This is a genomic window from Rhodococcus sp. IEGM 1330 (assembly GCF_033142445.1).
In the GTDB taxonomy this organism is placed as follows: Bacteria; Actinomycetota; Actinomycetes; order Mycobacteriales; family Mycobacteriaceae; genus Rhodococcoides.
This window is the reverse complement of the sequence record NZ_JAWLSB010000004.1, coordinates 284,064-341,734: the sequence shown is the minus strand read 5'-3', so window position 1 is coordinate 341,734 and position 57,671 is coordinate 284,064. Positions and strand designations below refer to the sequence as shown.

Genomic DNA, 57,671 nt, shown 5'->3' with positions numbered 1-57,671 from the left:
GGTTGTGTTGATGATCGTCGATCCTGCGTCCATGATTTCGGCAGCGCGTTTCGAGATCCAGAACAGGGCGTACAGGTTGGTCTTGAGCACGCGATCGAACTGTGCGGTGGTGATGTCTGCGATGCCGCCCATCTGCGCCATCTGAAACGCAGCGTTGTTGACGACTATGTCGAGCCCGCCGAGAACCTCGGACGCGGTGTCGACCAGTTGCACGCACTGCAACTCGTCGGTGAGATCGCAGGCGATGGCTCTGCCGGCGCGGCCCGCTCCCTCGATGAGGTCGACAGTGGTCTGCGCGTCAGGGCCTTCGGATTCCAGGTGTGCGATGACGACGTCGGCACCCTCGCGAGCGAACGCAAGTGCAACAGCACGGCCGATGCCCGAGTCGCCGCCGGTGATCAGTGCTGTGCGGCCGTGCAGTCGATCCGATCCACGGTAGGAATCCTCGCCGTGATCGGGAGCGGACACCATGTCGCGGGTCAGTCCGGGGTGCTCGAGACGACCCTGCTCGGCCCAGTCGGGCATGGGAAACGCGGTGGTCGGATCGGATTTGCTGAACTGGTCGGACATTGTCGATCCTTGCCTCGGTGTGCGTGAAATGCTCCACGCGGCAAGTCGAACGAGCCGCTTCGGTTCAGTGGAGACGACTCGCGGCAGACGTGCCGTCCTGAGTCGCTGTCCTCCTGGGGTTTGCCGAATCGGGTGGACCGCAAACCTCCACCGGTCATGCAGCGCGCGGATCCGCCCCGATGGTCGCCGCGCCCAATGCGTCGAGAACGATGCGCGCCGGCCGTGTCGGAGCGAAGACCTCGAGTCGGCCTGCACTGCGCGAGGCAGCGTCGATGACCACGCATGCCGAACCCGAATACATGAAGGTGACCGCCGACAAGTCCAGCAGCACAACCGTTTCACCGCGCATGGCCTCGTCGAGCGCCCGCGCCAGATCCTTACGAGCCCGCAGATCGAGATCGCCCGTCGCGCGGACGACGGTCAGGTGAGGAGAGTAGAGCTCGGAGCCGATGGAGTAGTGAGCATTGCCGTGCTGGGCGGGTGCGAGGTGAGAATTGGAGTGGTCGGTGACAGTCACGGTGCGAACCTCTCAGTTCGGATGGCCTAGCGACCGACGTGCACGGGGTGGAACCCGGGGGCTACAGGTTCCGGTGCATGCCGTGGGGCAATCCTGACAGCGCAACGTCACCGAATCGAGGCCTGATCATCACAGACCGATAGCTAATCGGTAACGAAAAGGTAACGGCAGATGTGACGCAGCTGAGCGTCGTTCAGGGCAGTGTGTGGCCCGCCGTCCGGAACAGGCGGTACCACTCCTGCCTGGTCAGGCGTAGGTCGGAACCGCCGGCGGCTTCGACGACTCGATCGGGACTCGTGGTACCGAGCACGACCTGGATATCGGCCGGGTGCCTGGTGATCCAGGCCGTTGCCACCGCCGACGGGGTAGAGCCGTATACGTCGGCGATCTCGTCCAGTGCCACGTTCAGTTCGGGGTAGTTCTCACGGTCGCCCACGAACACGCCGGAGGACGTCCCGCTCTGGAACGGTGACCATGCCTGCAGGGTGATACCGCGCGTTCTCGCGTAGTCCAGCAAGCCGTTGTCGCGGTCGATCGATTGATCCTCGGTGGCCATGTTGGCGGTCAAGCCCGCCGCGATCAACGGCGAGTGCACGATGCTCAGCTGTACTTGATCGAACAGAATGGGTTGAGTAACAGCTGTTTTCAACAACTCGATCTGGCCTGGTGTGTGATTGGAGACGCCGAAGCCCAGGACCTTGCCCGACGCGTGCAGGTCATCGAACGCTGCTGCGACCTCCTCCGGCTCGACGAGGGTGTCCGGTCGGTGCAGTAGAAGTGTGTCCAGGTGATCGACGCCGAGGGCCTCGAGGGACGCCTCGACCGTGGTGACGATGTGATCCTTGGAGAAGTCGAACCAGCCCTCGCGAATGCCGACCTTGCTCTGAATGCTGATGCGCTCGCGCTGCGACGGGCTCAGTGTCACCGCGTCGCCGAATCGCTTCTCACACGTGTGCGGGGCACCGCCGTAGATATCCGCATGATCGAACACCGTCACGCCCACGTCGAGGGCAGTGTTCACCAGCCTTCTGATCTCGTTCTCGTCCAGATCGGTGATGCGCATGAACCCCAGCACGATGCTCGAGACGCTTGCGCCGGTATGGGGGAGGGGAAAGGTGCGCACGGTGGATCTCCTGTTCGCCGGTCGAGCTGTCGGGTCGAGTGTGCCGAACTCCGGTCGGCGGGTTGTAGGGAGTCGTCGGTTACTCGAACTCGAGGCGCGTGGATTGCGTCGTCGCCTGGAGTATCAGCACGAACCCGGTCAGCGTCACCACGATCGGTGCCCACAGAACCGCCGCAACGAAAGTGTCCACGTCCCGCTCCAGCACGATGTACACCGCAACAATGGACGTCCCGAGCAGGCATAGTGCGATGTGGGCGGCCAGACGCCACTTGTCGAAGAAGAAGCCGGCGAGCATTCCCATCGGAATGAGGAATGTGCATTTTCCGAGCGTGACCTCGGGCGCAAAATTCGCAGTGATGGTGGCCCCGAAGATTGCGAGGTCGGCAATGACGACGAAGGCGAACGCCTGCCCGAGCGTCGGCCACGGACCGAACCACCAGAACGCGCCCATGATGTACGCGGCGACCATGGACGTCCATTGCACGATCGAGGGGAGCGGAGTGGTCGCCCCGTAGCCGAACGCCAGCTCGAGGGTGACCACAAGGGCCATGGACAGCGCAGCAGTCGAGACGATGAGCTTGACCACAGTGGTGATGGCGAGAGATGTCATCACCCCGACGCCCCACTGGTAATGCACGTTCGATCTGGTCGCAGCACGAATCATTTCGGCCCCTGTCGTTCCATCGGCAACCGATTGAAACACAGCCGTCTGAGCCGAGGACCGACCTTCGCCGAGTCCCGACTCCTATCCTGCCCGTGCGGCGCATCGATCAGCTGGTCAGGCGTGCCAACAGTTCGGGGAGCGTCCCACTGACGTCGTGGCAGCAGGCGATCACTGTGGCGTGGCGTGGCCGCGAAGTGTGGCCTCGTCGATCAAATCCAGCATCACCCTTTCGGCACCGGAAAACCTGTTCGGTGTGCGCGAGGAAGGGAACTGTCAGTCTTCGGCTCGTTTGAGAACAGCAAGGACCGTCAGAAACAGAATCTTCACATCCAGCCAGATCGACCAGTTTTCGATGTAGTAGTTATCCCATTCGGCACGGTCGGCGATGGATGTCTGGCCGCGTAACCCATGAACCTGTGCCCAGCCAGTGACGCCGGCCTTCACTCGATGCCGCTCACCGTAACGACGGATCTGCATCTCGAAGAGGTGCACGTACTCCGGGCGTTCCGGACGAGGTCCTACCAAACTCATGTCACCGCGAATCACGTTGATCAGCTGGGGTAACTCGTCCAGCGACGTTTGGCGCATGATCTTGCCGATACGCGTCCGGCGATCCACTCCTTCGACTCCGCCGGGAGCGTCACCTGCTTTCCTCTCGAACTCGGCATCCGAAGCGCGTGGTGGACGCATCGAGCGGAACTTCAAGCAGTAGAACGGAAGCCCGTCTCGACCGATACGCTCTTGCTTGAAGAAGACGGGACCAGGGGAACTCAGTCGAACGAGAAGCATGAGAGTCAAGAACACAGGGGAGAGCACCAGCAGGCCGAGAGCGGTCAGGACACGGTCGAGCACTCCCTTGACGGCGAATTGCCAGCCCTTCGGATCGATGTGCGGCAACACCATCAGGGGCAACCCACCGATGTGTTCTACGCGGGTATTCAGGCCGACTGCGTCGTAGAGACGTGGAACTACCCACACCCTCATTCCGAGTCGGTGCGCAATTCTGATCGTTGTCACCAGGTCTCGTTCGTCGGATGTAGCAAATGCGATGATCAGTTCCTCGGCATTGGTTCGGCGTGCCACTGTCTCGAGGTCGGCGGGCACGCCGAGATGGGGAAGTTCCCCCGCAATTGTCTCTCGAGAGCCCACGGTGGCAACTGGCGCATCGCCGACGTAACCGACAGGAGCAAGTCCGTACTCGGGAAATTGACGCATCCGAGAGACGAGCTGGTGCGCAATCGGGTCGTTGCCGAGGACTATCGTCGGGGCGGCGGACCCGTACCGGGTACGAATGACGCGCTGAACGACCACTCGGACGAAACGGGCGACCGCTACGGTCACAGCGCTCAACACCCAAAGCCTCAACACGACCGCGCTCGGCCGATATTCGGTGTTGGACAGGAACATCGCTACGAGTAGAGCCAGCGACGCAAAAGCCACTGCCGTCTCGGCCGGCCCGATTTCGTCCAGGAAGTTGCGCCGAAGACCGCGCCGGTACATCGATTTTCCCGCAAGGATCCCGATGAGCAGCGGCAGGAACAGCCAGGGCAGCCAGCCTGTTTCGGCGAGACTGCCGAATTGCCACAGTAAGGCACCGATCAGGGCAACGGCACCGGCGAAGGTATCCACCGCGACATTGATTGCGGTGTGCCATGGGTCGACTCGAAGGTGGTCCGCTAGCGACTGAGGTGAGATGTTCAACTCTGCCCCGGCTGCCCGCGGGCGAGAGTGCGTCGATTCCAGAGTCTTGGACACAGCTACTTCCGGTGGCTAGTTCGGTTCGGATGGTTCCGAATATCCCATTTAATGTATACCTGTGGGAATGACGGCATTTGGTCTAGCGGCCGAAAAAAACCCCGGGTTTGGTTGCAAGCGAAAATGTGAATGCGTGGTGGGAAACAGCGCGATTATTCAAAAATTCGCTCGCGGATAATCCACGCCAAATCCTGCAGTATCTGAATGTGGCCGGTGGTCCACTGGCGAGGCCGCTGGTCCCAAACACACACGGTGCCTACGGAGAAACCATCGTCGTCGACGATCGGAACTCCGAGGTAGGAAACCAGCAACTTCGCCTGAACCGATGGGTGGTCCTTGAGGTTTTCGAGTAGTCGTGCGTCCTCGACCACCAGTGGTTGACCGAGGTCGATCGCATATCGGCAGATCGACCCTTCGATAGGAACCTCACGCGCACTGCCGATTTCGGGAGGTAGTCCTAGCGCGCTCTTGAAATACTGACGCTTGTCGTCCAGCAGGGAGAACGCAGCAGATGGGGTGTCCAAGGCATCGGCCACAATTGCCACAACCCTGTCGTAGTCCGCCTCGGAATGGGTGTCCATCAGGCCTGTACGAGCAACAGCAGCGACGCGATCGGGCTCGTCGATGGCAGTACCGAAGACTCTGGTCGCGACTGCTGTTCGGGGACTGCCCTCGGTCCCATCGCGTAGGGCACGGAGCAACGAGCCGATGTCGGAGTCTTGATCATCGGACAGTTCGTGAACAAGTCGGTCGATGACTGCCCGCCGGATGTATGCCTCGGTTGAAATACCGGATTTTGCCGCCTGTCGGGCAAGTAGCTCGTTCAGTCGGTCGTCGAAACCCGAGTATCCTATCGTCATCGTCCATATGGTAGTTCAGGCCAAGTTGCTTTACTTCGCCAAACCGTGGACGCATTCCATATTGTCGGTGCGCGAATGTACTGGCGCGGGTGCAGGCGGTGCCGTGACCTGTGAGTGTCCTGGCCCACGCTGGCGTACGGCCGCGTCGACGCCTACGCCGCGGAGCATTCCGGTCGGTAGTCGACCTGTTCCACCGTCGACCGGGATGGGCTACTGTCTGCGCATGAATTCGCAGCCGGGGGGCTCGATCCCAGATCGCATCGATGTCACGTTCGATTCTCACGGCGACGCCTGCGCGGCGTGGCTCTACCTTCCGACCGGCACCGGCCCCGCTTCGGTGATCGTCATGGGTCATGGTCTCGGCGGAACTCGGGAAATGCGGCTCGACGCCTACGCGGAGCGCTTCCGCGCCGCGGGGTACGCCTGCCTGGTGTTCGACTATCGCTACTTCGGGGCCAGTGGCGGCGAGCCACGGCAGCTGCTCGACATCGAATCGCAGCTGCAGGACTGGGCCTCGGCCATCACTCATGCCCGCTCGCGTGCGGATGTGGACAACTCCCGAATCGTGTTGTGGGGCTCGTCGTTCGGCGGTGGTCACGTCATCGTCGCCGCCGCTCGAGACCAGCAGGTCGCGGCAGTGATCTCACAGTGCCCGTTCACCGACGGGATTGCTTCGGGACTCGCGTCGAACACGTGGACATCGATGAAGCTGTCCGGCCGGGCACTGGGTGATCTGGCGGGATCGGTGTTCGGACGACCGCCACTGATGGTGAACACGGCCGGACGACCTGGAACGACCGCACTGATGACCTCGCCCGACAGCTACGACGGTTATCTCGCTCTCGCGCCGGACGCCGACGAGACGTTCCACAACCGAGTCGCAGCGAGAGTCGCGCTGCAGATCGTGCGGCACCGGCCCGGTCGTCGGGCAAAGGACGTTCGCTGCCCCATCCTGTTCGTCGTCTGCGAGACGGACTCGGTCGCGCCGGCGAAGGCCACTCTGCGCTACGCACGGACGGCACCGCACGGAGAGATCAAGACCTACGACGCCGGTCATTTCGAGATCTACCTGGGTGAGGCGTTCGAGCGGGTGGTGGCGGATCAGGTCGAGTTCCTGACCCGCACGGTTCCACCGACTCAGTAGACGTCGCGTACGTACCGCTTCTCTGCGGCAAGGGCTTTGACGTAGGCCTCGGCACTGCTCGGCGCGAGCTTGCCGTGTTGTGCCACCACGCCCTTCAGCGCGGCGTCGACGTCCTTGGCCATTCTGGACGCGTCGCCGCACACGTAGAAGTGGGCACCGCGGTGAATCCAGTTCCACAGCTCGGCCCCGTGCTCACGCATCCGATCCTGGACGTAGACCTTGTCCTTCTGATCGCGCGAGAAAGCAACGTCAAGGCGGTTCAGCGAACCGTCGCTCAGCATCGACGTCAGTTCGTCGCGATAGTAGAAGTCCGTGTCGGCGTGCTGTTCACCGAAGAACAGCCAATTGTGGCCGGTGTGCCCGAGTGCGCGACGCTCGTGCAGGAAGGCGCGGAACGGGGCGACGCCGGTACCCGGGCCCACCATGATCATCGGGGTGGTGGGATCGTCGGGCGGCTTGAAGTGCGAGGTCTTCTTCACGAATATCCCCACATCGTGGTTCGACGCATGGTCGGCCAGATAGGTCGAGCAGACACCGCGCCGGGGAACTCCGTGCACGTTGTAGCGCACCGCCGAGACTGTCACCTGTACCTCGTTGGGGTTCTCCTTCGGACTCGACGAGATCGAGTACAGCCGTGGCTGCAACGGTTTGAGAACCCCCAGCCAGTCGTCCACCGAAGCCCGAACCGGATGTGCGGCAAGCACATCGGTCGACTGACGACCCCACATCCAGTCGGACAGCGCATGCTTGTTGTCGGGATGCAGCATGGCCTCGAGGTCGTCGTCAGCGGTTCGTCGATGGACGAACTCGAGTAGATCCGGTGTTGCGCGAGCAATTTCGAGATGGCGGCTCAGAGCCGTGCGCAGTGACATCGAACCGTATTCGGCGAGATCGACGGCCGCATCGCTGTCCAGGCCGGTGGCCGCGAGCCATTCGTCGACGTAGGCATCGCTGTTGCGCGGCCACACTCCGAGCGCGTCGCCGACCTCGTACTCGAGAGTCCCGTCGGGCAGATGGAATCCGAACTGGCGGACATCCTTGACGGATCCGCGTGCGGTCAGTACCCGATTACGTACGAGAGTCGTCACCAGCGGTGACTTCTTGCTGTACCGTTCCGGCTCCGCTCGGGTCTGCGGGACGCTGCGCGCTACGGACTCCACCCGTGCTTCGTCGGCCGTGGTGTCGCCATCGTGCCTGAGCCGATCGACCACCGCATCGAGCCACGCCGCCGCCTCGCTCTCGTAGTCGGGCTCGCAGTCGACCCGCTCGAGCAGTCGTCGGGCGCCCAACTCCGTGAGGCGCTCGTCGATCCTGCGTCCGTGGCCGCAGAAGTCCGCATAGCTCGAGTCGCCGAAAGCGAGTACGGCATAACGGATTCCCGGAAGCGTCGCCGCGGACTCGGCGACGAGGCTGTCCCAGAACGTCGCACCGTTGTCGGGCGCTTCGCCGTCACCGGTGGTACTACTGACGATCAGCACATCGGCCTCGGCGGGCAGACGATCGACGGTGAACGTATCCATCGAGTGTTCGGCGATCGTCAGGCCGGCTCCCCGCAGGTGGGAGAGGCAGGACTGGGCGTACTCCTCGGCGGTGCCGGTCTGCGAGGCCCAGAGCAGCAGCACCGGGTGTCGGCCCGGATCAGCGGTATCGGCCGATACGCCGGGAGTAGCACCGTCGGTGTCGGGTCGACGCGAGAACAGGCCGGCGAGAACGCCGTCGAGCCATGCGTGGGTCTCGGGGGACAGGGGAGTCTGCGACGGCAGAGAGGGCGTTCCGGCGGCGCTGCGGCCGGCCTCACTGCCCAGACCTTCGAGAAGGCCTGCGATGTAGCGCTGCTCGACGGTGGTCAGCGGTTCCGAAGGACGCGCAGGGCGGCCGACGATCGTTGCGAGCGCATCGACCGGATCGTGGGAATGCTCGTCGCCCACGGGTGACAGCGATTGGGCTGCAGCAACTCTGGTGAGCGTGACAGCGCACGCCTTGAACTCGGGTTGTTGAGAATACGGATCGATGGCGTCGTTGGTGACGGCATTGATGGCAAGGTACTCACCGAATTCGTCGTTCCAGTGGAAGGGCGCAAAGCAGCTGCCCGGGAGCACTCGATCGGTGACGACGGCAGGGAGGACGGCTCGGCCTCGGCGGGACGCGACCTCGACGCTGTCGCAGTCGATCACACCGAGCCGCTCGGCGTCGAGTGGGTGCACCTCGACGAACGGGCCGGAATCGAGTTTGTTCAGCTTGGCCACCTTGCCGGTCTTGGTCATGGTGTGCCACTGGTGTGGCAGGCGTCCGGTGTTGAGCAGAAACGGGTAGTCGTCGTCGGGCATCTCCGCCGGCATCATGCTGGGCCTGGCGAAGAATTGGGCCCGACCGCTCGGGGTGGGAAAGGACAGTGCGGGGATCGAACCGTCGTCGGACACCCGTTGTCGTTGGCTGACCCCGTCGTTGAGGTAGCGGATCGGGTGCCGGGTGGTTGTCGCGTCGGGCGGACAGGGCCACTGAATGGGACTCTCGCGCAAGCGTTCGTAGGTGACTCCGCGAATGTCGTAGCCGGTGTTCGGATTCCAGAACTGCTTGATCTCCTCGAACACCTCCTCGGCGCTCGCGTAGGTGAAGGCATCGGCATACCCCAGCGCGCACGCCATGTCGGCGATGATTTTCCAGTCCGGCAGCGCACCGCCCGGTGCCTCGAGCGCCGGTTGGAACAGCGTGAGGTTGCGTTCGGAATTGACCATCACTCCGTGCGCTTCCGTCCACAACGCGGCGGGCAGCATCACATCGGCGTAGTCGTTGGTTTCGGTATCGGCGAACGCATCCTGAGTGATGACCAACTCGGCGCGTTCGAGACCGTCGATCACCGTCGTTCTGTTGGCCACCGAGGCAACCGGATTGGTGCAGATGATCCAGCAGGCCTTGATCTCACCGGCAGCGAGCTTGGAGAACATCTCGATGGTTCCGCCGCCGACGTCGGTGCGCAGTGTTCCGCGCGGAACGCCCCATCGATCCTCGACGAATTCGCGGTCGGCGTCGTTGACCACTGCTCGCTGTCCCGGCAGCCCGGGGCCCATGTATCCCATTTCCCGTCCGCCCATGGCGTTCGGTTGCCCGGTCAGGGAGAACGGGCCGCTGCCGGTCTTGCAGATGGCGCCGGTGGCCAGATGGAGGTTGCACAGCGCGTTGGTGTTCCAGGTTCCGTGCGTCGACTGGTTCAGGCCCATCGTCCAGCAGCTCATCCAGTTCTCTGCACCGCCGATCATCGCGGCCGCGGCTCGCAGGTCTTGCTCGTCGAGACCGGTTGCGGCGCAGACGTTCTCCGGGGTGTAGTCGTCGAGGAAGTCCGGCATCGCGTCCCACCCGTCGGTGAACTCCGCGATGAACTCCGGGTCGATGTCGCCGTTCTCCACGATGAGCGCCAGCAGACCGTTGAGCAGCGCCAGGTCCGAACCCGGCTCGAGTTGCAGATGCAGGTGGGCCTTGTCCGCGGTCGCGGTGCGACGTGGGTCGACGACGATCAGCTGTGCGCCTGCCTTGACGCGGTCCATCATCCGCAGGAACAGAATGGGGTGACAGTCGGCCATGTTGGAGCCGATGACGAAGAACACGTCGGCGTGGTCGAAGTCCTGGTACGACCCCGGCGGGCCGTCGGCTCCCAGTGATTGCTTGTATCCGGTCCCTGCGCTCGCCATGCAGAGCCTGGAATTGGATTCGATCTGGTTGGTGCCGATGAACCCCTTGGCCAATTTGTTCGACAGGTATTGGGCCTCGGTCGACATCTGCCCCGATACGTACAGCGCGAGCGCATCGGGACCGTGTTCGTCGATGATGGTTCGCAGCCGCCGGGCGGTGTCGTTGATCGCCGCCGAGGTGTCCGTGCTCTCCGGGTGCTCGCCGCGGCGATGCCGAATCTGGGCCTTCTCGAGCCGTCCGGGACCGGCGAGCATGTCCGCGGTGGTGGTCCCCTTGGTGCACAGCCGGCCGAAGTTGGCCGGATGAGACTTGTCGCCGACGGATTTGGTGACGACAGGCCTGGTCGGAGCGGCATCGGAGGACGTGGACGGGCCGCCGATCTCGAGCACCATGCCGCATCCCACGCCGCAGTACGCGCAGAGTGTCTTCACCGTGGTGACCATGGATTCCACAGTGCCCGGCCCAGGGTGCGCCGTCATTACACGTCAGTTAGCCGGATATGACGTTGTCCTCACCGTGCCCCGCGATGGGCGGTGATGTCCTGCCCAGGTGCTCCTCGAAAGCGATCGGGAGGTAACACGAACTTCGCGCCTCGCGATTGGTACTCGAACGTTACTCATCGAACGGGCTGTCGAGTGGAGTGTCCGATTTTCCGCTGGCACAATCGGTCGGGTCGGGCTCGAAGTGGGAAGTGGTGTGGTTCATGAGGGTGTATCGCGGATTCGTACTCGCCGCGGTGGGAGTGGTTGCTTCGGTGGCAGTCCTGTCGGGATGTAGTTCTGCAACGGACATCTCCGAACCGTCGGTACCGATCGATTCCAACCCGATGACCGAGCTGATGAAGCCGAAGCTGACCTCGAGCGTCCTCGACGGAGCCGTCGGATTCTCGCCGGCGGACCCGGTGACCGTCTCGGTCGCCGACGGCAAGTTGTCCTCGGTGACGATGCTCAACCCGGAGGGCGAGCCGGTCTCGGGAGCGATTTCGCCCGACGGATTGTCGTGGACCAACACCGAACCGCTCGGCTACGACCGCGAATACCGCGTCCAGGCCGACGCCTACGGACTCGGGGGAGCGTCGAGCACGGTATCGAGCTTCACCACCAGCCAACCCGGCAACTTCACCAAGCCGTACGTTCTGCCGAACCCCGGCGACATCGTCGGAATCGGTCAGCCGGTGGCGGTTCAGTTCGACGAACCGATCACCGACAAATTGGCAGCCCAGAACGCCATCACCGTCACCACGACGCCTGCCGTCGAGGGCGCGTTCTACTGGGTCAACAACAAGGAAGTTCGCTGGCGTCCGCAGAACTACTGGGCACCGGGCACCACGGTCGACGTGGCGGTGAACGTGTACGGGCGCGATCTCGGTGACGACATCTTCGGCCAGGAGAACGCCACGACGTCGTTCACGATCGGTGACGCAGTCATCGCCACCGCCGACGACAACACCAAGCAGGTGACGTTCAACGTCAACGGCCAGGACGTCATCACCATGCCGACATCGATGGGCAAGGACAGCACCCCCACCGACAACGGCGTCTACATCATCGGCGACCGCTTCGAGCATCTCGTGATGGATTCCTCGACCTACGGTGTTCCGGTCGATTCGTCCAGTGGATACCGCACTCCGGTCGACTGGGCGACGCGAATGTCCTACAGCGGCATCTTCTTTCACTCCGCACCGTGGTCGGTGGGACAGCAGGGTTATTCCAATGCCTCGCACGGGTGCCTGAACCTGAGTCCCACCAACGCGAAGTGGGTGTACGACAACACCAAGCGCGGTGACATCGTCGTGGTGAAGAACACCGTTGGTGGAACGCTGTCGGGTACCGACGGCCTCGGTGACTGGAACGTCCCGTGGGACGAGTGGAAAGCAGGCAACGCCACCACGGTCTGATCGGACCGGAGTTCGGCCGATCAGCTTCGGTCGCGAGTCTGGTACAGCGAGGGGTCGATGCCCAGTGTCTTCAGGTACGCCCCCGGTTCGATGCTCGAACCGTTGTTGCGTACCTCGAAATGCAGATGCGGTCCGGTCGAATTTCCGGTGCTGCCGACTGCGCCGAGTACGTCGCCCGGTGCCACCTCGTCGCCGACCGCGACGGCGATGCTGGACTGGTGGCCGTAGTAGGTCTCGGTGTTGCCACTCTTGACCCGGACGAGCTTGCCGTAGCCATCGCCTGCGTCCCCGGCCTGAACGACGGTTCCGCCGGTCACCGCGTTGATGGGGGTTCCGCTGTCCGCAGCGAAGTCGATGCCCTGGTGGTACTGCGCGCCGTTACCGGTCGGGTTGTTGCGTCCGCCGTAGCCCGAACTGATGCGGTACTTGCCTGCGTCGATGGGGAGCACTGCCCCGCCGAGCCCCACGGTAGGGGCAGCGGTCGGGAGTTCGATCTCGGGTACATCCACGGCGGCTGGGGCGTCCGGTGAGTCCGGTGCAGTGAGTACGTCGCTGTCGAGAACGATCGCCGCGACCTGGTTGATGAGGACGCCGGTGGCGTCCAGAACAGCAGCGAGAATCGCGGCCCGTTGCTGCGCGTCGGGCTGCGGTATCGGGATCTGGGGGAGTTCGATCGTGGGTTGAGCGGTGGCCACCGCCGGGCTGAGCAAGCCAGTTGTGCCGATGCACAGTGCTGCCGACAAGATCGAACCCGCTATGACTCTGTGCATTCTGCGACCCACGAAAAGCCTCCTCGTCTTTGCCCACGTGCACCCGTCGGATGGGTGCACGCTGGACGTAAGAACATATTGGTGACACTTCGGGGCGCGCTGAACTCACGTAGCAGAAAACACATGAATCACACTGGTACTTTTCTTCCCCAAAAGTGCCATTAGTAACCGTACGTCACATTAACCCCACAGGAAACCTGAAAGTTGAATTACAACAACGTAATTCGAGGTCAGAGATGGTGCGTCGTCCCCCTGGAGGGCTCGAGGGACGACCTCGGGGGTGCGCGAGCGGACGCACGAAAAAGGCCGGCCTCGCGAGGAGACCGGCCTTGTTCGTATGGGGTGAGCGACGGGACTCGAACCCGCGACATCCAGGATCACAACCTGGTGCTCTACCAGCTGAACTACGCCCACCATTGCACGCGTCCGCAGAACCTTTTCGGGCTCTGCATCAGCAGCGTCGACAATACTAGCGGGTTGAATCCCGGGTTGCTAATCCGCCCCTACTTGCGTGTCGAGATCCTGAACGACTGCCGCGATCTCGCTGGTCGAGGGCCCCGGCTGCGCTACGAAGGCCGTGCGGCGGTAGTACTGCAGCTCTTTGATCGACTCCTTGATGTCCGCGAGAGCCCGGTGGGCAAGGCCCTTGGGAGGCTGTCCGTAGTAGATCCGTGGGTACCACCGTCGGGAAAGTTCCTTGATCGAGCTGACGTCGATCATGCGGTAGTGGAGGTAGGTGTCGAGCGCGGTCATGTCGCGAGAGATGAATCCACGATCGGTCCCGATGGAGTTTCCCGCGAGCGGAACAGTTCCGGCCACCGGGACGTGCTCCTTGATGTACGCCAGTACGCGCTGCTCGGCTTCCTCCAGCGTCACCGTCGATGCGCGCACTTCGTCGGTCAAGCCCGACTTGGCGTGCATGTCGGTGACGACGGCAGGCATGTTCGCCAACGCGTCGTCATCGGCGTGGATGACGATGTCGACACCCTCCCCGAGGATGTTGAGCTCACTGTCCGTCACCAGCGCCGCAATTTCTATCAGCTTGTCCTTGCTCAGGTCCAAGCCGGTCATTTCACAGTCGATCCACACGAGTTTGTCCTGCACGTGCACCACACTAGTGCGAGCTGCGATGCCACTAGGGTTTGCGGTGGCGATCGAGCCAGTTCAGCATCAGCACACGTTCATGGAGGACGCGGACATGACAGTCGACCCGACGCAGCCGGCAGCACCGAGTCCCGCCGAGAAGGCGAAGGCTGCCAAAGCCGCCGCCGTCGCAGCGGCACGGGTCGCTGCCGACGCACTGGCCGCGGCCGACGCCGCCGAAGCCGAGGCGCTGGCTGCGGAACAGGGGCAGCCGCAGGCATCGACCGGCAAAGCCTCCGAGATCGCCGCCGGATATACTTCGGTGGGTGCCGCGTTGGAATTGGGAACCGTGGTGCTGGACGGCGTCACCGATCCGTCTGCCCGTATCCGAATTCCGTTGGCCACGTTGAACAGACACGGTCTCGTGGCCGGGGCCACCGGAACCGGAAAGACGAAGACACTGCAGGGGATTGCCGAACAGCTTTCTGCGGCAGGTGTTCCCGTGGTCATGGCCGACGTCAAAGGTGACTTGTCCGGCCTGTCGAGGCCAGGTGAGGACAACGAGAAGATTCGCAGCCGAGCCGCGGACACCGGTATTCCGGACTGGGCTCCCGCCGGCCATCCGGTGGAGTTTCTCTCCCTGGGCACCGACGGAATCGGGGTACCGGTCCGCGCCACCATCACCGCCTTCGGGCCGATTCTGCTCAGCAAAGTGTTGGGGCTGAACAACACTCAGGAATCCACCCTCGGCTTGATCTTCCACTGGGCCGATTCGCAGGGCCTCGCCCTGCTCGATCTCAAGGACCTGCGGTCGGTGATCATGCACCTGACCAGCGATGAGGGCAAAGCCGATCTGAAAGGCATCGGCGGAGTTTCCTCGGCCACCGCAGGCGTCATTCTGCGCGCGCTGGTCAACCTCGAAGCAGACGGCGGCGACACCTTCTTCGGCGAGCCAGAGCTCGAGACCGAGGACCTGCTGCGCGTCGGGCCGGACGGCAGAGGCGTCGTCACTTTGTTCGAGCTGGGGGCGCAGGCTTCGCGGCCGGTGATGTTCTCCACCTTCCTGATGTGGGTGCTGGCAGACCTGTTCCAGACGCTGCCCGAGGTGGGCGATGTCGGCAAACCCAAGCTGGTCTTCATCTTCGACGAGGCGCACCTGCTGTTCGCCGACGCATCGAAGGCATTTCTGCAGCAGGTGGAGCAGACCGTCAAGCTCATTCGCTCGAAGGGTGTCGGTGTCTTCTTCTGCACGCAGCTGCCCACCGACGTCCCCAATGATGTTCTCTCCCAGTTGGGGGCGCGGATTCAGCATGCCCTGCGCGCGTTCACGCCAGACGATCAGAAAGCGTTGAACAAGACGGTGCGCACGTACCCCAAGACCGACGCCTACGATCTCGAGAAGGCACTGACGTCGTTGGGTACCGGTGAGGCCATCGTGACGGTGCTCTCGGAGAAGGGTGCCCCGACGCCCGTGGCCTGGACCAAGATTCGCCCGCCCCGCTCCCTGATGGACACCATCGGCAACGACGCCATCGCGGCGGCCGCGTCGTCGAGCACACTGTCCGCGAAGTACCGGGAGACGGTCGACAGGGAGTCGGCCTACGAGCGGATGAACGCTCGCGTGGCCAACGTGCCCGCTCCGGCCGAGAAATTCGACATCCCGCCCCTGCCTGCGGATTTACCCGATCTACCTCCGATCGAGCCGGAAGGCCCGTCGGCCGCCGAGCGCATCATGGGCAACCCTGCCGTCAAGAGCTTTCTACGCTCGGCCGCCTCGGCTGCCGGGCGGGAAATTTCGCGCAGTATCTTCGGAACCGGACGCCGCCGCCGGCGCTGAGATCAGTTGCCCAGCTTCTTGTAGAAGCTGCCGATGATCGGTGCGGAGATGCTGCGCGGGCTGTACTGCCCGGCCGCCGACATGCCCTTGCTGAGCAGCCCCGGTACGACGCGCATCTTGTTCTTCTCGAGGCCGTCGAGGGACAGCTTCGCGGTGTAGGCGCTGTCGATCCACAGAAAGTCGGGAACCATCTTGTCGACGATCGAGGCCTCGGCCGGGTCGGGTGTCTCGGTGCGGACCGGGCCGGGAGCGAGGAGGGTGACGTTGACACCGGTGCCCGCGAGCTCGCCGCGAAGCGATTCGGAGAACGTGTTGACGAAGGCCTTGGTCGCGGCGTACGTCGCATTGTTGGGGATGGCCATGTTGCCCGCCGCGGAACCGGTGATGAGGATGCCACCTGCCCCGCGGCCGATCATGCCGGGCATGACGGCCAACGTGAGGTCGTGTACCGCAACGGCATTGAGCTCGACCTGGTCGCGCTCGTACGCGGGATCGAGACCGGCCAACGGCCCGAACGTTGCAATACCTGCGTTGTTGCACAGGATCGAGATCTCGCGCTCGGACAGCTCGGTGACCAGTTCCTGTCGCTGCTGACGATTCGACAGATCCGACTGACGCACCTCGACGGTAACGCCGTGCTCGGCCGTGAGCTTCGCAGCCAACGCCTCGAGCAGCTCGCCGCGTCGAGCCACCACGATCAGTGAATGTCCGCGGGCGGCGAGTTCGGTGGCCAGGGCTTCACCGATTCCGGAGGAGGCTCCGGTGACGACGGCGCGGGCATCTGGGCTGGGCTTGGGCAGGCTCACGGTGAGACAGGCTAGCGGACAGATCAGATCGTGGCCGCGAGCCGGGTGCCTTGCTCGATGGCCCTCTTGGCGTCGAGCTCCGCTGCGACGTCCGCGCCGCCGATGATGTGCGTGGTGGTGCCCGCGGTCCTCAGTTCGTCGACCAGGTCGCGAACCGACTCCTGGCCCGCGCAGATCACGATGGTGTCCACCTCGAGTACGCGCGGACGTTCGTGCTTGTCGCCGAAGGAGATGTGCAGCCCCGCGTCGTCGATCTTCTCGTAGTTGACGCCCGAAAGCTGATGCACACCTTTGGCTTTCAGTGCAGCGCGATGGACCCAACCGGTCGTCTTCGCCAGCCCTGCACCGATGCGTCCCGGCTTGCGTTGCAGCAGATACACCTCACGCGGAGACGGTGCGGGCACCGGAGTCGTCAACGCCCCCGGCGCAGCCTCGGGCTCGGTGACGCCCCACTCCTGCTTCCATTCCTTCAGATCCAACGTGGGGGAGGCTTCCGTGGTGAGGAACTCGGAGATGTCGATACCGATACCGCCGGCGCCGATGACCGCGACCCGATCGCCGACGGGCTTGCCGTCGCGCACCAGTTCTGCGTACGACAGCACCGACGGGTGCTCGATGCCGGAGATACGGGGAATCCGGGGGGTGACGCCGGTGGCGAGCACCACCTCGTCGAACTCGCCTGCAATCAGTTCGGCGGCGGTGATTCGGGTGTCCAGGTGAACGGCGACGTCCTCGCTACGTAGTGCGCTGGAGAAGTACCGGATCGTTTCGGCGAACTCCTCCTTGCCGGGAATGAGTCGCGCGATTCCGAACTGCCCGCCGATTTCGCTCCTGGCCTCGAACAGGCTCACGGCATGTCCGCGTTGCGCGAGGTTCAGGGCGGCGGCCAGGCCTGCGGGTCCGGCTCCGACGACCGCGACCTTCTTGGTCTTTTTCGTCGGCAGCAGCTGTAGGTCGATCTCACGTCCGGCTCGCGGGTTGACCAGGCACGAGACTTTCTTGTGTACGAAGGCGTGGTCCAGGCAGGCCTGATTGCATGCGATGCAGGTGTTGATCTGGTCCGCCGAGTCGGCGGCGGCTTTCTCGACCCAGAACGGATCGGCCAGCATCGGCCTGGCCATCGCAATCAATTGCGCGTCGCCGCGGGCGAGAATGTTCTCGGCGATCTCGGGCATGTTGATGCGATTGGACGCGGCGACCGGGATGGCCACGTGCTTCTCGAGCTTGCCGGTGATGTCCGCGAATGCAGCTCGCGGAACCGAGGTGACGATGGTCGGCACTCGCGACTCGTGCCAGCCGATGTCGGTGTTGATGATGTTCGCACCCGCTGCTTCGACGTCCTGCGCCAGCGCGACGATGTCGTTCCAGCTCTGGCCCTGTTCCACGAGGTCGGCCATCGACAGCCGGAACACGATGAGGAAGTCCGGCCCGACCGCGGCCCGTGTCTGCCGCACGATCTCCACGGCCATCCGCCGACGGTTCTCCGCCGAACCGCCCCACTCGTCGCGTCGCTTGTTGGTGCGCTCGGAGAGGAATTGATTGATGAAGTAGCCCTCGCCGCCCATGATCTCGACGCCGTCGTACCCGGCACTCTGGGCCAGCCGGGCGCAGCGTACGTAGTTTCGGATCTGCCAGCGGACGCCCCTCGATGTGAGCCGTCGTGGCCGAAAAGGATTGATGGGAGCCTTGATCGACGACGCCGACACGCTCAGTGGCTGATAGGAATAGCGCCCGGCGTGCAGGATCTGCAGCGCGATCTTGCCACCTTCGCGGTGCACTGCCGCGGTGATCCGTCGGTGCCGACGGGCTTCGATTCGATTGGTCAGCTTGGCTCCGAACGGCAACAGCCAACCGGTGCGATTGGGGGCATAGCCCCCGGTGATGATGAGTGCGACTCCGCCGCGGGCACGCTCGGCGAAGTAGGCCGCCAGGCGGCCGGTGTCGCGGGCGCGATCTTCGAGGCCGGTGTGAATCGATCCCATGATCACGCGGTTCTTCAGCGTGGTCGCACCGACATCCAACGGCGACAACAGAATCGGATACGGGCCAGCAGTCTGCTCGGTCTTCACAGCTTCTCCAATACCTCGGTGCACCACTCGGTGAATCCTTCTTCGACGCGAATTCCGCCACGCAGCACCAGGTATTGGTGCAACGCGGTGCCGGTGAGGGCAGCGGGGGCCGGAAAATCCTGCTTCTCGATCAGTCGATAGACGTCGAGGCGGGTGGCATGTACATCGCGATGGCGGGCGACTTCGACCTTGAGAGCATCGATGTCACCGTTGGCGGCACCGCGGATCTTGACGGCGAGTTCCTCACGAAGCTGGGAGGGATCGGTCGGCGCGGCGATCCAGCGATCGAGCTCGGCGCGACCCGCAGCGCTGGCGGAGTAGACCTTCTTGTCCGGCCGGCCGTCCTGCGCGACTGCCTCGCCGGTGATCCACCCGGCCCCGTCCATCCGCGTCAGCGTCCGGTAGATCTGCTGATGCGTTGCGCTCCAGAAGAATCCGATGGACTTGTCGAAGCGGCGGGCGAGCTCGTATCCCGAGCCACTGAGCTCGGTGAGGGAAACCAGAATCGCGTGTTCCAAAGCCACACCCGAGAGTATGTATGCAACGCGGTGACTATGCAACTAGGTGCAGATCAAGTTGGGGCCGTCGCGGTCTAGTGTTGGCAACCATGGGAACCCAGCCGGAGGCCGCTGTCGTCGGAGTCGCCACAACGCGTAAGCAGGTCACCGCCTGGGGGTTCTGGGACTGGGGCTCGGCCGCATTCAACGCCGTGATTCTCACGTTCGTGTTCTCGGTGTATCTCACCGACGCGGTCGGCGACGACCTGCCCGGTTCGATCTCGGCCACCACCTGGTTCAGCTGGACGATTGCCGTGTCCAGCGTTGTCATCGCGCTCCTCGCGCCGGTCTGCGGGCAGTACTTCGACGCGCGGGGCAAACGTAAGTGGCTGCTCGGGGTGCTGACCGCGCTGACGGTCGTGGCCATGGCGGGCCTGTTCTTCGTCCGAGACGACTACCACTATCTGTGGCTGGGCCTGTTGCTGCTCGGTCTCGGATCCATCATGTTCGAGCTGGCGAGCATCCCGTACAACTCGATGCTGCGGCAGGTCTCCACTCCGGCGAACATCGGCCGAGTATCCGGGTTCGGTTGGTCCATGGGCTATTTCGGCGGAATCGTACTGCTGCTCCTGTGCTACGTCGGATTCATCGCCGGCGACGGTGACACCCGCGGTGTTCTGGGTCTGAGCACCGACGGCGGACTGAACATCCGACTCGTCGCTCTGCTCGCTGCCGTGTGGTTCGCCGTCTCGGCCATCCCGGTGTTGCTCGCCGTTCCCGAAGTGCCTCGAGCCGTCGCCGATCCGAAGGCCGCCGACGCCGGCTTCGCGGCCTCGTATCGTGTTCTCTTTCACGATGTCCGTGAGCTGTGGAGCGCAGACCGCCGCGCCGTCCACTACCTGATAGCCAGTGCGTTGTTCCGGGACGGACTGGCAGGCGTCTTCACCTTCGGAGCCGTACTCGCCGTCAGCGTCTACGGCATCGGTGCGGGCGACGTTCTGCTGTTCGGCGTCGCCGCCAACGTCATCGCCGGTCTCGGGGCCATCGTCGCCGGACGGTTCGACGACAGAATCGGGCCTAAGAAAGTCATCGTCTTCTCCCTCACCTGCATGATCGCCGCCGGGACCATTCTGCTGTTCGTCTCGGGACCGACGATGTTCTGGATCTTCGGGCTGATCCTGTGCCTGTTCGTCGGACCGGCGCAGTCGTCCGCGCGGACCTTCATGGCCCGGCTCGCTCCACCCGGGCGCGAAGGTCAGTTCTTCGGACTGTTCGCCACGACGGGTCGTGCCGCGTCGTTCCTCGCGCCGTCCCTGTTCGGTCTGTTCGTGTGGATGTTCGACGCCGACCGTGCGGGAATCGCCGGGTTGATCATCGTCCTCGCTGCCGGACTGCTTGCGCTACTGAAGGTGCGGGCTCCCGAGCGGGTCTAGACGGAGTCGATACGGGCCAGGATCTCGGCCGTCAGTTCCTCGGGCGCTTCTTCCGGGATCCAGTGCGAGATGCCGTCCAGTTCGACGAATCGGTACGGCGCATCGACGAATTCGCCGCAGCGCTCCGCTCCCGCTCGACCGATGGCGGTGTCGCCGTTGCTCCAGACGTAGGTGGTGGGCACGGTCACCGGAGGAAGGTTCGCGAACTCCCTGGTCATCGCGGCGTACCAGCTCGATGCGGCCGTCAGCGCCCCGGGGACGGTGAGATGCCGGACGTATTCGTCGTCGAGGCTGTCCGCGCCGAACATGGCCCTGAGCCGTTGTGCGCCGTTCTCGACCAGAACTCGTTCGGCCTTCTCCGGTTCTCGGAGCAGGCCGAAGTACGTGGATCGCTCCTGCTGATCCTGATCCTCGCGGATGGCCCAGTTGAAGGCCGCCGAATGCGGGACCGATGCTGCAGTGAGGGTGCGCACTCGATCGGGGTGTTCGGCTGCGAGGTGCCAGGCGACCACTGCGCCCCAGTCGTGGCCGACAAGGTGCGCCGACGGCAGCTCGAGTGCGTCGAGCAGTCCGAGGATGTCACCGGTGAGATGTTCGATGCGATAGTGCTCGACGCCGATAGGACGGGCACCGGGGGAGTATCCCCGCTGATTCGGGGCGATCACGCGACAACCTGCGTCGACCAAACCGGGAGTCACCGCGGTCCACGACGCGTTGGTCTGCGGAAAGCCGTGCAGTGCAACCACCGGGATGCCGTCCGACGGCCCCGACATCGCAACGTCGAACACGTACTCGCCGACACTCACCTCGGTCATGGACATCCCTTCGCAGTCGTCTTGTCGAACGCTCAAGCCCGTCGTGGTTCCCAACGGCTCATGCCGAGCATGATCATGCGGATCTGTTTCTCGGTGCGCTCGATCAAGTCCTTCTCGTTCTGACTACCCGGCCTGTCGATTTCCAACAGTCCGACTACGGCGGTGAGCATCGTCGAGACGAGCAGATCGGCCGTCATCTCGAGGTCGGCGACGTCCCACTGCTCTAGGCCGGGCATGCGGGACAGATCGATGGTCAGCTCGCTGACGAACAGCCGTAGCTCGGTGGCGAAGGCGCGGCGCACTTCGGTGACGCCGCCGTACCGCTCGCGACTGAGAAAACGGAACTGATCCTCGTGGGTGCGAACCTGGCGAACCAGGATGCCGAAGGACTCGGTGGCCGTCTTGGCGCTCGGGTTGCGTCGGGCATCGCGCAGCATCTGTCGCAGCATGCGCATGCTGTCCTCGACCAGGGCGACGCCGAGGTCCTCCATGGAGGCGAAGTGTCGGTAGAACGCGGTGGGGACGATGCCGGCGGATCGGGCGACCTCACGCAGGCTGACGCTGGCGAAAGAACGCTCGCGTAGCAGGTCGAGGGTGCCCTCGATCAATGCCTGACGCGTCCGCTCCTTGCGCTCGGCGCGGGTCCCCGGTTCTGTCACGGCGTCCAGTTTATGGGCGCGCATTCTGTGACCTCCCTTGTGGTTCTACCCGGACACTCGTCGACGGCCGTTTTTGCTCTGTAATGACCGTCACATAAACGTTGACAGGTACCGGTGTCGCTCTGTCACACTCATGTTAGTGCACAATCGTTCACTGAATGGGTCGTTGGTTTCGATCCGGTTAGGGAGGATGGAATGACGCTTCAAGAACGTCCGTCGCGAACGTCGGGTTCGCGCAAGTTCTCGCTTCTTTCCCTGTTCGAGGCCATGGCCACACCTCACGCGCTCGATCGGTACCTCGAACTCGTCGATCCTATGACGACGGTTCGCGACCTGCGCGGAGAAGTGACCGAGATACACCGGTCCACCGAAGACTCGCTGACGCTCACCATCCGCCCCACGCGTCAGTGGAAGGGCTTCAAGGCGGGTCAATTCGTCCAGGTCGGTGTCGTCATCGACGGTGTTCGTCAAACGCGCTGTTACTCGCCCGCCTGCTCGCAGTACCGCAAGGACGGCCGGATCGAACTGACGATCAAGGCTCATCCGGAGGGCCTGGTGTCGCAGTATCTGCACAAGAACGCGCACGTCGGCCTGGTGGTCAGCCTGTCGCAGGCGGACGGCACGTTCGAGCTTCCCGAACCACGCCCGGCAAAGACGCTGCTGATCAGCGGTGGTAGCGGCATCACGCCGGTGCTGTCGATGCTCAGGTCGCTGCTGGACGAGGGGTACAGCAGCGACCTGACCTTCCTGCACTACGCGTTCACCGAGAACGACGTCGCGTACAAGAAGGACTTGGAGGAGATCGCTGCCGAGCACGAGAACGTGAACATCGTCTTCGCGTACACCGAGCAGAAGACCGGGGGCGACCTCTACGGCTTCTTCGGCCGGGAGCACCTCGATGCAGTGGCTCCGTGGTTCGCTGACGCAGACACGTTCCTGTGCGGCCCTCCCGGACTGATGAAGGGCGTGAGGTCCTTCTTCGACGACGCAGGCCTCGGCGAGCGGTTGCACCTCGAGGAGTTCACGCCCTCGTTCGCCACCGTCGGCGACGACGTCACCGGAATCACCACCTTCTCCGGGAGCGAAGTGTCCTCGGAGAACGACGGGGAAACGCTGCTCGAGCAGGCAGAAGCTGCTGGTCTCTCGCCGGCCAACGGTTGCCGGATGGGCATCTGCTTCACCTGCACCTCGGTGAAGAAGTCCGGCTGCACCAAGAACATCAAGACCGGCGAGACCGACACCGAATCCGACAAGAAGATCCAGCTCTGCGTGTCCGTTGCCGTAGGCGACGTCGACATCGACATCTAGGTTCACCCAAGACATTTCGACACACAGACCATCTCGACCCGATCGAATTGGAGATCATCAGATGCTCGGAACGATTCTCTCGATCCTGCCCACCGCGGTCATACCGTTTCGCCGCAACGAGACTCTGCCGGACGCGCCGACCGTGCTTACCTACGAACAGGTCGAGGAGCTCGGTCGCGAGCTCGACGACCTGCGTGCCCGAACCGTCGCCAAGCTCGGCGACGAGGATCGCGAATACATCTACAAGATCATCAAGGCGCAGCGCGGCCTGGAGATCACCGGACGCGCATTGATGTACCTGCCGTTCATACCGCCGGCGTGGCTCGCCGGTGTCGGTGCCCTCGGCGTTGCGAAGATCCTCGACAACATGGAGATCGGCCACAACGTCATGCACGGGCAGTACGACTGGATGCGCGAGCCCGGTCTGAACTCCGAGGTGTTCGAATGGGATACCGTCTGCCCGGCAGACCAGTGGAAGCACTCGCACAACTACATGCACCACACCTTCACCAATATCGTCGGTATGGACCGCGACATCGGCTACGGCATCCTCCGCATGGACCAGGACCAGAAGTGGAACCCGTACTACCTGGGCAACCCGGTTTATGCGTTTCTGCTGATGACGTTCTTCGAGTGGGGCGTCATGCTGCACGACCTCGAGACCGAGAACATCGTCGCGGGCAAGCGCAAGTGGCACGACGTCAAGCCGCTGCTGCAGGGGATGTGGCGCAAGGCAGGCAAGCAGGCGCTCAAGGACTACGTGATTTTCCCGGCGCTGACCGGACCGTTCTTCGCGTCCACCGTGGTCGGGAACGTCGCCGCCAACCTGGTCCGCAACGTGTGGACCTACTCGATCATCTTCTGTGGCCACTTCCCGACCGGAGTCCAGACCTTCAGCCAGGAGGAGACCGCCGACGAGAGCCGCGGCGAGTGGTACGTGCGTCAGATGTTGGGATCGGCCAACATCGAGGGAAGCCCGCTCTTCCACATCATGTCGGGCAACCTCTCGCACCAGATCGAGCACCACCTGTTCCCGGATCTGCCCGCGCATCGCTACCCGCAGATCGCGCCCGAGGTCAAGGCGTTGTGCGAGAAGTACGACCTGCCCTACAACACCGGCGGTTTCTTCAATCAGATCGGCTCCGTGTGGGGCAAGATCTTCAAGCTCGCCCTGCCCAACTCGCTGACAGGGTCGGCAGCTCCGGCCAGTGTTATCGTCGAGCGTAAGAAGACCAGCGCAGCGTGACGACTTCGAAGGGGGCGGTCCTGTTGGTGGGAAAGTTCGAGCGCAACAAGGACACCGTGCAGGAGTTCACCGAATCTGCCGCCAATCACGTGGGCCGGATCGTGGTGATCATCACCGGAGCCGTCCGCGACGTCACCCGTGAAATCGGAGACCTGATCACCGATGGCATCGAGATGCGGGAAGCGGCGAAGAAAGCGGAGCGTGACGCCCCGCTGGGCACGGTGATCAACGGAGAGTTCGAGACCCGCGAACGGTAGAGCAGTACCCGATCGACACTGCAGCAGCAGATCCACCCAGCGCCGCCCGAGCATTGCTCGGGCGGCGCTGGCGTGTGCGCCACCCACGGTCAGCGTGCGCGTAGCCGCCACAACGACGTGGTCTCGCGCGAGCGGGCCTCGTGCAGCACATCGGAGGAGTCGGTGACTCGCGAATGCGTCGGGGTGGTATCGGTGCGGCCGACGACGGCCAGGCCCGCAGCGTCGATGGCGGTGAGAAGATCTGCGCGAGTGACCAATTCGAGCAGCTCGGCGAGGTCGGAGACCACCAACCATGCCTCACCGTCGGGTGCGAGATGCCCTCGGAGTCGGCTGAGGAAGGACTTGAGCATTCGCGACCCGGGGTCGTACACCGCATGTTCGATGCCCGACGTCGGTTTCGTGGGGATCCACGGCGGATTGCACACGATCAGTCCCGCGCGCCCGGACGGGAAGATGTCGGCCTGCACCACCTCGACGCGATCGGCATACCCGAGAGCATCGATGTTGGCTCGTGCGCACTCGACCGACCGCGGATCCTTGTCGGTCGCGACCACCGAGGTCACGCCGCGGCGAGCGAGTACTGCAGCCAGTACGCCCGAGCCGGTGCCGATGTCGAACGCGCGGTCCGCGGCAGGCAGTGGTGCGTCGGCGACGAGTTGGATGTACTCGCCGCGGACGGGGGAGAAGACTCCGTAGTGCGGGTGAATCGAGGCGTCCAGAGCCGGCACGAACACGCCCTTGCGACGCCACTCGTGCGCACCGACCATGCCGAGGAGCTCGCGCAACGAGAGCACGCAGGGTGCAGCGTCCGGGCCGAGAGCTTCGGTCACGGCCGCACGCACGTCCGGTGCCCGGCCGAGATCGAGATGGAATCCCGAATCGAGTTCCACCAGAAGCATTCCCAGTACCCGGGCCCGTCTTGCCTGATACTGACGATGCAGATGAAACTGCTCGGCGGGCGACGCATCGCGCGACCGTTTGGCGGGTGGTACCCGACGGGTCATCGCCGACAACAGTTGTCGCGCATTGTTGTAGTCACCGCGCCACAGCAGGGCCTCGCCGATCGTGGCCAGCTTGTACGCCACGTCGGCGGTCGTCGAATCGTCGACGATGCGTACCGTCCGAGGTGCGGGCGCGCCGTTCTCGGACTGCCACCGCGACGTGTGTTCGCTATCGCCCTCGATCCACGTGATCTTCACGTCCGCGCTGGTGTTCATGCCGCAGTGTGCGGGTACTCCGCACTGCGGTGTTGGAACGCAAGGATATTGGGGTTCACGATGACGCCGTCCCTGATCTCGATCGACCGCTCGATGGTGGCATCCTCGCTCCATGCGGAAGGGCCGTCGAGCACGATCCGCAGGTAGGGCAACAACGATTCGCTGATTTCCCAGGTTGCCGAATTCCACAGGTAGGACGGGCTGTGGTCCACGGCGTAGTACCGCACGTTGTCGCCGACGGTGAACATGGGATCGGCGAACGACGTGGGCTTTGCCCACTCGAAGCCCATGCCTTCATCGCAGGAGACGTCCACCACGAGGGTCCCCGGTGCGAGAGTGGGGAGATCCTGGTTGGACAAGAATGTCAGTGGCGAATTGGTGTCCTGCAGAACACAATTGACTATGACGTCGTGGTCGGCGAGGAACTGTGACAGTGGTACCCGACCCTCGGGAGTGAGAGCTCGACTCTGCTGGGGATCGGCGTCGTCGAGGTCGAAATTGACGATGTTGGCCGAATGGATGGGTGATCCCACTGCCGTGACACCGCGCTGTGTCAGGACGTCGACATCGTGGACACCGTGCGCGCTCAGTGCCGTCACGGCACCGCGAGCCGTGGCACCGAAGCCGATGACCGCAGCGCGTAATCTACGGCCGTAATCGCCGGTGGAACCGATCAGCTGCAACGCATGCAGCACCGAGCAGTAGCCGGCCAATTCGTTGTTCTTGTGGAACACATGGAGATTGAACCAGCCGTCCTGCGTCCAGTGATTCATGGCTTCGAAGGCGATCAGTGTCAGCTTGCGATCGACGGCGATCTGGGTGAGTTTCTGGTCCTGCACGCAGTGCGGCCAACCCCATAGCGTCTGGCCCGGTCGCAATTCGGACAGGTCCTCCGCTTGCGGCTTCGGCAGCAGAATCACATCGCACTCGGCAATGAGCTCGGCGCGAGTGCGGATACCCGCAACCTGAGTGGCCAGGTGCTCGTCCGAAATTCCGAACGGCTCGCCGTAGCCGGATTCGACGAACATACGGGCGCGGATGTCGGCATCTATTCGATCGAAATGCAGTGGGTGAATCGGTAGTCGTCGCTCATCGGGCTTGCGCGAACGTGAGAGGACTCCGAGAGTGAGCTGATGCACGTGTAACCCTTCGTTACTGCCAAGTCAATCACAGTGAGCCGAAGTCTCAGGCGTTCGTGCTGGTCAGATGGTGCCCCCGGCAGGATTCGAATAAGCCGTGTCCTAATTCTGTCGTGGCTGGTCAGATGCCTGATTGTGGCGCTGACCTGCTGTCTGTATCGTCCACTCTGGCAGAACGGGTCGGATCGAGTCGGTAAGAATCTGAGCCGTTATTCAACGCAGATGCAACGGAGCGCGCGATATGACCAGGCCTGAGAAGTCCGCTAAGCCGCGAGCGCGCCGAGGTTGGGGCAGGGTGGCCAAGCTACCGAGCGGGCGCTACCGAGCGAGCTACCTGCACCAGATGACCCTGTTCACCCCTAGTCCTGCCGGTACGACGTTCGGATCCAAGATCGACGCCGAGGGCTGGCTGGCCGACGAGCGCCGCAAGATCGACCGAGGGACGTGGACGCCGCCCGGCACCGAGGATCAACGGTCGATCACGCTGGCCGACTACGCCGAGCGCCGGATCTCTCAGCGCACCCTCACCCCGCGGACTCGCAAGGGCTATCAGGAGACTCTGGCCAACCACATTGTTCCGGTGCTCGGTAGCGTGGCGCTCTCGCAGTTGTCGGTAACCATGGTGCGCGCGTGGTACTCGAATCTGTTGCTGGACAAGCCGACTGCCCGCGCTCATGCGTACGGTTTGCTGCACTCGATCTGTCGAGATGCGTTGCGCGAGAACCTGATCAACTCGAATCCGTGCGTCGAGCAGCGCGCCATGGTGGCCAAGCGGACCCGTAAGATTCGAGCGCTGACCGTTGCGCAACTGACCGCCGTCGCCGAGAACACGCCCGACGAGCTGCGAGCTGCCGTGCTGATCGGTGGTTGGTGCGGACTGCGCCCCGGTGAACTCAAGGGCCTGCGCCGCCGAGATATCGCCGAGGACGGATCTGTTGTGTCGGTCAAGCGCGCGGTGACGTACCGATCCGGTGTCTACTACCTGGGACCACCGAAAACCGAGGCAGGCATTCGAGACGTGCAGGTGCCGAAACGCATTCGACACGTGATCCTGGCGCACCTGCAGGCCTACACCGCGCCGGGGCCTGATTCGCTCGTGTTCGCTGGCGCTGGTGGTCCCGAGGGGTATCTGACCGATTGGACGCTCCGGCGCGCGGTAGGGGCCGCAGGAGACGCCGCCGGTATCGAGGATCTGCGCCCGCACGAGCTGCGCCACACTGCAGCAACCCTGGCCGCTCAGACCGGCGCGACGACCAAACAGCTGATGTCGAGAATCGGACACGCCACGGTCGACGCCGCGCTGATCTATCAACATGCCGCCGCCGAGCTGGATGCCGAGATCGCCCGCAAGCTCGACGAGATGTGAGTCTTTCGACTCAAGCAGCCGACGGGCGCACTCGCACAAAGGATCACCGACCTACCCCGACGCCGAGATCGTCGCTCAGCGTGGCGCTCAGGGCTTGTTTCGGGCTGTTGACCAGTGCCGATGCCGCCGCCGAAACCTCGCGAGCAGAACCTCGATCGAGTATGTATTGTTGTGAACAGAGCCGAACGAACCCGAGCCAACCGGGTCATCGGTGAGCACGACAAGCGGCGCATTCGAGGGCCGAACCAGGACTGCCAACGGCACTCACTGGCGCATCGCGAGCATGGACGGGTTGGCGTCCACTTGCTCGGAGCCGCGCCGACACTTGAAAACCAGTGAGGCCCAACCATGTCCGAATACCTATCCCTGCAGGATGCCGCCGAGACCGTCGGTGTCCACGTCGACACACTCCGCAAGGCCATCGCAAGCCGCAAGCTCAAGGCCCTGCGCGCCGGTCGCCAAATTCGTATCCGCAGAACAGATCTCGATGCCTGGCTCGAGCCGGTGAACTGATGACCGCCGCCTATCTCACTCCTGAGGAAGTCGCACAGGAGCTTTCGGTGAAGTCGGCTACCGTTCTCCACTGGGTCAAGGTCGGCACTCTGCGAGGTTTCAAGATCGGGCCTGGCAGGAATTCGCCCGTGAGGATCCTCCGCGCCGATGTCGACGCCATGATCGCGGCCAGTGAGGTTCGGCCCGATGCGTAGCGCAGGTCAGATCCTGGGGCAGAGGTTCCCGAACGAACTGGTCTACGCCGCCGAGCCAGTCGAATATGCCGCCGACGAATTGCGCCGCGAGAACGGTATTCCCGAATGCTGTGAAATAGGGTGCGACCGAATAGCGAACAAAGGCGCACGGTGCAAACCCTGCTATATGCGAGATTACCGACGACGTAAGCAAGAGCAGGGGGAAACCTGATGCCGTATTCGCAACTCAGTGACGATTACTACGACCGGCCCGAATTCCTCGATCTGTCGAGAAGCGCGCTTTGCCTTACCACCGAGGCAATTGTCTATTCGAGTCGATCGCTCACCGACGGCTACATTCCGAAGAATGCGCTTCGCCGTATTTCTACCTCCGAAGATCCGATTGCCGATGCCCAAGAATTGGTAGCCGCGGGGATCTGGGAGGAATTGGAGAACGGGTATCAAATTCCGTGGGACGGACAAAGGACGGCCGAGCAGATTGCGGAAGATCGAGAGAAAGGTCGAATTAGAAAAGCGGTTCAACGCGCACATCTGGCCGGAGATCACTCAGGGTGCGCTGAGTGGAAGTTCTGTCGCAAGGCCAAGGGGTCGAAAGTGTCCCACCCGGACTCCGCCCCGGAGTCTTCTACGGAGTCCACCCCGGAGTCCGCCGACCAATCCACTCCACTCCACACCAATGCGAAGCATGTAGGTGTTAGTGGCAGTGGTGGATCGGACGGGTCGGCTTCGCCTCCGCCGCCGGTCGTTGGCGCTTCGCGCACTCCCGCGTCGGCCCCGTCCTCCGAGGTGGTCGAGAAGAGCGCACCGAAAGACCCGCGCCTCGAAGGTATCGAAGATCTATTGGGGCCACTCTGATGAAATACGATCTGAATATCCGATTCGAGCTGATGCCGACCGAAATGAACGTGGCTATCGACAAGGATGGAAAAGCGACGGTCATCGTCAGAGCCGACTGGGAAGAATTGATGTTCGATGAGATCGACATTCCACAGTCGGGAATTCCCGAAGAATATCGCGAACTGTTCCCGCCGGTAGCAGTGATCAACGCGCATTCGGATATGTGTGACGAGATCATCGAACGAATGGGAAACTCGGAAATGATCGCGTTTTACACAAGCGCTGACACGGACGAAAATGGACACAGACCGTGGACGACGTCACTGCGAGAACTCGACTACCGGAAGATGCTGATTCACATTCAAGGTCTGAGTCTGCTGATCTCCGTCGACTCCGGTGCCGACAGCAGACCGACCAGGCAAGCGCTCACAAGGTTGCGCCAGGTGGTCGCAGAGGCGAAAGCCCGATACGACGAACGGGTCGAAGTCTGGCTGATGATCGAGTCGATGCTCGAACGAAAAGGCTGATTGCGCGCCCCTGAGCGCCACGCAGAGCGATCGGTAGCACGATTCGGTACCCGAGTGACCCCAGGGCATGAAAAAGCCCCAGACTCGAACACAGCGGAAAGTGCTCGAATCTGGGGCTCAGGGGGCCGAACGATCTAGCGGGCCTCGGGCGCAGGGCGCAAGTAGACCCGTCGGCCCGAAGGTGGAATCAGGTACAGGTCTCCGTCGATTCGCTGAATCGGAAACGGGCGCTGGGTGTTCGGTGCTTCACGAGTAGGTACGGGCATCTGTTCTACCTCCAGAACGTGGCGTGCGCGGACCCCACAACACTACCCGTCGAAGCGGGTTACATTCAACCAAGAAAGAGCGAAATATGAAGAACGGCAACAATATTCGGAACACCGAACCAACTGGCACGAGCAGGCAGTCGGGCGCATACTGCACCATTCCCGAGCCGCAGACCTGGCCGCGTGGTGAAGGCCCCGAGCGAGTCTCGCGACGTACCGGCAAGACAATCCGAATCACGCACAGGTGGTAGACGTGACGCGCACCGAGCAGTTGTTGCAGCGCGTGAGAAGCCACGTCGCAGGCGAAACCCGCGAGTCCCTGCACCGAGCAGGGTTCCACGATCGGGAGATCGACCGTCAGATCCGGTTCGGGCATTTGAGAGAAGCACGGGACGGGCGCATTCGGTACGTCCATCGAGATCCCACCGACGAATTGGAGACTCGGTAGTGGCATTCAACGCGCGCTACGACGGCCACGGCGACCCCTGCTCGGTGTGTACGGAAAAGATCGTCGCGGGTCAACGGGTGGAGTTCGTGTGGATCGACGGCAAGCGCCGAATCGACCACGTTCACGACGTCGGCGCATCCAAGCAAGCTCGCAAATGGAACTCGGGCCACTGGGAGCCAGCCAAGGTTGCCGCGCGCATGAAACGAGCAGCAGCACGACAGAAGCCGCCGACCCAGACAGGGGCACCATGACCGCCAGCCGCAAGCTCTACGACCATCTGGGGGCCGCGCTCGACAACCTGACACCCGAGGAGCGTGAGCAGATTCGACTCGATCCCGGCACAACCGCGCACCACGACGGCGACCGGATCGAGTTCCGAGCTGCAGGGCTGACCTACGCGACGATCGAGCGTTCGTTTTTCGAGGCCGAGGACGAATGGCTCGAATTCGTAGACGCTCACTGCGAGTAGTTCGACCCCGAGGGGGTGCCTGTTTTCGTGGCTGGAATCAGGTACCCCCCACGGGTATACTCTCACTCAGCAGGTCGCCCCGACCGCTCTCACGAGCCGCCACGGGAATCGCCAGCGCCGCAGCAACGCTCACCAGCGAAGAAGCACCAGCCGGGGAAGGAAACCCACTGGTCGCAGCGCATTCAAGGGCCGTTCTCGCAGGAACACGTGTCTACGCCGCGCCACCTCGAACGGATAATCCCATGTCTACCAGTCTCATTCACCGCACTACCGCTCTGCAGCTCGAACTCCGGTCCGATGCTGTGGACGAGCGGATCATCGCCGGTATCGCCGCCCCGTTCGACTCGCCTGCCGAGATCAACAACGTGTACGAGGGCGCGTTCACCGAGATCATTCGCAAGGGTGCGTTCGCGAAAACGATTCGGGAACGGGGAGATCGGGTCAAGTTGCTCGGTCTGCATCTGCGAGATCGTTTCCCACTGGGCCGTGCCGTACTGCTCGAAGAGCGCACCGAGGGTCTCTATGCCGAGTTCAAGGTATCGAACACTCAGGCAGGCACCGAGGCACTGGAACTGGTGCGAGATGGATCTCTCGATCACCTCTCGATCGGGTTCCGCGCAATCACCGAGGTATGGGACCGAAAGTCGACTCAGCGCACGCTCACCGAGGTAGCTCTGATGGAAGTCAGTCTGGTCCTCGAAGGTGCCTACGGAGACGCCGCAGCAGTTACCGGTTCGCGTAGTAGCGACACACTTTCACTCACTCCTGAAGCGATGCAACGACGTTTGCGTTTGCTCGACTTAGACAACTAGAACGGAACTACCATGGATCTCTCCAAGCTCAATCGCGCGGAACTGGCCAAGCTGGTCGAAGACTCCCGCGCCGAACTCGACGAACTGGCCACGCGCGGTGTCGAATTGAACGGCTCCGATATCGCGAAGTTCGACGAACTCGAATCCACCGTCAAGGATGCTCGCGCTCGAATCGGCAGCATCGACGCTCGCATGGAATCGCTCAAGTCCCGCGGCTCCGATGCCAGCTTCACCGACGATGCTCCGGTAAGCGCACGAGCGGCCAAGCCTGCCAACGAACTACGCGGCAAGCTCACTCTGAGCAAGGGCGATAGTCTGCGCAGTTGGGAAGCTCAGAACGGCAATATCGACGGCAACGCAACGGGTCTGAGCTTCGACAAGTTGCTGCGAGGCATGGCTACCGGTGAATGGATCGGTGCCGACTCAGAGCGCGCACTGGTCACCACGAACTCGACGGCGATCGTGCCCACACCGCTCGGTAGCGACCTGATCGACCTCGCACGACCCCGCTCGGTTGTTCTGCAGGCAGGTGCGACCATTGTTCCTATGTCCACCAAGACATTACGGGTCCCACGCCTGATCGGTGAGGGTGCACCACAGTTCTACGCCGAGGGCGCTCAGCGCAACGCTGCGGATCTCAGTTTCGATTCGGTCACCCTCGACGCCAAGACGTACGACCGGCTGATCCTGATCAGCAAGGAACTGTTCGAGGACTCCGACCCGAATATCGGCGACGTGATCTCCAATGCCTTCGCGGCTCAGTACGCGCTCGGTATCGACCAGTTCGCTCTGTTCGGCGACGGCCAGGGTGTCAATCCGCTCGGGCTCGTGAACGTGCCTGCAGTGCCCAAGGTTTCGCACGGTGCGAACGGTACCGCGGTCACCAACTACGATTGGCTGATTCAGGCCTACGGCAACGTGCTGGGTCGAAGCTTCCTGCCGACTGCCCAGATCGGTTCTCCGCGAACGGCAACGAGCCTGGCGCTACTGAAGAACAGCCAGGGCGACTACCTCGCGCCTCCGGCCAATCTGCCTCTGGGTCTTCCCAGTTCGGTCGTCCCGAACAACGTTCTGCAGGGCACCAGCACCGATACCAGCTACCTGATCACGGGCGACTTCGCTCAGCTCTACATCGGGTTGCGGAGTTCGTTCACGATCAAGGTGCTCGGTGAGCGCTTCGCTGATACGGGCCAGATCGGTTTCCTGGCGAGTTCACGCTGGGACGTTGCCGTTGCGCAGCCGAACGCATTCCAGGTCGATCTCGGGTTGCGTGCGTAATGATCGAGTTCACGGGCGGCAACAGTGGCGGGATCGGCTGGCTGGCTGGAGAATGGTCGGACATGTCGCGTCTGCTCAAAGAGGACGACGACAATCTGATCGGTGAACCACTCCGCGAGGGAATCCCGTTGTCTCAGTGGCGAGCGCTTCCCGACAGTCCCACTGCCGAGCCGGACAAGCTCAGGCAGCAGTAGAAACTACCTGCCAGGCCTCGAATGGCGTACGCGCTGTTTGATGTCCGTCGGCCCGCGTGTAGCGGCATCACGTCGAGGCCTGGCAGGGTCCACAAGTTTCCCCGAGTTCAATTGCAGGACTTGGGGGTCGGGGTCCGCGTGACCTCGATAGCTCGACAGGCCAACGTGCGCACAGGGGCTTGTGACTTCATTCACCCTACCGCGCAAGCGAAACGTCTGTGGTGGACGTGAATTCGCCTGTCGAGCTACATACCTCCCGCTCGGTGTTGTTTTCGTCGCGGTTTCTCCGCCGAGTGGGACGACAGCCCCGGTTCGATCATCGTTGCAGCGCATCGCACCCCACCGTGCGCCAGCGCTCCGAGATCGAGCCGGGGTTGTTCTGTGTCTGGGTACGGTCGGCAGGGCCACAGCGTCGATCTGAGAGGCTAGACCATCCACGCGGTGCGGGTCCACAAAGCCTGCAGGTTGGTGGTGTTGAACCATGGCGTGGTCGGGTGGACGTGGAGCAGGCGTGGCTGGCGCTTGCATGAGTAGTGCAGCGGTGAACCCACACACATCAGTGCTTGCATGCCTACCAACGTGAACAGTTGTCCTGACCAGAACACCACACTCACTGTGTTGCACACCAACTGCACAGCCCTTGGCAATCCATGCACCAACAGTGCAGCACTCACTGCCATCCACACCACCAGTGCCACCACTGCCAGTCGAAGTGTATGCATTGCTACTCGTTGCACGATTCCTGTGTTCCACACTTGCACAACTGTATTCGTAATCGTTGTTCTGATTGATATTTTGTTGCTTGATGTTTCGTCTTCGATCGTTGTGTCCTGATCGACAGTGTCGACGGTCGTCGTGTCGGTCGGTGCTGGCGCTGGGAGTGTCGGTCCTCCGAATGCCTCGATCCCTATATCTGCGTACACGGTTGCCTGCGATTCTGTTGGTTGCTCGAATGGGTTGCTCAGAACCAAGTCTCAGAGTGACAGAACCGAAAGCTGTTGTCCACCATGATAGGCCGAGATGCATCCTGCATAGTATTCATCCTATGCATAGGCATGCAGGGTAGGGGGGCGTATTGCCAACTGGCACAGGGGGTCTCGGCTGACCCTGCCCTCGCAGCCAGCCCGCTCTCTATCAAATTTTCACTCGGGTCATGTACCAATTTAGGCCCCTGACCAGGCATTATGCAAAATGCGATGTGGTACAAACGAGTATGAAATCAGTTTTTCGGAAAAATGCTCAAAATTGTACTCCGAATCGGCCTTACAGTACAGGCGTACGGTTTCAGTCCATGCATGGTTTCTGCATGCTTTCTGCATGGTTTTCCGGTGCCGTCGAACCTCGTGAGCACGAACGCGCACAACGGATTACACTGTCAGTCGCGGGAGAAACGGAAGCTCGCCCGCATGCTCGATTCTCTGTTGGCGAAAACCATTGTGCTTGCTCGGCACAAGCGAAAGCCCCGACCGCCGTTGATTCGGTAGCCGGGGCTTTCGTGCGTTACGAGTAGGTCAGTCCTCCGATAGTTCTTCGATCTGTTGCTGCAGCTTTCTGTCGGCCTGCACCAGTCTCGATTGCATCGCGGCCAGAGCGCCCGTGGGCAGTGACGACATGAGTTCGGCGATTCGTTCGCGCGACTGCTCAGCGTTCGCTATGAACCCCGCCCCGTCACCTGCTGCACTCAAGCGTGTGCGCTCGGCAGTCGCGGCGTCCAATTCGTCGAGCAGCTCGCCGAGACGTTGCTCGTTGTCGTCCTCTGCCATGTTCAGACCTCCGGTAGCTCGATCCCGACCGCGCCTCGATCATGCGCCTGCAGTGCGCTCAGCACACCGGAATTGTCGTAGCCGAGTGGTTGGATGATCGACATGACCGGTAACGACGTGCTCGTGTTCGCAGGTCCGATCGTGTTGGCGATCGTGGTCGGGGTGATCCCGACCGTTGCGAAGAAGCTCAGCCTGCGGGACGCACGGGAGCGGATCAAAGCAGACCTCGAACTGATCGCCGCGCTGGACGACACGGCGGGTAAGAAGCTACTCGCCGAGAGTGTCGAGCTGCGCCTGGCGATTCTGTCGGTGCAATCGGTTCCGTGGGCCTACCAGCCGGCCTACTTCCACGGAAGATCGCGGCGAACCGCGATAACGCTCGTTGCTGTGTGTTTCCTGTTGATTGTGGTGGGCTGGACAAATTTCTTGCTGGCAGAGGACCCTGGTTGGCGGTGGTTGTCGTTGGGGATGGCGGCGTTCGGGTTCTTTGTGCAGTTCTGGGGTCGGTCGAAGCTTGGTGAGTCGAATCAGTTGATCCGTGACCGGCTGCGCAGAGATCTCAACGAGGCGAAGCCTGCACGGTGAACTATTCGACGTGTGTTCAACGGACCAGCGAGTTCCCGACATATCCGCTGGTCGAAGTGTGCCCCCGGCAGGATTCGAACCTGCGACCAAGGGATTAGAAGGCCCTTGCTCTATCCCCTGAGCTACGGAGGCTGGCACGTGCGGGTGACCCGCTCGAGCACGGTTGACGAGTGTACCTTTCCGCCCGTGCGGTCGAAGCAGGCACGGGTGAGCTGGCATCCTGAGGGGAGCTGGTGAACTCGGAATCGTTCCGCCCGATGCCGAAGGAGGTTCGATGCACGACATCCTGGACGATTTACTGCAGATCTGGCAGTCCGGCGACGTGGCAGCGGTCGCGACGGTGGTCCGCACCTTCGATTCCGCTCCGCGACCCGTGGGCGCGTCGATGCTCGTCGGCTCGGACGGTGCCGTCGTCGGCTCGGTCTCGGGTGGCTGCGTCGAAGGTGCGGTGTACGAACTCGCACAGGACGTGATGCGAACCGGCACTCCCGTTCTCACTCGATACGGAGTATCCGACGACGATGCCTTCGCCGTCGGGCTCACCTGCGGCGGAACGCTCGACGTATTCGTGCAGGGGATCTCTCGGCGCACGTTTCCCGAATTCGAGGCTCTCGTTGCGGACGTTCGCGGCAACGTGCCCGTGGCGATGGCGACCGTAGTCGCACACGCCGATCCGGAACGGCTCGGCCGGAGAATCGTCGTCGGAGAATCGGGCACCCGTGGCTCGCTCGGCAGTGCGCGTGCCGACGCTGCCGTGGCCGACGATGCCAAAGGGCTTCTGGCAGCCGGTCGTTCGGCTGTCCTGACCTACGGGCCCGACGGTCAGAGACGGGGGGAGGGGATGGAGGTGTTCGTCTCGAGCCACGCTCCGCCGCCGCGGATGCTGGTGTTCGGAGCCATCGATTTCGCTGCCGCGGTGGCGCAGCAGGGTGCATTTCTCGGTTACCGCGTCACCGTCTGCGACGCACGAGCAGTCTTCGCCACCCCGCAGCGGTTCCCCGCCGCCGAGCAGGTCGTGGTCGCGTGGCCACACGACTATCTGTCCGAGCAGTTCGCGGCGGGGGAGGTGGACGAACGCACCGTCGTCTGTGTGCTCACCCACGACCCCAAATTCGACGTGCCGCTGCTCGAAGTGGCGTTGCGCATTCCCACTCTGGCGTTCGTCGGCGCAATGGGATCGCGCCGTACTCACGACGACCGCACGGCTCGGTTGCGTGCGGCGGGTCTGACGGAGACAGAACTCACTCGTCTGGCGAGTCCGATCGGGCTCGACCTCGGGGCTCGGACGCCTCAGGAGACAGCGGTATCGATCGCAGCGGAGATCATCGCCCACCGCTGGGGCGGTACCGGTGAACCGCTGCGCGCCCGACACGGGCGCATTCATCACGACGCGACCGAAGCCGTGAGCCCGACCGAGTACGACGCTCTGTAGGACTCGCGTTTCGAGTACCGCCGATCACCTCTTACTCTGGTGGTATGGCAACACCGGATCTCGAGAAGACCGAACCCTCGACCGCCGAACTCCGGGCGGACGATGTCCGGACGGATGAGGGTCCGCGTTCGGCCACGACGACGGTGTTCGTCACCGCCGGCGTCATCGGCGGTCTCGTCGCGGCCCTCATCGTGATGCTGTCCGCGTCCGATGCGCTGGTGTTGTTGGGAATCCCCGATCCGGGACCGGCCACGACCTACGGTCTTCCCGCGCTACGGGCGATCGGCGAGATCGCGGCCGTCATCGCCATCGGATCGTTTCTGCTGGCCGCGTTTCTCGTACCGCCGCAGAAGAACGGCGTGCTCGACGTCGACGGCTACCGCGCCGTGCGCACCGGCTCGGTCGCCTCGATCGTCTGGGCCGTGTGCGCGCTGCTCCTGGTGCCGCTGACGTTGTCCGACACCTCCGGGCAGCCGTTCACCGAGGCCGTCAAGCCGGCAAACCTGTGGATTGCGCTCGATCAGGTGGAGATCGCGAGCGCGTGGCGCTGGACCGCGATCATGGCCGTTGTGCTCGCTATCGCGTCGCGCACGGTGTTGCGGTGGGCCTGGACGCCCGCACTGCTCGGGTTCTCCCTCGCGACGCTGCTGCCCATCGCGCTGAGCGGACACTCCTCGGCGGGCGGATCGCACGACATCGCCACCAACAGCCTGATCCTGCACCTCGGGGCCGCGTCGCTGTGGGCGGGTGGACTGTTCGCGCTGCTGGCACACGTTCGCAGGCGCGGTGCACACGCCGATGTCGCGGCTCGCCGATTCTCGACGATCGCCGGCATCTGCTTCGTCGTCATGGGCATCAGCGGAGTCATCAACGCACTGGTCCGGGTGTCGATCGGCGACTTGTTCAGCACCACCTACGGCCTGCTGATCGTGGGCAAGATCGTTGCGCTGATCGTGCTCGGCGGATTCGGCTGGATGCAGCGCCGCCGGTCACTGCCCGCGCTGATGGCAGACCCCACTGCCCGCGGGCCGCTGCTCCGATTCGCCGGGGCCGAAGTACTCGTACTCGCGGCGACCATCGGCCTTGCCGTAGGCCTCGGGCGCACGCCTCCGCCCGCCGAGATCGACCCCAACCTCACGCCCGCGGAGGCGGCACTCGGTTACGACCTCAGCGGCCCGCCGACGTTCGCGCGAATGGCGCTGGACTGGCGCTTCGATCTGATCTTCGGCACCGCCGCGATCGTCATGGCCGTGGTGTACCTGATCGGCGTCCGCCGTCTGCGGCTGCGCGGCGACGCGTGGCCGGTGGGCCGCACTGTCGCCTGGGTCCTGGGCTGCCTCACGTTGCTGATCAGCACGTCCTCGGGAATCGGTCGCTACTCCACCGCGGTGTTCAGCGTGCACATGACCGGACACATGATGCTCTCGATGCTGGCACCCGTCCTCCTCGCGCTCGGCGGAGCACTGACGCTGGCGCTGCGGGTTCTGCCTGCGGCAGGCAAAAAGGGTGTCCCCGGAATGCGCGAGTGGTTGCTGCTCGGCCTGCACAGTCGCATGTCGCAATTCGTGACTCACCCCCTCGTGGCGGCGCTGATCTTCGTCGGCGGCTTCTACGTGCTGTATCTCGGCGGGATATTCGGAGCCGTGCTGGACAGTCACGGCGCGCACCTGCTGATGAATCTGCATTTCGTGCTCAGCGGCTACTTGTTCTACTGGACCGTCATCGGCGTCGACCCGTCCCCGCGCAAGATCGCTCCGGTCACGAAGCTGGCGGTCGTGTTCGGATCGCTCCCCTTCCACGCGTTCTTCGGGGTGGCATTGATGAGCATGAACACCGCCATGGGTGCCTGGTTCTACCGCACGCTCGGGCTGGACTGGAATTCCGACCTGCTCGGAGATCAGAAGCTCGGCGGCGGCATCGCCTGGGCCACCGGCGAAGTGCCGCTGGTACTCGTCATGCTGGCGCTGTTGATTCAGTGGTCCCGCAGCGACGACCGAGACGCCAGGCGCGGTGACCGCGCCGCCGAACGCGACCACGATGCCGACCTGGCCGCCCACAATGCCATGTTCGCCGAGCTGGCCAAACGTGATCGGTCCGGCGGGGAGTAGCCGATCCGGGTCAGTCGGTCTCGGCGATCTTGCTCAACAGTCGGTTGAGCTCGACGCGTTCCGCCGGCTCGAGGCCGTCGAACATCTCCGAGGACACCTGACGGCGTGCGTCGTCGATTCGATCGAGCAGTGCGCGACCGGTATCGGTCAATTCGACCAGGACGGCTCGGCGATCGCTCGGATCCTGTTGCCGCGTCACCAGGTGTGCCGCCTCGAGAGAGTCGACGATGTCGGTGGCCGATCGCGCGACGATGCGCAGGTGCTCGGCGAGATCGCGTAGTCGCACGGACTCGGGCTCGCGCGCCAACACATGCAGGGCTCGACTCTGCGAAGGATTGAGGCCGAACGGTTCCAACGCAGTCATGTGGCTGCGCCGGATCTGCCGCGCGACGGCCATGAACTGCTCGCTCAGGTTGGGCGAGTGTCCGGTTTCCATGCAAGGGATCATAGCGACGGTTGCTCGTTACCTCATAGTGAGGTAGCCTCTGCATATTACTTCAGCTACCCCGGAGGTCTACTTGGAAAGCAAACCCGAACGTTCTCTCCTCGCGTCCGATCCAGCACCCGTGCGCCGAGTCCTGGCTCTGTTCACGCCCTACCGCCGCAAGATCGCAGTCGTCAGCGCGATCATCGTCGTCAGCGCGATCGTCGCGCTCGCGTCCCCCTTGCTTCTCCGCGAACTCCTCGATCATGCGATACCCGACCGCGACGTCACCCTCGTCAGCCTCATCGCACTCGGCATGATCGCAGTTGCAGTCGCCACCAACACTCTCGGCGTCGTACAGACCTGGATGTCCAACGGCGTCGGTCAACGACTCATGCACGATCTACGCGTCCAGGTCTACTCGCACCTGCAACGCCAATCCCTCGGATTCTTCGCGCGCACCCGCACCGGCGAGGTTCAATCACGCATCGCCAACGACATCGGCGGCATGCAATCGGTGGTCACCAACACCGCAACGTCCATCGCGCAGAACGCGACGACCGTTGCCGCGACGGTGGTCGCACTCTTCCTGCTCGACTGGAAGCTCGCCACGTTCTCGTTGATCATCCTGCCGGTTTTCGTCCGCGTCGCCCGCCGCATCGGCGACGAGCGGCGCAAGATCTCCACGAAACGACAGAAGTTGCTCAGCGACCTGTCGGTGCAGATCGAGGAATCGCTTTCGGTCAGCGGCATTCTGCTGGGTAAGACCACCGGTTCCGCACAGGCATTGACCGACAAGTTCGCCGACCGATCCCACGAGGTCGCCGGCGTCGAACTCGCGGCGATGATGGCAGGGAAGTGGCGCATGGCCACGATCCAGATCAGCTTCGCCGTCATGCCGGCCATGGTGTACTGGTTTGCCGGGATCACCATCGGGCAGGGGAGCGCACTGACGATCGGAACCCTCGTCGCGTTCACTGCCCTGCAGACCCAATTGTTCCGGCCCACCATGCAATTGCTCAACACCGGCGTCGAGGTGCAGGCCTCGCTCGCGCTGTTCGGCCGAGTGTTCGAGTACCTGGATCTGCCCATCGACGTGGCCGAGCCCACCCACCCGGTGGCGCTGCCCCGCGAGGCCGTCCGCGGAGACGTCGCCTTCCGCGCCGTGGACTTCACCTACACCGCAGCAACAGTCCCGACGCTGTGCGGCATCGACCTGGAGGTCCCGGCCGGCAGCACGCTCGCACTCGTCGGCGCAACCGGCTCCGGCAAGACGACGCTGGGCTATCTCGTTGCGCGGCTGCATGATCCGACGGACGGATCGGTGACCATCGACGGCATCGACCTGCGGCAGATGGCGTCGGAGACCATCGCCGACCTGGTCGGCGTCGTCTCTCAGGAGACGTACCTGTTCCATGCCACCATTCGAGAGAACCTGCGATTCGCCAAACCCGACGCCACCGACGACGAGATTTTCGCCGCCGCCCGAACGGCGCAGATCCACGACTTCATCGACGGCCTCGACGACGGCTACGACACCATGGTCGGCGAACGCGGGTACCGCTTCTCGGGTGGTGAGAAGCAGCGCATCGCCATTGCGCGAACCGTACTGCGCAACCCGCCGATCCTGGTGCTCGACGAAGCGACCAGCGCCCTCGACAATCGCACCGAACGCGCAGTGCAAACCGCGCTCGACGGCCTGATGAAAGGGCGAACGACCATCCTCATCGCGCATCGACTGTCCACGGTGCGCTCCGCGGACCGCATCGCCGTACTCGACCACGGCGTCGTCCGCGAGGTCGGAACCCACGAGTCCCTGTTGGAGAACGACGGCATGTACGCCCAATTGGTCCGAGCCGCAGACGATGTGGTGGACAGTGTGGCTGCATGAGAGTGACCGGGTGACCCCACTGCGCACCATCGCCGGCCGCGTCGAGTGCGAGACCGAGGTCAGGAAGTCCAGGTTCGTCGCCGTCGTCGATCGCGCGGCCACCGAAGCGGAGGCGCGGGCCGTGATCGCCGCAGCTCGCAAGGTCGATCCTGCTGCCGGACATCACTGTTCGGCGTTCATCGTCGACTCGTCGCCATCGGATCCACACATCGACAGCGCCGGTGAGGGCCAGCGCATCGAGCGGTCCAACGACGACGGCGAACCGAGCGGGACGGCAGGCACACCGATGCTCGACGTGCTGCGCGGGCATCACCTGACCAACGTCGTTGCGGTCGTCAGCAGATATTTCGGTGGAACCAAGCTGGGCACCGGCGGACTGGCTCGGGCCTACGGCGGCGCGGTGGCCGAGGCGTTGTTCGAAGCGACGTTCCTGACCCGGGAGCGACGCGAGATCTTGACTCTCGAACTCGACCACGCCGAGGTCGGTCGCGTGGAATCGGAATTGCGCGGCCACGGAGTTGTCGTGGTCGGCACCTCCTACGGTGCGTCCGCGGTACTGACCGTCGCGGTTCCGGACGCGGATTCGACTGCGGCGCTGGTTGCTTCGCTCACTGCGGGTCGCGTGATCCCCGTGCTCGACGGCCATATGTACGCCGAAATTCCCGAATAGCACATCTCCCCGACATTCTCGGGTCGCACGGGCCCCGATTCGGGCCGTTCATCCACAGGCCGGGCGGTTGTCCACATTTCGCCAACTCGTTCACCACGGACGTTCTCCGCATAGCAGTGTCGATCTCGATCGCAATCACGCGACATCGATCGAGGGGAAGACATCATGTACGAAGCACAGTGCGCAGTTCTCGGAACGGTCATCACCAATCCCGTCAAGCGCTCCACACCCACCGGCGACGAGGTACTCAGCTTTCGGATGGCCAGCAACGCCCGACGGCAGGACCGCAACACCGGCGAATGGACCGACGGCGGAACCCTCTACCTGACGGTCACCTGTTGGCGTCGCCTGGTGCGCGGCGTCGGAGCATCGCTGATGAAGGGCGACCCGATCATCGCCTACGGACAGCTACGCACCAACGAGTACACCAACCGTGACGGAGTCGAACGCGCCGATCTCGAGATGCGGGCCAGTGCCGTCGGACCGGATCTCGCGCGCTGCAACGTCTCGATCCATCGGACGAAAGCGGTGGCATCCGACGCTGCGACGGACGGCGATCCGGGAGCGACCGAACCCGTGGACGGGGATCAGGATCACGATCGCATCGACGACGACGTGCGCGAGTCCGTCCCGGCCTGACGGACTCCCGGCATCCGCCGTCCGCGCTGCATCGGAACCTGCGATCGAGTGTGGACGGCGGCTGCGCGCTCGGGCGGTGGTGCCGGAGACCCGCTCGCACCGATAAGCTGGGCATCATGGCTGAATTCATTTACACCATGAAGAAGGTGCGCAAGGCGCACGGCGACAAAGTCATCCTCGACGACGTGACGATGAGCTTCTATCCGGGAGCGAAGATCGGCGTCGTCGGCCCCAACGGCGCCGGTAAGTCCAGCATCCTCAAGATCATGGCGGGAATCGATCAGCCCGGAAACGGTGAGGCGTTCCTCGCTCCCGGTGCCTCGGTCGGCATCCTCATGCAGGAACCGGTTCTCGACGACACCAAGACCGTTCGCGAGAACGTCGAGGACGGTCTCGGTGAGACGATGGTCCAGCTCAAGCGGTACAACGAGATCGCCGAGCTGATGGCCACCGACTACTCCGACGAGCTGATGGAAGAGATGGGCGAGCTGCAGGAAAAGCTCGACCACGCCGATGCCTGGGAGATCGACTCCCAGCTCGAACAGGCCATGGACGCGCTGCGCTGCCCGCCGCCCGAGTCGCCGGTCACCAACCTCTCCGGTGGTGAGAAGCGCCGCGTGGCGCTGTGCAAGCTGCTGCTGAGCAAGCCGGACCTGCTGCTGCTCGACGAGCCGACCAACCACCTCGACGCCGAGAGTGTGCTCTGGCTCGAGCAGCACCTGGCCGCATACGCAGGCGCTATTCTCGCCGTCACTCACGACCGGTACTTCCTCGACCACGTCGCGCAGTGGATTGCCGAGGTCGACCGCGGACACCTGTACCCGTACGAGGGCAACTACTCCACGTACCTGGAGAAGAAGGCCGAACGTCTCGAGGTCTCGGGCAAGAAGGACCAGAAGCTGCAGAAGCGTCTCAAGGACGAGCTCGCCTGGGTTCGTTCCGGTGCCAAGGCGCGTCAGGCAAAGAGCAAGTCTCGTCTGGCTCGCTACGACGAGATGGTGGCCGAGTCCGAGAAGACCAGGAAGCTCGACTTCGACGAGATCCAGATCCCCAACCCGCCGCGCCTCGGCGACGTCGTGGTGGAGGTCAAGAGCCTGGACAAGGGCTTCGACGGCCGCGTGCTGATCAAGGATCTCTCGTTCACGTTGCCCCGCAACGGCATAGTCGGCGTCATCGGCCCCAACGGCGTCGGCAAGACGACGCTGTTCAAGACCATCGTCGGCCTCGAGGAGCCGGACGGCGGCGAGGTCAAGATCGGGCAGACCGTCAAACTCAGCTACGTCGACCAGAACCGCTCGGGCATCGACTCGAAGAAGACGGTGTGGGAAACGGTGTCCGACGGCCTCGACTTCATCACCGTCGGCAGCTCCGAGTTCCCGTCCCGCGCGTACATCAGCTCGTTCGGGTTCAAGGGCCACGATCAGCAGAAGCCTGCCGGAGTGCTCTCCGGTGGTGAGCGGAACCGTCTGAACCTGGCGATGACGCTCAAGCAGGGCGGCAACCTGATCCTGCTCGACGAACCGACCAACGACCTGGACGTCGAAACGCTCGGATCTCTCGAGAACGCGCTCGAGGAATTCCCCGGTTGCGCCGTGGTCATCTCGCACGACCGGTGGTTCCTGGACCGCACCTGCACCCACATCCTGGCGTGGGAAGGTGGCTTCGGCGACAACGAGGCCGCGTGGTATTGGTACGAGGGCAACTTCGAGGGCTACGAGGCCAACAAGGTCGAACGCCTCGGACCCGACGCGGCCCGTCCGCACCGCGTCACGCACCGGAAGCTGACCAGGGACTGACATGGCAGGAAAGACCTTCACCTGCACACTCCAGGTGCGGTGGGGTGATTCCGACCGTCTCGGCCACGTCAACAACACCCGTTTCGTCGAATATCTCCAGGAGGGCCGCGTTCAGTTTCTGAACGCGGTCTTGGGAGGTTCGCAGCAACGGGGTGCGGCCGTGGTGCGCAAACTGGCCACCGATTTTCTGCATCCGATTCTCGACGACTCGGGTCCGCTGACGATCGAGCTGTGGATCACCCGCGTCGGGACCACCTCGTACGGCGTCCGGCACGTGGTGACCGACCGTGACGGAAAAGTCTGCGCGGATGCCGAGGCGTTGATGGTCGCATTCGATCTCGATACCTCGTCGTCGCGCCCTCTGGTCGAGCACGAGCGGGGCCTTCTCACCGAGTACCTCCACGTCGAATAGGGCCGTCGACCAGTTCTGACGCGCTGGGTCTGCGAGGTCACTGCGGTAACGGGGTGTTCGACACTAAGGTCGAGGAGTCATCGACGACCGGCGATCGGCGGGCGTCGGGAAAATCCTCACGAGGGAGTACTCGAACACCATGCCACGCTCGCTGGACCTGCCCGACAACGACTGGGCCGACGGCCTCGACGACCGACTCCTGGCCGAGCTGGCGGCACTGCGTACCGAGTACTTCGAGCACGTGGACACGACGGCCGTCGGGGCGTCCGCGCACACTCCCGACACCACGTCTTTTCATCGGCACGTCCGGTTGGCCGCGCAACGGGGTCCCGAGACCTCGAACGTCGCGGTTCATCGACCCAGCGAGTCGAGTTCTGCTGCCCATCAGGCCGCGGGCAGCTACCTACAGATCGTCACCGACGACATGCCGCTCCTCGTCGAGTCGGTCATCTCGCTGCTCTCCCGACTCGGTATCGAGTACACCGACGTGGTTCATCCCATTCTCTCTGTCACCCGCGACGCCGACGGCGAGCTGACGGGTCTGACCGCCGACGGTCCACGCGAATCCTGGATTCACGTTCAGCTGCATCCCTCCACATCCGAGGACGCCCTCGCCCGCGTTGAGTCGGAGGCGAGCCGGGTGTTGGCCGACGTGCGTCAGGTGGTCGGCGACACCGATCGCATGCGTCGGGTACAGGCCGAGGTCGCCGACCTCCTCGACGGTGCGGCCCAACGGGTCGGCGATGCGGAGTTCGACACCGCCGTCGAACATCGCGACGCAGCCGCGTTGCTGCGCTGGCTAGGCGACGGCCACTACACGCTTCTCGGCTACCGCCGGTATCGGATCGGCGGTGTCGACGGCGCACGGACGGCCACCGGCGAGGAGTCGAGCAGCCTCGGTGTCTTGCGCGACGCGGCGCACTACGTGGACGGTGCGGAACCGCTCGGTGAGCGCGACCTGGTCGCCCTGACGCAGGGAGCGAGTCCGGCGACGGTGCACCGCGCGGTCTACCCCTACTTCGTGAGTGTCCTCGACCTCGAGAACTCGGCCGAGCACCGCTTCGTCGGCGTCTTCACCGTGACGGCGCTGCACGAGAACGTGCTCGACATTCCGGTGATCGAGCGTCGGGTGCGCTCGGTGATCGCCCGGGCCGGCCATGATCTCGGGTCGTTCTCGGGTCAGGCCATGCTCGAAGTGCTGCAGTCGATGCCGCGCTCGGAACTCTTCGCCACCTCGGCGGCCTGGCTGTTCGAGACCGCGAGTGCTGTTCTGGCACTGGGCCGTCGGCGCAAGGTCAAGCTGTTCGTCCGGCCCGACGCCAGCGGGTCCTTCGTCTCCGCCCTGGTGTACCTGCCGCGAGATCGCTACACCACCCGTGTTCGCCTCGCCATCCAGGATCGGTTGCTCCGCGAACTCGGCGGTACCTCTCTCGACTACACAGCGCGCGTGACGGAATCGGACCTGGCGCTGTTGCACGTGACCGTCCGTCGCGCACCGGGAACGGCGTCGACGGAGCTCGCTGCCGAGGACATCACCCGGATCGAGGCGGCGCTCACCGAGACCACCAGAACCTGGGAGGACTCCCTCGGCGACGCGGTCTCGCTCGACCGCACCGTGGACCCGCTGCGGATACAGCGGTACACCGAGGCGTTCCCCGAGGCCTACAAGCAGGACTTCAGTCCGGCTCGGGCCGTCACCGACATCGCTCGCCTCGAAGGGCTCGGTGACGAGTCGATCGACCTGCAGCTCTACCGCAACGAGCAGTCCGCCGTGGGCAGTTGGCGGTTCTCGCTGTACATCGGTGGCACGGGCGTCTCGCTGTCACAGGTGCTGCCCATTCTGCAGAGCCTCGGCGTCGAGGTCGACGACGAACGACCGTACCCCGTGGTGCGGCCGGACGGAATGTCCTGCTGGATCTACGATTTCGGGCTCTCCGCCTCACGCGAGATGCTGCGCTCGGCAATCGACGGTGACATCGACGCGGAGTTGTCCGAGGCGGGCACCGCCGATCGCGAGAGCCGAGTGCAGCACCGGTTCACCGACGCGTTCGCGGCAGTGTGGAGTGGCGAGGCGGAGGCCGACCGGTTCAACGAGCTGGTCATGCGCGCCGGCCTGCACTGGCGGCAGGCAGCGGTGTTGCGCGCGTACGCGAAGTATCTGCGCCAGGCCGGTTTTCCCTACAGTCAGTTCAACATCGAAGGTGTGCTGCTGACGCATCCGCGCACTGCCCGGCTGCTCGTCGGGTTGTTCGAGGCGCAGTTCGATCCCGAGGCGAGCTCGGAGGAGAACGCGCAGTCGATCGGCACCCAGCTGGGGGAACTGATCGACGAGGTCGTCAGCCTCGATGCCGATCGAATCCTGCGCAGCATGTTCGAGCTGATCCGCGCGACCTTGCGAACCAACTACTTCGTGGTGGGAGTCGACGGCGAACATCGCGAGTACCTCTCGCTCAAGTTCGATCCGCAGTCGATCGCCGAATTGCCCAAGCCGAAGCCGAAATTCGAGATCTTCGTGTACTCGCCCCGCGTCGAAGGTGTGCACCTGCGGTTCGGGGCGGTGGCCCGCGGCGGACTGCGCTGGTCGGATCGACGCGAGGACTTCCGGACCGAGATCCTCGGACTCGCCAAAGCCCAGATGGTCAAGAACGCCGTCATCGTGCCGGTCGGAGCCAAGGGTGGATTCGTCGTCAAGCGGCCCCCTGTCGTGACCGGTGACGCCGATCGAGATCGTCAGGCACATGCAGACGAAGGCAAGGCCTGCTACCGACTGTTCATCGCCGGGTTGCTCGACATCACCGACAATCTCGACCGCGCTACCGGAACGGTGACGGTTCCCACCGGCGTCGTACGCCGCGACGGAGACGACACGTACCTCGTCGTTGCCGCGGACAAGGGCACCGCGACATTCTCCGACATGGCCAACGACGTGGCTGCGAAGTACGGCTTCTGGCTCGGCGACGCCTTCGCCTCCGGTGGTTCGGCCGGCTACGACCACAAAGCCATGGGCATCACCGCCAAGGGCGCGTGGGAGAGCGTCAAACGCCACTTCCGCGAGCTCGGAATCGACACGCAGAGCCAGGATTTCACCGTCGTCGGTGTCGGAGACATGAGCGGGGACGTGTTCGGCAACGGCATGTTGCTCAGCAGGCACATTCGCCTGCTCGCCGCGTTCGATCACCGGCACATCTTTCTCGATCCCGACCCCGAGCGTGAGTCCTCGTTCGCCGAGCGGGAGCGGTTGTTCGCACTGCCGCGGTCGTCGTGGGCGGACTACGACACCTCGCTCATCAGTGCTGGCGGCGGAGTGTGGGAGCGGACGCGCAAGTCGGTCCCGATCAGTGCGGCCGCGCGCGCTGCACTCGGGCTGGGGGATTCCGTGGACGCGCTGTCTCCGCCGGAGTTGGTGAACGCAATCCTTCGGGCTCCGGCCGATCTGCTGTGGAACGGCGGAATCGGCACGTACATCAAGGCGTCCACCGAGACCAATGCCGAGGTCGGTGACAAGGCCAACGACATGGTGAGGGTCGACGGAATCGACGTGCGCGCCGCAGTGGTGGGGGAGGGCGGCAACCTCGGTGCCACCGCACTGGGCCGCATCGAATACGCCGCGGCCGGTGGCAAGATCAACACCGATGCCGTCGACAACTCCGCGGGTGTCGACTGCTCCGATCACGAGGTCAACATCAAGATCTTGTTGGAAACGGCCATCACCAACGGCAACCTCGCGCGCGAGGATCGGGACGAGCTGCTCGCGTCCATGACCGACGAGGTGGGCAGGCTGGTGTTGTGGGACAACATCATGCAGAACGAGCTGCTCGGCACATCGAGGTTCGACGCACCGAGCCTGGTCACCGTGCACAGTCGGGTGATCGAGGATCTGGAAGTGCGCCGAGGGCTCGACCGTGAGCTCGAGGCGCTACCGACCGAGGCCGATCTACGACGACGCAAGCAGGACGGCCGAGGGCTGACCTCGCCGGAACTCGCGACGTTGATGGCTCACGTGAAGTTGGCGTTGGAAGCGGAGCTGCTCGACAGCGAACTTCCCGACAGCGATGTGTTCGCTCCGCGGCTACCCAAGTATTTCCCCGAGCCGCTACGAGAGCCGTATGCCGACGCGATCACCGCGCATCCTCTCCGGCGGCAACTGGTGGCCACGACGCTGGCCAACGAAGCCATCGACTGCGGCGGCATCACGTTCCCCTACCGATTGACCGAGGATTCGGGTGCGGCAGGCACCGATGCCATTCGCGCGTTCGCTGCCGCCACCGAGATATTCGGACTCGACGAGGTGTGGAACTCGATCAGGGCAGCGGACGTGCCGACTGCGGTCTCGGCCGAACTGTTGCTCGAGTCGCGCCGCATGCTCGACCGCGTCTCGCGCTGGCTGCTCGCCAACCGTCCGCAGCCGCTGGCCGTCGGCGCCGAGATCAGCCGGTACGCCGGTCAGGTGCGGGCACTGCAACCGTCGGTGTCCACATGGATCTCCGGGCATCAAGCCAGCGATCTGGACTCGCGATCGGCTGCGGCGATCGAACGCGGTGCGCCGGCCGAGCTGGCTCGTCGGATCTACGGATTGCTCGATGTGTACTGCCTGCTCGACATCATCGATATCGCCGACATCGTCGACCGGGACGGAGCCGAGGTCGCCGAGCTCTACTTCGCCCTTGACGCGCACATCGGCATCGACTGGTTGCTCACCGCGGTGTCCAAGCTGGCCCGCGGGGACCGCTGGCATTCGTTGGCGCGCTTGGCTCTTCGCGACGATCTGTATTCCTCGTTGCGGGGAATCACGCAGGCCGTATTGGCGGGCGGTGAGCCGGAGGAGTCGGTAGCGGAGAAGATCGCAGAATGGGAGTCGACGAACTCGTCCCGTCTGGCGAGGTCTCGTGCGGCATTGACCGAGATCGCCGAGTCGGGAACCCTCGACCTGGCCACTCTGTCGGTCGCTGCCCGACAGGTGCGCAACATGGTGCCCTGACCTCCCGCACCACATCGCAACTGCCGACATCGCCGACACTCGACCGAGAAGAGGGAACGACCACGTGAGTGTGCCCGACGCCCATCTGTCCGACCAACGACCTGCAACCCAGCGAGTGGGTTTTCATGCCACCGTGGACGTGCGGTGGTCGGATATGGATGTGTATCAACACATCAACCATGCCCGGATGGTCACTCTCCTCGAAGAGGCACGCATTCCCTGGCTGTTGGTGGACGGGAGGCCGACGGCGAACCTGCGCCACGGAGCGGTGATCGCGGATCTGCACGTGAAGTATCGGGGCCAGCTCCGGCACGAGGACGGCCCGCTCGATGTCTTCATGTGGATCGATGCGGTGCGGGCGGTGGACTTCGTCGTCGGATACGAGGTGCGGGCCCGGGGTGCCTCACTGGACACCCCTGCCGCCGTGGTGGCCTCGACGCAGATCGCGGCGTTCGATATCGATGCGCAGCGGTTGCGTCGGCTCACCCCGACCGAGCGCGAGTTTCTCGTGAGCTGGCAGCGTGTATGAGCGCGTACTGACCGTGCCCGATGCGGTCGAGCGGGAGAACCTCGCGACGTTCTGTACCAGGGCGCTGCGGTTGGACGAAGCTGCGGTGATCCGTATGCGGACCCGAGCAGGCGGCGGTGTGTCCTGCTGGGCCGCAACGGGTTTCGACGCGCTGGCGGCGCGGGTGATCACCGGAACCGTGGTGCCCGACGACACCAGCGCCGGTGCCGATGTGTTGGTCGAGGCGGTGGAGCAGGCGGCCGACGGTGTGATCGACCCGGGTTTCTCGATGGATTCCGCGTGGCGCGGTGCCCTGCCGCCGGACAGCGGATTCGGCCACCTCGACGATGTGCCCGCCAGGGTGCTTGTGGGGCTCGCACAACGCGGCGTCGCACTGGCCAAGGAGCACGGCAGCAGCCACGGCCCGCCGAGTTCGTTGCTCGAACAGGAAGTTCTGCACGTCGCCGGCGACGCCGACGACGTCTCGATCTCCATGCGGACGGTATTCGCGCTCACCGCAATGGGTTTCGTTCCACACAGTGGCAGTGATCCGTTGACGGTGGACGTCGACCCGGATCGGATCGCACCCGACGAGGTCGTTCGTGTGCGGGTGTCGAAGGTGTGGCTACGCCTCGATGCCCGTTACGGCTCGGTCTTCGCTCGTCGCGCGGGACAGCAGTTGTCGCTCACCGTCGAGCGCTAGACGAGCCAGGCAGCAGCGTTCGCCGGAAGCCTGCCGTCCACCAGCGGAGCACTGGCCAGCAGCAACTCGCCGGGTGGCAGCGGGATCGGCTCCTCCGACGCGTTCAAGGCGCAGATCAGCCCGCCGCGTCGACGAAACGCCAGGCAGCCGGGAGGTGATCCGTACCAATCGATTCCGTTGCCGGTGAATTCCGGACGCAGAGCCCGCAGCTCGAAGGCCGTCCGGTAGAGGCTCAGCATCGAATCGACGTCCTCTAGTTGCGCCTCGGCGGTGTACCCGCCCCACTCCGGCGGCATCGGCAACCAGGTGCGATCGGTGGAGGAGAATCCGAACGGCGGTGTGTGCCCCTCCCACGGCATCGGCACCCGACAGCCGTCGCGGCCACGCTCGGCGTGCCCGGATCGCTCCCACACCGGATCCTGCAACGCACTGTCGGGCAGTTGCACGTTGGGCAACCCGAGTTCGGCACCGTTGTACACGAAAATCGTTCCGGGAAGCGCCAATTCGACGAGGATCATGGCGCGGGAGCGGGCCCGACCGAGGTCCCCACCGCCGTACCGGGTGACCTCGCGCTCGACGTCGTGGTTCGACAGGGTCCATGTCGGAGTTCCATCGACCAGTTCGACTGCGGCAAGGGAATTGGAGATGGCATCGCGGATGGTTGCGGCATCGAAATCGACACTGGCCAGCCGGAAGTTGAAGCCCAGGTGCAACTCGTCGGGCCTGATGTACTCCGAGAAGCGCACATTGTCCTGTACCCAGATCTCGCCGACGGTCACCGCGTCGGGGAACTCGTCCATGACGGCTCTGATGCGTCGATGCAGGTCGTGGACCCGAGGATTGTTGAACCGGGGATCGTCGTCGTCGTTCTTCATCAACGCGTTGAGTTCGAGACTCATGTCCGCCAGGTCCACCGGTTTGGCCATACCGTGCGCCACATCGAGACGGAAGCCGTCGACGCCGCGGGAGAGCCAGAATCTCAGGGTGCGCGCGAAATCGTCGAACACCTCGGGATTGTTCCAGTTCAGATCCGGCTGCTCGGGCGCGAAGATGTGCAGGTACCACTGGCCCGGGGAACCGTCGGGCTCGGTGATGCGAGTCCAGGCCGGGCCGCCGAAGATGCTCGGCCAGTTGTTCGGCGGCTGCGAACCGTCGTCACCACGTCCGTCTCGAAAGATGTAGCGGGCGCGCTCGGCACTACCGCGCGCTGCCGTCACGGCCGATCGGAACCACGGGTGCTCGCTGCTGGTGTGATTGGGCACCAGATCCATCGTGACCTTGATGTCGCGCGCATGAGCTTCGTCGACCAACGCGTCGAAGATCTCCAGGTTGCCGAACAGGGGGTCGATGTCGCGGGGATCGGACACGTCGTACCCGTGATCGGCCATGGGCGACCGGGTGATGGGTCCGATCCAGACGGCGTCGATACCCAGGAGCTCGAGGTAGCCGAGCTTGTCTCGAATTCCGTCGAGGTCACCGATGCCGTCACCGTTGGAGTCCGCGAACGACCGGGGATAGATCTGGTAGAAGACGGCATCCTGCCACCACAACAGCTCGGAGCTTTCGATCGGATCGGTCACAAGGGGCAATAGTGCCAAACGATCGGCCGCGGAACGATTCAGGGGCGTTGGGGCACGACAGGCGGCGAGTTTTCAGGTCAACCAACAGTAAAGCTTTGTGCTCATTCACATGACCGACTCGTGCCGGTTCGTTGGGAAAGTGTTGTATGTTCTGCTCGGGAAACCAGTAGCGGCGGAAGCCGCGCCCGACGGTGAGGACGCGACGGAAACCATGATCACTTCGACCATCGAAGCCGTACGACTCGGCGATATCGCGCTCGACGACAGCCCCATCGAGCCGACCTGGATTCTCGAAGGAAACCCGCAGGCGCGCCTCGCCGAGTGGTCGAAGAGCATCGACGGCACTACCACCACCAACGTGTGGGACTGCACGGCAGGACGTTTCCGCTGGTACTTCGCCGTCGACGAGATCGTGCACATCATGGACGGTTCGGTGACCGTGTCGAGTGACGACCACGCACCGCGCACCCTGCTCCCCGGCGATGCCGCACTGTTCCGTGCGGGCACCTGGTCGGAGTGGCACGTGGAGAACTACGTGCGCAAGCACGCGATCCTGCGCCAGCACCTGCCCGCGCCCGTGATCTTCGCCCTCAAGGTGGCCGGTTCCGTTCGCGCCCGGGTGGGCAAGCTCAAGGCCGCCGTCGGCGGCAAGAGCCTGCAGCGCGCCGGATCGCTGTAGCCCACTCCGCTCTCTGCTGTCAGATCGCCGAGTTCATCATCGAATTGGCGGCCATCTCCATGTAGTCGATCAGTTGGGCTCGGTGCGCGGAGTCCATGACCTCGGGGGCGATCGACGCGATCGCGATGTGCATACAGCGAAGCCACGCGTCTCGCTCCATCGGCCCGATCCGAAACGGGTTGTGGCGCATCCGCAATCGAGGATGACCGCGCTCGTCGGAGTACGTCCGCGGACCGCCCCAGTACTGCTCGAGGAACATCCGCATCCGCCGTTCGGCCGGTGCCAGATCCTCCTCGGGGTACAACGGTCGCACTATCTCGTCCTCGGCGACTTCCTCGTAGAACTTCGCCGTGAGTGACCGGAACGTCTCGGCACCGCCTACCGCGTCGTAGAACGTCTGCTGCGGTTCGGTCATCACACTCTCTCTGTTCGTTCCTGATCGGAGTCGGTCACGTTCATTGTCTCTCAGCTGCTGCGCTCGACCGCAACCCCACCCGGGCGACCCAGTGCGTACGGTGCCTTGATGCCGGCGTCGTCGAATGCCTGGAGTATGTCCTGGTGGAGTCGGCGCTGCACGGCCCACTGGCGTCCGGGGCGGGTCTTGATCGTGATGCGGATGGTGACCGTGTCGGCGCTGACCGCGTTGACTCCGAGCATCTCGGGCGGTTCGAGGATGTCGCTGGCGAAGTCTTTCGACTCCACCACCTCGAGTGTGGTGCGTTCGGCGACGGCGCGGGCCTCGTCGATGTTGGCCGTGTGGGACACGGGCAGATCGAGAACGGCGACTGCGAAGCCCTGACTCATGTTGCCCACGCGCAGCACCTCGCCGTTGCGGCAGTACCACACCGTGCCGTTGACATCCCTGATCGTCGTGACGCGTAGCCCCACGCTCTCGACGGTGCCGGTCGCTTCACCGAGGTCGACGACGTCGCCCACTCCGTACTGGTCCTCGAGGAGCATGAAGATGCCCGACAGAAAGTCTCGGACCAGGTTCTGGGCACCGAAGCCCAAGGCGACACCGACGATCCCGGCCGAGGCGATGAACGGAGCGACATTGACCCCCACGACATCGAGCACCGAGAGCACGAACCACGTGAGAATCATGACCGAGACCGCCGACTTGAGCACCGAGCCGATCGTGTTGGCCCGTTGTTTGCGCCGCTCGTTGAGGATCGCGCCCTTGACGGTGTTCGACGACCGGTCGCGGAGCGGACGCAACAGCGTCGGAGCCTTGCCGACGTTGTTGCGGGTGAATCGGTCGATCAGTTTGTGCAGGACGAGGCGCAGCACGATGGCGAGGGCCAGATAGCCCAGAGCCTGCAGCGGACGATCGACCAACCAGTCGCGTCCGGTCTCCGTCAGCTCGAAAGCTCGGGTGTCGAGATCTCGTAACAGCGACGGTTCGGGAAGGGACGATGCGGACAGGAAGGTTGATACGGACACCCGAAAAGTCTACGGAGACGCAGAAATCTTGCCAGTCACGCAGCGCATGGAGCCGTCGTTCGTCGATCGTGAACGCGAGGACGCGAAATGTTCACCGATCGGCAACAGAAAATGCCGAGAAAAAGGCTGTGCGCGGACGGTGCATTCGTGTTCCACTGTGACTCGTGTTCCACGCAAGCCATGCGCGGGCGCCGACTGTCTCTGGAGCAACGCATGAAGAACTCGCAACACCGCCATCGACAACTCCCGCCCACTGAGGGCCGCACCACGCACGACCAGCGTGAGACGGCCTCGGGGGCTTCTCCGCTGCGTGTGGTGCCGACGGCCCACAGTGCCACGGGCGACGACGCCGTACCGGCGTGGGTCAAGCGCCGTGTGCTGCTCCTCAATGCCACATTCGAACCACTGACCGCGCTTCCGATGCGCCGGGCGGTGGTTCTTCTCGTTTGTGGGAAGGCCGATGTGATCCACGACGACCCCGAGGGTCCGTTCATTCGGTCCGCGGACTTCTCGGTCCAGGTGCCGTCGGTGATCAGACTGCGGACGTTCGTCCGTGTTCCGTACCGAGCGCGAGTGCCGATGACGCGTGCCGCGCTGATGCACCGCGACCGGTTCCGGTGCGCGTACTGCGGAAGCAAGGCCGAAACCGTCGACCACGTGGTGCCGCGTAGCCGTGGAGGTGGCCACTCGTGGGAGAACTGCGTCGCCTGCTGCGCCTCGTGCAACCATCGCAAGGCGGACAAACTGCTCAGTGAGATCGGCTGGACGTTGCGCGCCCAGTTGGTGCCGCCGAAGGGTCCGCACTGGCGACTGTTGGCAACGACGAAGGAGCTCGACCCGAGTTGGCTCGCGTATCTCGGTGAGGGTGCTGCCTGACGCGGTCGCGTCTGCACATTTCGGTCACAACACCGGCCCCGACGTGGTCCGACGCGCAATTGTCGACTAACGTCACACCCTGTGAGCATTTTTGAGACCACGCTGATATTCGGGGTGATTCCGGTTGCGGTGATCGGACTCATCGGCGCGTTGTCCTACTTGACCGACAAGCAGCCCGGTATGGACGTTCCGCCCTACCGACTGACGGACGAGTGGACGCGCGAGCCATTGCTGTGGAGTGCTACGGACGAGGTGACTCCCTTCGGAGGCCACGGTTCGCACGACGCCGACACAGCCGACTCGATCGGAGGTTCTGCAAGTGGCAAGTGGTGAACTCGTCCGCAGTGAAGTCAGAGAAGAAGACCTGCCCGTCGGTGCTGCGCTCACTTCGAGCGGCCGCGTCTCGGTGGCTCACGAGTTCGGGACGACAAGTCCCGAGCACCTACCGTTCGCGACGCAGGACCTGGTTGCGCTCGACGATGCACTCACCCAGGCGATTCGGCAGACCAAGATCCGGTTCAATGTCTACATCGGTGATCTCGGCGTCGATCCCGCCGCGGGTGCGGATTCGGTGTTCCCCGGCACACCCGATGCCATCCGCTCGGTGCTGATCGCCGTCGACCCCAATGGGCACGCTCTCGAGATCCGCACCGGCAGGCGAGTGTCCAACCGAGCGACCGACCGGGTTGCACAGCTGGGTGTCACCGCTGCGCTCGGCCCGTTCCGCGACGGCAACCTCATCGACGGTCTGGTCGCGTCCGTCCGGGTGATGGCTGCGTCCATCCTGAGCCCCTAGCTCTCCACCTCCCGACCGCGCACCTACGACGAGGGCCGGTTTGTACACCACCATGTTGTGGCCACCGGCCACGTCTGTTGTGGGGTACTGATAAGGTGGCGGCGCAAACCCCCGCCGCGGGAAACCCCACC

The 57,671-nt window shown here is 63.7% G+C and carries 55 protein-coding genes and 2 tRNA genes (1 of these 57 only partly in view); 33 read left to right on the top strand and 24 right to left on the bottom strand.

The window, feature by feature from the left end; all coding sequences use genetic code 11:
- From R4P57_RS12440 to R4P57_RS12415, 6 genes are all read right to left on the bottom strand, one after another.
- Positions 1–570: the 5' portion of an SDR family oxidoreductase gene (locus R4P57_RS12440; RefSeq protein ID WP_317803140.1), read on the bottom strand. Its footprint begins 327 nt before the window's first position; the window shows 570 of its 897 coding nt (coding positions 1–570); it begins with the start codon at positions 568–570; its stop codon lies off the left edge, out of view.
- A gap of 154 nt (positions 571–724) precedes the next feature.
- Positions 725–1,087: an STAS domain-containing protein gene (locus R4P57_RS12435; protein WP_317803139.1), complete on the bottom strand. Its 363-nt coding sequence runs from the start codon at positions 1,085–1,087 to the stop codon at positions 725–727.
- Between the two features lie 193 nt (positions 1,088–1,280).
- On the bottom strand, positions 1,281–2,210 hold the full coding sequence (locus R4P57_RS12430; protein ID WP_317803138.1) for an aldo/keto reductase: 930 nt from the start codon (positions 2,208–2,210) through the stop codon (positions 1,281–1,283).
- A gap of 79 nt (positions 2,211–2,289) precedes the next feature.
- On the bottom strand, positions 2,290–2,874 hold the full coding sequence (locus R4P57_RS12425; protein WP_317803137.1) for a giguanylate cyclase: 585 nt from the start codon (positions 2,872–2,874) through the stop codon (positions 2,290–2,292).
- Positions 2,875–3,147: 273 nt separating this feature from the next.
- On the bottom strand, positions 3,148–4,629 hold the full coding sequence (locus R4P57_RS12420; RefSeq protein WP_317803136.1) for a sugar transferase: 1,482 nt from the start codon (positions 4,627–4,629) through the stop codon (positions 3,148–3,150).
- A gap of 152 nt (positions 4,630–4,781) precedes the next feature.
- Complete coding sequence (locus tag R4P57_RS12415) at positions 4,782–5,489, bottom strand: GAF domain-containing protein (protein WP_317803135.1); 708 nt, start codon at positions 5,487–5,489, stop codon at positions 4,782–4,784.
- A gap of 223 nt (positions 5,490–5,712) precedes the next feature.
- Between R4P57_RS12415 and R4P57_RS12410 the strand changes: the two genes are divergently transcribed.
- On the top strand, positions 5,713–6,633 hold the full coding sequence (locus R4P57_RS12410) for an alpha/beta hydrolase (protein WP_317803134.1): 921 nt from the start codon (positions 5,713–5,715) through the stop codon (positions 6,631–6,633).
- Here the strand turns inward: R4P57_RS12410 and R4P57_RS12405 are convergent.
- Entirely contained in the window at positions 6,627–10,763 is a 4,137-nt protein-coding gene (locus tag R4P57_RS12405) for a bifunctional nitrate reductase/sulfite reductase flavoprotein subunit alpha (protein WP_317803133.1), read from the bottom strand. The two genes, R4P57_RS12410 and R4P57_RS12405, sit on opposite strands and share 7 nt — an antisense overlap.
- Positions 10,764–11,023: 260 nt before the next feature.
- Here R4P57_RS12405 and R4P57_RS12400 point away from each other — a divergent pair, with 260 nt between their 5' ends.
- On the top strand, positions 11,024–12,217 hold the full coding sequence (locus R4P57_RS12400) for an Ig-like domain-containing protein (RefSeq protein WP_317803132.1): 1,194 nt from the start codon (positions 11,024–11,026) through the stop codon (positions 12,215–12,217).
- A 20-nt stretch (positions 12,218–12,237) separates the two neighbouring features.
- Here the strand turns inward: R4P57_RS12400 and R4P57_RS12395 are convergent, their stop codons facing one another.
- From R4P57_RS12395 to orn, 3 genes are all read right to left on the bottom strand, one after another.
- Positions 12,238–12,999, bottom strand: coding sequence for a M23 family metallopeptidase (locus R4P57_RS12395; RefSeq protein WP_317803131.1), 762 nt, complete (start codon positions 12,997–12,999; stop codon positions 12,238–12,240).
- A gap of 326 nt (positions 13,000–13,325) precedes the next feature.
- A tRNA-His gene (locus R4P57_RS12390) sits at positions 13,326–13,401 on the bottom strand.
- A 78-nt stretch (positions 13,402–13,479) separates the two neighbouring features.
- The gene (orn, locus tag R4P57_RS12385; protein ID WP_317803130.1) at positions 13,480–14,091 is read right to left on the bottom strand and encodes an oligoribonuclease; all 612 of its coding nucleotides are present in this window, start codon (positions 14,089–14,091) and stop codon (positions 13,480–13,482) included.
- Between the two features lie 94 nt (positions 14,092–14,185).
- Between orn and R4P57_RS12380 the strand changes: the two genes are divergently transcribed.
- Entirely contained in the window at positions 14,186–15,907 is a 1,722-nt protein-coding gene (locus R4P57_RS12380; RefSeq protein WP_317803129.1) for a helicase HerA-like domain-containing protein, read from the top strand.
- Between the two features lie 2 nt (positions 15,908–15,909).
- Here the strand turns inward: R4P57_RS12380 and cmrA are convergent, their stop codons facing one another.
- From cmrA to R4P57_RS12365, 3 genes are read right to left on the bottom strand one after another with little or no spacing between them, the layout of a single operon-like run.
- Positions 15,910–16,713: a mycolate reductase gene (gene cmrA / locus R4P57_RS12375; protein WP_317803128.1), complete on the bottom strand. Its 804-nt coding sequence runs from the start codon at positions 16,711–16,713 to the stop codon at positions 15,910–15,912.
- A 23-nt stretch (positions 16,714–16,736) separates the two neighbouring features.
- Positions 16,737–18,782: an NADPH-dependent 2,4-dienoyl-CoA reductase gene (locus R4P57_RS12370; protein ID WP_317803127.1), complete on the bottom strand. Its 2,046-nt coding sequence runs from the start codon at positions 18,780–18,782 to the stop codon at positions 16,737–16,739.
- Positions 18,779–19,306 (bottom strand): PadR family transcriptional regulator, encoded by a 528-nt coding sequence (locus R4P57_RS12365; RefSeq protein WP_317803126.1) that lies wholly within the window; start codon positions 19,304–19,306, stop codon positions 18,779–18,781. Before R4P57_RS12365 ends, R4P57_RS12370 begins: the two co-directional genes overlap by 4 nt.
- An 83-nt stretch (positions 19,307–19,389) precedes the next feature.
- Between R4P57_RS12365 and R4P57_RS12360 the strand changes: the two genes are divergently transcribed.
- Positions 19,390–20,712, top strand: a complete 1,323-nt coding sequence (locus R4P57_RS12360; protein WP_317803125.1) for an MFS transporter — start codon at positions 19,390–19,392, stop codon at positions 20,710–20,712.
- Here R4P57_RS12360 and R4P57_RS12355 read toward each other — a convergent pair.
- Positions 20,709–21,533 (bottom strand): alpha/beta hydrolase, encoded by an 825-nt coding sequence (locus tag R4P57_RS12355; RefSeq protein WP_317803252.1) that lies wholly within the window; start codon positions 21,531–21,533, stop codon positions 20,709–20,711. The genes R4P57_RS12360 and R4P57_RS12355 overlap by 4 nt on opposite strands.
- A 26-nt stretch (positions 21,534–21,559) precedes the next feature.
- On the bottom strand, positions 21,560–22,210 hold the full coding sequence (locus tag R4P57_RS12350; protein ID WP_317803124.1) for a TetR family transcriptional regulator: 651 nt from the start codon (positions 22,208–22,210) through the stop codon (positions 21,560–21,562).
- A 171-nt stretch (positions 22,211–22,381) separates the two neighbouring features.
- On the opposite strand from R4P57_RS12350, the gene R4P57_RS12345 reads away from it, so the two are divergent.
- The 3 genes from R4P57_RS12345 to R4P57_RS12335 all read left to right on the top strand — a co-directional run bounded on the left by R4P57_RS12345 (position 22,382) and on the right by R4P57_RS12335 (position 24,997).
- The gene (locus R4P57_RS12345) at positions 22,382–23,494 is read left to right on the top strand and encodes a ferredoxin reductase (protein WP_317803123.1); all 1,113 of its coding nucleotides are present in this window, start codon (positions 22,382–22,384) and stop codon (positions 23,492–23,494) included.
- A 61-nt stretch (positions 23,495–23,555) separates the two neighbouring features.
- Positions 23,556–24,740, top strand: a complete 1,185-nt coding sequence (locus R4P57_RS12340) for an acyl-CoA desaturase (protein ID WP_317803122.1) — start codon at positions 23,556–23,558, stop codon at positions 24,738–24,740.
- A 23-nt stretch (positions 24,741–24,763) separates the two neighbouring features.
- Positions 24,764–24,997 carry a hypothetical protein gene (locus R4P57_RS12335; protein WP_317803251.1) on the top strand — a complete coding sequence of 78 codons (234 nt, stop codon included), beginning with the start codon at positions 24,764–24,766 and terminating at the stop codon, positions 24,995–24,997.
- An 89-nt stretch (positions 24,998–25,086) separates the two neighbouring features.
- Here the strand turns inward: R4P57_RS12335 and R4P57_RS12330 are convergent, their stop codons facing one another.
- Both R4P57_RS12330 and R4P57_RS12325 read right to left on the bottom strand, forming a co-directional pair.
- Positions 25,087–26,214 carry a class I SAM-dependent methyltransferase gene (locus R4P57_RS12330; protein ID WP_317803121.1) on the bottom strand — a complete coding sequence of 376 codons (1,128 nt, stop codon included), beginning with the start codon at positions 26,212–26,214 and terminating at the stop codon, positions 25,087–25,089.
- Positions 26,211–27,353 carry a N(5)-(carboxyethyl)ornithine synthase gene (locus tag R4P57_RS12325; protein ID WP_317803120.1) on the bottom strand — a complete coding sequence of 381 codons (1,143 nt, stop codon included), beginning with the start codon at positions 27,351–27,353 and terminating at the stop codon, positions 26,211–26,213. Before R4P57_RS12325 ends, R4P57_RS12330 begins: the two co-directional genes overlap by 4 nt.
- Before the next feature lie 295 nt (positions 27,354–27,648).
- Here R4P57_RS12325 and R4P57_RS12320 point away from each other — a divergent pair, with 295 nt between their 5' ends.
- The 11 genes from R4P57_RS12320 to R4P57_RS12270 all read left to right on the top strand — a co-directional run bounded on the left by R4P57_RS12320 (position 27,649) and on the right by R4P57_RS12270 (position 34,257).
- Complete coding sequence (locus R4P57_RS12320; RefSeq protein ID WP_317803119.1) at positions 27,649–28,719, top strand: tyrosine-type recombinase/integrase; 1,071 nt, start codon at positions 27,649–27,651, stop codon at positions 28,717–28,719.
- Between the two features lie 348 nt (positions 28,720–29,067).
- Entirely contained in the window at positions 29,068–29,232 is a 165-nt protein-coding gene (locus R4P57_RS12315; RefSeq protein ID WP_317803118.1) for an excisionase family DNA-binding protein, read from the top strand.
- Positions 29,232–29,426, top strand: coding sequence for a helix-turn-helix domain-containing protein (locus R4P57_RS12310; protein ID WP_317803117.1), 195 nt, complete (start codon positions 29,232–29,234; stop codon positions 29,424–29,426). Before R4P57_RS12315 ends, R4P57_RS12310 begins: the two co-directional genes overlap by 1 nt.
- Positions 29,427–29,636: 210 nt before the next feature.
- On the top strand, positions 29,637–30,281 hold the full coding sequence (locus R4P57_RS12305) for a hypothetical protein (RefSeq protein WP_317803116.1): 645 nt from the start codon (positions 29,637–29,639) through the stop codon (positions 30,279–30,281).
- Positions 30,281–30,790 carry a hypothetical protein gene (locus R4P57_RS12300; RefSeq protein WP_317803115.1) on the top strand — a complete coding sequence of 170 codons (510 nt, stop codon included), beginning with the start codon at positions 30,281–30,283 and terminating at the stop codon, positions 30,788–30,790. Before R4P57_RS12305 ends, R4P57_RS12300 begins: the two co-directional genes overlap by 1 nt.
- A gap of 519 nt (positions 30,791–31,309) precedes the next feature.
- Complete coding sequence (locus R4P57_RS12295; RefSeq protein WP_317803114.1) at positions 31,310–31,504, top strand: hypothetical protein; 195 nt, start codon at positions 31,310–31,312, stop codon at positions 31,502–31,504.
- The gene (locus tag R4P57_RS12290) at positions 31,504–31,755 is read left to right on the top strand and encodes a hypothetical protein (RefSeq protein WP_317803113.1); all 252 of its coding nucleotides are present in this window, start codon (positions 31,504–31,506) and stop codon (positions 31,753–31,755) included. The genes R4P57_RS12295 and R4P57_RS12290 overlap by 1 nt, the downstream gene beginning before the upstream one ends.
- Positions 31,752–31,973, top strand: coding sequence for a hypothetical protein (locus R4P57_RS12285; protein ID WP_317803112.1), 222 nt, complete (start codon positions 31,752–31,754; stop codon positions 31,971–31,973). Before R4P57_RS12290 ends, R4P57_RS12285 begins: the two co-directional genes overlap by 4 nt.
- Before the next feature lie 242 nt (positions 31,974–32,215).
- Complete coding sequence (locus R4P57_RS12280) at positions 32,216–32,785, top strand: HK97 family phage prohead protease (RefSeq protein WP_317803111.1); 570 nt, start codon at positions 32,216–32,218, stop codon at positions 32,783–32,785.
- 12 nt (positions 32,786–32,797) lie between these two features.
- Positions 32,798–34,063 (top strand): phage major capsid protein, encoded by a 1,266-nt coding sequence (locus tag R4P57_RS12275; protein ID WP_317803110.1) that lies wholly within the window; start codon positions 32,798–32,800, stop codon positions 34,061–34,063.
- Positions 34,063–34,257 (top strand): hypothetical protein, encoded by a 195-nt coding sequence (locus R4P57_RS12270; protein ID WP_317803109.1) that lies wholly within the window; start codon positions 34,063–34,065, stop codon positions 34,255–34,257. The genes R4P57_RS12275 and R4P57_RS12270 overlap by 1 nt, the downstream gene beginning before the upstream one ends.
- Before the next feature lie 425 nt (positions 34,258–34,682).
- Here R4P57_RS12270 and R4P57_RS12265 read toward each other — a convergent pair whose 3' ends face one another.
- Positions 34,683–34,979, bottom strand: coding sequence for a hypothetical protein (locus R4P57_RS12265; protein ID WP_317803108.1), 297 nt, complete (start codon positions 34,977–34,979; stop codon positions 34,683–34,685).
- Between the two features lie 789 nt (positions 34,980–35,768).
- Positions 35,769–36,020, bottom strand: coding sequence for a hypothetical protein (locus tag R4P57_RS12260; RefSeq protein WP_317803107.1), 252 nt, complete (start codon positions 36,018–36,020; stop codon positions 35,769–35,771).
- Positions 36,021–36,122: 102 nt separating this feature from the next.
- On the opposite strand from R4P57_RS12260, the gene R4P57_RS12255 reads away from it, so the two are divergent.
- The gene (locus R4P57_RS12255; RefSeq protein WP_317803106.1) at positions 36,123–36,605 is read left to right on the top strand and encodes a hypothetical protein; all 483 of its coding nucleotides are present in this window, start codon (positions 36,123–36,125) and stop codon (positions 36,603–36,605) included.
- Positions 36,606–36,664: 59 nt separating this feature from the next.
- On the opposite strand, the gene R4P57_RS12250 is transcribed toward R4P57_RS12255, so the two are convergent.
- A tRNA-Arg gene (locus R4P57_RS12250) sits at positions 36,665–36,737 on the bottom strand.
- Between the two features lie 142 nt (positions 36,738–36,879).
- Here R4P57_RS12250 and R4P57_RS12245 point away from each other — a divergent pair.
- The gene (locus R4P57_RS12245; protein ID WP_317803105.1) at positions 36,880–38,037 is read left to right on the top strand and encodes an XdhC family protein; all 1,158 of its coding nucleotides are present in this window, start codon (positions 36,880–36,882) and stop codon (positions 38,035–38,037) included.
- A 44-nt stretch (positions 38,038–38,081) separates the two neighbouring features.
- A complete protein-coding gene (locus R4P57_RS12240; RefSeq protein WP_317803104.1) occupies positions 38,082–40,145 on the top strand; it encodes a cytochrome c oxidase assembly protein in 2,064 nt (687 codons plus the stop codon).
- A 10-nt stretch (positions 40,146–40,155) separates the two neighbouring features.
- Here the strand turns inward: R4P57_RS12240 and R4P57_RS12235 are convergent, their stop codons facing one another.
- Positions 40,156–40,581: a MarR family winged helix-turn-helix transcriptional regulator gene (locus tag R4P57_RS12235; protein ID WP_256978921.1), complete on the bottom strand. Its 426-nt coding sequence runs from the start codon at positions 40,579–40,581 to the stop codon at positions 40,156–40,158.
- A 130-nt stretch (positions 40,582–40,711) separates the two neighbouring features.
- Between R4P57_RS12235 and R4P57_RS12230 the strand changes: the two genes are divergently transcribed.
- The 8 genes from R4P57_RS12230 to R4P57_RS12195 all read left to right on the top strand — a co-directional run bounded on the left by R4P57_RS12230 (position 40,712) and on the right by R4P57_RS12195 (position 52,166).
- On the top strand, positions 40,712–42,460 hold the full coding sequence (locus tag R4P57_RS12230; RefSeq protein ID WP_317803103.1) for an ABC transporter ATP-binding protein: 1,749 nt from the start codon (positions 40,712–40,714) through the stop codon (positions 42,458–42,460).
- 10 nt (positions 42,461–42,470) lie between these two features.
- Positions 42,471–43,130, top strand: a complete 660-nt coding sequence (locus tag R4P57_RS12225; protein WP_317803102.1) for an IMPACT family protein — start codon at positions 42,471–42,473, stop codon at positions 43,128–43,130.
- 165 nt (positions 43,131–43,295) lie between these two features.
- Positions 43,296–43,769 carry a single-stranded DNA-binding protein gene (locus R4P57_RS12220; protein WP_317803101.1) on the top strand — a complete coding sequence of 158 codons (474 nt, stop codon included), beginning with the start codon at positions 43,296–43,298 and terminating at the stop codon, positions 43,767–43,769.
- Positions 43,770–43,885: 116 nt separating this feature from the next.
- The gene (gene ettA, locus R4P57_RS12215) at positions 43,886–45,565 is read left to right on the top strand and encodes an energy-dependent translational throttle protein EttA (protein WP_317803100.1); all 1,680 of its coding nucleotides are present in this window, start codon (positions 43,886–43,888) and stop codon (positions 45,563–45,565) included.
- Position 45,566: 1 nt separating this feature from the next.
- Positions 45,567–45,977: an acyl-CoA thioesterase gene (locus R4P57_RS12210; protein ID WP_317803099.1), complete on the top strand. Its 411-nt coding sequence runs from the start codon at positions 45,567–45,569 to the stop codon at positions 45,975–45,977.
- Positions 45,978–46,116: 139 nt separating this feature from the next.
- A complete protein-coding gene (locus R4P57_RS12205; RefSeq protein ID WP_317803098.1) occupies positions 46,117–50,955 on the top strand; it encodes an NAD-glutamate dehydrogenase in 4,839 nt (1,612 codons plus the stop codon).
- A gap of 64 nt (positions 50,956–51,019) precedes the next feature.
- Entirely contained in the window at positions 51,020–51,484 is a 465-nt protein-coding gene (locus R4P57_RS12200; protein WP_317803097.1) for an acyl-CoA thioesterase, read from the top strand.
- Positions 51,477–52,166 (top strand): hypothetical protein, encoded by a 690-nt coding sequence (locus R4P57_RS12195; RefSeq protein WP_317803096.1) that lies wholly within the window; start codon positions 51,477–51,479, stop codon positions 52,164–52,166. Before R4P57_RS12200 ends, R4P57_RS12195 begins: the two co-directional genes overlap by 8 nt.
- On the opposite strand, the gene R4P57_RS12190 is transcribed toward R4P57_RS12195, so the two are convergent.
- The gene (locus tag R4P57_RS12190; RefSeq protein ID WP_317803095.1) at positions 52,163–53,746 is read right to left on the bottom strand and encodes a glycoside hydrolase family 13 protein; all 1,584 of its coding nucleotides are present in this window, start codon (positions 53,744–53,746) and stop codon (positions 52,163–52,165) included. The two genes, R4P57_RS12195 and R4P57_RS12190, sit on opposite strands and share 4 nt — an antisense overlap.
- A gap of 211 nt (positions 53,747–53,957) precedes the next feature.
- Here R4P57_RS12190 and R4P57_RS12185 point away from each other — a divergent pair, with 211 nt between their 5' ends.
- On the top strand, positions 53,958–54,425 hold the full coding sequence (locus R4P57_RS12185) for a cupin domain-containing protein (RefSeq protein ID WP_317803094.1): 468 nt from the start codon (positions 53,958–53,960) through the stop codon (positions 54,423–54,425).
- Positions 54,426–54,444: 19 nt separating this feature from the next.
- Here the strand turns inward: R4P57_RS12185 and R4P57_RS12180 are convergent, their stop codons facing one another.
- Positions 54,445–54,840 (bottom strand): globin, encoded by a 396-nt coding sequence (locus R4P57_RS12180; RefSeq protein WP_317803093.1) that lies wholly within the window; start codon positions 54,838–54,840, stop codon positions 54,445–54,447.
- Positions 54,841–54,890: 50 nt separating this feature from the next.
- Entirely contained in the window at positions 54,891–55,850 is a 960-nt protein-coding gene (locus R4P57_RS12175; RefSeq protein WP_317803250.1) for a mechanosensitive ion channel family protein, read from the bottom strand.
- Between the two features lie 231 nt (positions 55,851–56,081).
- On the opposite strand from R4P57_RS12175, the gene R4P57_RS12170 reads away from it, so the two are divergent.
- The 3 genes from R4P57_RS12170 to R4P57_RS12160 all read left to right on the top strand — a co-directional run bounded on the left by R4P57_RS12170 (position 56,082) and on the right by R4P57_RS12160 (position 57,540).
- A complete protein-coding gene (locus tag R4P57_RS12170) occupies positions 56,082–56,744 on the top strand; it encodes an HNH endonuclease (RefSeq protein WP_317803092.1) in 663 nt (220 codons plus the stop codon).
- 81 nt (positions 56,745–56,825) lie between these two features.
- Positions 56,826–57,077 (top strand): hypothetical protein, encoded by a 252-nt coding sequence (locus R4P57_RS12165; protein ID WP_317803091.1) that lies wholly within the window; start codon positions 56,826–56,828, stop codon positions 57,075–57,077.
- Positions 57,064–57,540 carry a DUF5130 family protein gene (locus R4P57_RS12160; RefSeq protein WP_317803090.1) on the top strand — a complete coding sequence of 159 codons (477 nt, stop codon included), beginning with the start codon at positions 57,064–57,066 and terminating at the stop codon, positions 57,538–57,540. The genes R4P57_RS12165 and R4P57_RS12160 overlap by 14 nt, the downstream gene beginning before the upstream one ends.
- Positions 57,541–57,671: the final 131 nt, after the last annotated feature.

Excerpts from the sequence above, each read along its gene's own strand:
- R4P57_RS12425 (WP_317803137.1), bottom strand. The coding sequence starts at position 2,874 with ATGATTCGTGCTGCGACCAGATCGAACGTGCATTACCAGTGGGGCGTC.
- R4P57_RS12415 (WP_317803135.1), bottom strand. The coding sequence starts at position 5,489 with ATGACGATAGGATACTCGGGTTTCGACGACCGACTGAACGAGCTACTT.
- R4P57_RS12410 (WP_317803134.1), top strand. The coding sequence starts at position 5,713 with ATGAATTCGCAGCCGGGGGGCTCGATCCCAGATCGCATCGATGTCACG.
- R4P57_RS12405 (WP_317803133.1), bottom strand. The coding sequence starts at position 10,763 with ATGGTCACCACGGTGAAGACACTCTGCGCGTACTGCGGCGTGGGATGC.
- R4P57_RS12400 (WP_317803132.1), top strand. The coding sequence starts at position 11,024 with ATGAGGGTGTATCGCGGATTCGTACTCGCCGCGGTGGGAGTGGTTGCT.
- R4P57_RS12380 (WP_317803129.1), top strand. The coding sequence starts at position 14,186 with ATGACAGTCGACCCGACGCAGCCGGCAGCACCGAGTCCCGCCGAGAAG.
- R4P57_RS12360 (WP_317803125.1), top strand. The coding sequence starts at position 19,390 with ATGGGAACCCAGCCGGAGGCCGCTGTCGTCGGAGTCGCCACAACGCGT.
- R4P57_RS12355 (WP_317803252.1), bottom strand. The coding sequence starts at position 21,533 with ATGTCCATGACCGAGGTGAGTGTCGGCGAGTACGTGTTCGACGTTGCG.
- R4P57_RS12350 (WP_317803124.1), bottom strand. The coding sequence starts at position 22,210 with ATGCGCGCCCATAAACTGGACGCCGTGACAGAACCGGGGACCCGCGCC.
- R4P57_RS12345 (WP_317803123.1), top strand. The coding sequence starts at position 22,382 with ATGACGCTTCAAGAACGTCCGTCGCGAACGTCGGGTTCGCGCAAGTTC.
- R4P57_RS12340 (WP_317803122.1), top strand. The coding sequence starts at position 23,556 with ATGCTCGGAACGATTCTCTCGATCCTGCCCACCGCGGTCATACCGTTT.
- R4P57_RS12330 (WP_317803121.1), bottom strand. The coding sequence starts at position 26,214 with ATGAACACCAGCGCGGACGTGAAGATCACGTGGATCGAGGGCGATAGC.
- R4P57_RS12315 (WP_317803118.1), top strand. The coding sequence starts at position 29,068 with ATGTCCGAATACCTATCCCTGCAGGATGCCGCCGAGACCGTCGGTGTC.
- R4P57_RS12310 (WP_317803117.1), top strand. The coding sequence starts at position 29,232 with ATGACCGCCGCCTATCTCACTCCTGAGGAAGTCGCACAGGAGCTTTCG.
- R4P57_RS12305 (WP_317803116.1), top strand. The coding sequence starts at position 29,637 with ATGCCGTATTCGCAACTCAGTGACGATTACTACGACCGGCCCGAATTC.
- R4P57_RS12300 (WP_317803115.1), top strand. The coding sequence starts at position 30,281 with ATGAAATACGATCTGAATATCCGATTCGAGCTGATGCCGACCGAAATG.
- R4P57_RS12285 (WP_317803112.1), top strand. The coding sequence starts at position 31,752 with ATGACCGCCAGCCGCAAGCTCTACGACCATCTGGGGGCCGCGCTCGAC.
- R4P57_RS12280 (WP_317803111.1), top strand. The coding sequence starts at position 32,216 with ATGTCTACCAGTCTCATTCACCGCACTACCGCTCTGCAGCTCGAACTC.
- R4P57_RS12275 (WP_317803110.1), top strand. The coding sequence starts at position 32,798 with ATGGATCTCTCCAAGCTCAATCGCGCGGAACTGGCCAAGCTGGTCGAA.
- R4P57_RS12270 (WP_317803109.1), top strand. The coding sequence starts at position 34,063 with ATGATCGAGTTCACGGGCGGCAACAGTGGCGGGATCGGCTGGCTGGCT.
- R4P57_RS12265 (WP_317803108.1), bottom strand. The coding sequence starts at position 34,979 with ATGCATACACTTCGACTGGCAGTGGTGGCACTGGTGGTGTGGATGGCA.
- R4P57_RS12260 (WP_317803107.1), bottom strand. The coding sequence starts at position 36,020 with ATGGCAGAGGACGACAACGAGCAACGTCTCGGCGAGCTGCTCGACGAA.
- R4P57_RS12255 (WP_317803106.1), top strand. The coding sequence starts at position 36,123 with ATGACCGGTAACGACGTGCTCGTGTTCGCAGGTCCGATCGTGTTGGCG.
- R4P57_RS12245 (WP_317803105.1), top strand. The coding sequence starts at position 36,880 with ATGCACGACATCCTGGACGATTTACTGCAGATCTGGCAGTCCGGCGAC.
- R4P57_RS12240 (WP_317803104.1), top strand. The coding sequence starts at position 38,082 with ATGGCAACACCGGATCTCGAGAAGACCGAACCCTCGACCGCCGAACTC.
- R4P57_RS12235 (WP_256978921.1), bottom strand. The coding sequence starts at position 40,581 with ATGGAAACCGGACACTCGCCCAACCTGAGCGAGCAGTTCATGGCCGTC.
- R4P57_RS12220 (WP_317803101.1), top strand. The coding sequence starts at position 43,296 with ATGTACGAAGCACAGTGCGCAGTTCTCGGAACGGTCATCACCAATCCC.
- ettA (WP_317803100.1), top strand. The coding sequence starts at position 43,886 with ATGGCTGAATTCATTTACACCATGAAGAAGGTGCGCAAGGCGCACGGC.
- R4P57_RS12210 (WP_317803099.1), top strand. The coding sequence starts at position 45,567 with ATGGCAGGAAAGACCTTCACCTGCACACTCCAGGTGCGGTGGGGTGAT.
- R4P57_RS12205 (WP_317803098.1), top strand. The coding sequence starts at position 46,117 with ATGCCACGCTCGCTGGACCTGCCCGACAACGACTGGGCCGACGGCCTC.
- R4P57_RS12185 (WP_317803094.1), top strand. The coding sequence starts at position 53,958 with ATGATCACTTCGACCATCGAAGCCGTACGACTCGGCGATATCGCGCTC.
- R4P57_RS12180 (WP_317803093.1), bottom strand. The coding sequence starts at position 54,840 with ATGACCGAACCGCAGCAGACGTTCTACGACGCGGTAGGCGGTGCCGAG.
- R4P57_RS12170 (WP_317803092.1), top strand. The coding sequence starts at position 56,082 with ATGAAGAACTCGCAACACCGCCATCGACAACTCCCGCCCACTGAGGGC.